46 protein-coding genes, 4 tRNA genes and 1 riboswitch (2 of these 51 only partly in view) are annotated in these 57,671 nt (G+C 66.0%); of the genes, 35 read left to right on the forward strand and 15 right to left on the reverse strand.

Annotation, left to right across the window (positions count from 1 at the left end):
* A protein-coding gene (locus LE190_RS08420; protein ID WP_225238298.1) for an oxygenase MpaB family protein crosses the window boundary here: on the forward strand, positions 1-201 show its final stretch. It extends 657 nt beyond the left edge of the window; 201 of the gene's 858 nt are visible here — the last part of the coding sequence; its start codon lies beyond the left edge, outside the window; the stop codon is at positions 199-201.
* 10 nt (positions 202-211) lie between these two features.
* On the opposite strand, the gene dapF is transcribed toward LE190_RS08420, so the two are convergent.
* The 3 genes from dapF to LE190_RS08435 are packed head-to-tail and all read right to left on the reverse strand — an operon-like array spanning position 212 to position 2,792.
* The gene (gene dapF / locus LE190_RS08425) at positions 212-1,063 is read right to left on the reverse strand and encodes a diaminopimelate epimerase (RefSeq protein ID WP_225238299.1); all 852 of its coding nucleotides are present in this window, start codon (positions 1,061-1,063) and stop codon (positions 212-214) included.
* Between the two features lie 17 nt (positions 1,064-1,080).
* Positions 1,081-1,944, reverse strand: coding sequence for an LpxL/LpxP family acyltransferase (locus tag LE190_RS08430; protein WP_225238300.1), 864 nt, complete (start codon positions 1,942-1,944; stop codon positions 1,081-1,083).
* Positions 1,941-2,792: a lysophospholipid acyltransferase family protein gene (locus tag LE190_RS08435; RefSeq protein WP_225238301.1), complete on the reverse strand. Its 852-nt coding sequence runs from the start codon at positions 2,790-2,792 to the stop codon at positions 1,941-1,943. The genes LE190_RS08430 and LE190_RS08435 overlap by 4 nt, the downstream gene beginning before the upstream one ends.
* A 200-nt stretch (positions 2,793-2,992) precedes the next feature.
* Between LE190_RS08435 and metK the strand changes: the two genes are divergently transcribed.
* From metK to metF, 4 genes are all read left to right on the forward strand, one after another.
* Complete coding sequence (metK, locus tag LE190_RS08440; RefSeq protein WP_225238302.1) at positions 2,993-4,159, forward strand: methionine adenosyltransferase; 1,167 nt, start codon at positions 2,993-2,995, stop codon at positions 4,157-4,159.
* A 100-nt stretch (positions 4,160-4,259) separates the two neighbouring features.
* A riboswitch (S-adenosyl-L-homocysteine riboswitch) is annotated at positions 4,260-4,331 on the forward strand.
* 28 nt (positions 4,332-4,359) lie between these two features.
* Positions 4,360-5,775, forward strand: coding sequence for an adenosylhomocysteinase (gene ahcY, locus LE190_RS08445; protein WP_225238303.1), 1,416 nt, complete (start codon positions 4,360-4,362; stop codon positions 5,773-5,775).
* Positions 5,776-5,883: 108 nt separating this feature from the next.
* A complete protein-coding gene (locus LE190_RS08450) occupies positions 5,884-6,240 on the forward strand; it encodes a phage holin family protein (protein ID WP_225238304.1) in 357 nt (118 codons plus the stop codon).
* Positions 6,227-7,057: a methylenetetrahydrofolate reductase [NAD(P)H] gene (gene metF / locus LE190_RS08455; RefSeq protein WP_225238305.1), complete on the forward strand. Its 831-nt coding sequence runs from the start codon at positions 6,227-6,229 to the stop codon at positions 7,055-7,057. Before LE190_RS08450 ends, metF begins: the two co-directional genes overlap by 14 nt.
* 238 nt (positions 7,058-7,295) lie before the next feature.
* On the opposite strand, the gene LE190_RS08460 is transcribed toward metF, so the two are convergent.
* Positions 7,296-7,814 (reverse strand): 5-formyltetrahydrofolate cyclo-ligase, encoded by a 519-nt coding sequence (locus LE190_RS08460; RefSeq protein ID WP_229517013.1) that lies wholly within the window; start codon positions 7,812-7,814, stop codon positions 7,296-7,298.
* Between the two features lie 269 nt (positions 7,815-8,083).
* Between LE190_RS08460 and LE190_RS08465 the strand changes: the two genes are divergently transcribed.
* From LE190_RS08465 to LE190_RS08485, 5 genes are all read left to right on the forward strand, one after another.
* Complete coding sequence (locus LE190_RS08465) at positions 8,084-9,961, forward strand: lytic transglycosylase domain-containing protein (RefSeq protein WP_229517049.1); 1,878 nt, start codon at positions 8,084-8,086, stop codon at positions 9,959-9,961.
* Positions 9,962-10,075: 114 nt separating this feature from the next.
* Complete coding sequence (locus tag LE190_RS08470) at positions 10,076-10,795, forward strand: glutathione S-transferase family protein (RefSeq protein WP_225238476.1); 720 nt, start codon at positions 10,076-10,078, stop codon at positions 10,793-10,795.
* A 14-nt stretch (positions 10,796-10,809) separates the two neighbouring features.
* Complete coding sequence (locus LE190_RS08475) at positions 10,810-12,021, forward strand: multifunctional CCA addition/repair protein (RefSeq protein ID WP_225238477.1); 1,212 nt, start codon at positions 10,810-10,812, stop codon at positions 12,019-12,021.
* Positions 12,022-12,086: 65 nt separating this feature from the next.
* Entirely contained in the window at positions 12,087-13,661 is a 1,575-nt protein-coding gene (locus LE190_RS08480; RefSeq protein WP_225238308.1) for a DAHL domain-containing protein, read from the forward strand.
* Between the two features lie 32 nt (positions 13,662-13,693).
* Entirely contained in the window at positions 13,694-14,350 is a 657-nt protein-coding gene (locus tag LE190_RS08485) for a GNAT family N-acetyltransferase (protein WP_225238309.1), read from the forward strand.
* 8 nt (positions 14,351-14,358) lie between these two features.
* Here the strand turns inward: LE190_RS08485 and LE190_RS08490 are convergent, their stop codons facing one another.
* On the reverse strand, positions 14,359-14,874 hold the full coding sequence (locus tag LE190_RS08490; protein WP_224944069.1) for an Lrp/AsnC family transcriptional regulator: 516 nt from the start codon (positions 14,872-14,874) through the stop codon (positions 14,359-14,361).
* A 181-nt stretch (positions 14,875-15,055) separates the two neighbouring features.
* On the opposite strand from LE190_RS08490, the gene LE190_RS08495 reads away from it, so the two are divergent.
* From LE190_RS08495 to LE190_RS08505, 3 genes are all read left to right on the forward strand, one after another.
* Positions 15,056-18,610, forward strand: coding sequence for an indolepyruvate ferredoxin oxidoreductase family protein (locus tag LE190_RS08495; RefSeq protein ID WP_225238310.1), 3,555 nt, complete (start codon positions 15,056-15,058; stop codon positions 18,608-18,610).
* A 141-nt stretch (positions 18,611-18,751) separates the two neighbouring features.
* Positions 18,752-20,350 carry a S41 family peptidase gene (locus LE190_RS08500; protein WP_225238311.1) on the forward strand — a complete coding sequence of 533 codons (1,599 nt, stop codon included), beginning with the start codon at positions 18,752-18,754 and terminating at the stop codon, positions 20,348-20,350.
* A gap of 111 nt (positions 20,351-20,461) precedes the next feature.
* The gene (locus LE190_RS08505; protein WP_225238312.1) at positions 20,462-22,222 is read left to right on the forward strand and encodes a M14 family metallopeptidase; all 1,761 of its coding nucleotides are present in this window, start codon (positions 20,462-20,464) and stop codon (positions 22,220-22,222) included.
* Here LE190_RS08505 and LE190_RS08510 read toward each other — a convergent pair.
* The 5 genes from LE190_RS08510 to LE190_RS08530 all read right to left on the reverse strand — a co-directional run bounded on the left by LE190_RS08510 (position 22,182) and on the right by LE190_RS08530 (position 26,265).
* Positions 22,182-23,375 (reverse strand): helix-turn-helix transcriptional regulator, encoded by a 1,194-nt coding sequence (locus LE190_RS08510; RefSeq protein WP_225238313.1) that lies wholly within the window; start codon positions 23,373-23,375, stop codon positions 22,182-22,184. The two genes, LE190_RS08505 and LE190_RS08510, sit on opposite strands and share 41 nt — an antisense overlap.
* A 129-nt stretch (positions 23,376-23,504) precedes the next feature.
* Entirely contained in the window at positions 23,505-24,014 is a 510-nt protein-coding gene (locus LE190_RS08515; RefSeq protein WP_225238314.1) for a SixA phosphatase family protein, read from the reverse strand.
* Between the two features lie 131 nt (positions 24,015-24,145).
* On the reverse strand, positions 24,146-25,063 hold the full coding sequence (ttcA, locus tag LE190_RS08520; protein ID WP_225238315.1) for a tRNA 2-thiocytidine(32) synthetase TtcA: 918 nt from the start codon (positions 25,061-25,063) through the stop codon (positions 24,146-24,148).
* On the reverse strand, positions 25,060-25,458 hold the full coding sequence (locus tag LE190_RS08525) for a dihydroneopterin aldolase (RefSeq protein ID WP_225238316.1): 399 nt from the start codon (positions 25,456-25,458) through the stop codon (positions 25,060-25,062). The genes ttcA and LE190_RS08525 overlap by 4 nt, the downstream gene beginning before the upstream one ends.
* 12 nt (positions 25,459-25,470) lie before the next feature.
* Positions 25,471-26,265: an SDR family oxidoreductase gene (locus tag LE190_RS08530; RefSeq protein ID WP_225238317.1), complete on the reverse strand. Its 795-nt coding sequence runs from the start codon at positions 26,263-26,265 to the stop codon at positions 25,471-25,473.
* Positions 26,266-26,349: 84 nt separating this feature from the next.
* On the opposite strand from LE190_RS08530, the gene LE190_RS08535 reads away from it, so the two are divergent.
* The 17 genes from LE190_RS08535 (at position 26,350) to rpoC (ending at position 46,530) form a co-directional block, all read left to right on the forward strand.
* A complete protein-coding gene (locus LE190_RS08535) occupies positions 26,350-27,498 on the forward strand; it encodes a class I SAM-dependent methyltransferase (protein WP_225238318.1) in 1,149 nt (382 codons plus the stop codon).
* 90 nt (positions 27,499-27,588) lie between these two features.
* A complete protein-coding gene (locus tag LE190_RS08540) occupies positions 27,589-28,653 on the forward strand; it encodes a J domain-containing protein (protein ID WP_225238319.1) in 1,065 nt (354 codons plus the stop codon).
* A 198-nt stretch (positions 28,654-28,851) separates the two neighbouring features.
* Positions 28,852-30,516 (forward strand): response regulator, encoded by a 1,665-nt coding sequence (locus tag LE190_RS08545; protein WP_225238320.1) that lies wholly within the window; start codon positions 28,852-28,854, stop codon positions 30,514-30,516.
* Between the two features lie 33 nt (positions 30,517-30,549).
* Positions 30,550-32,085 carry an HDOD domain-containing protein gene (locus LE190_RS08550; RefSeq protein ID WP_225238321.1) on the forward strand — a complete coding sequence of 512 codons (1,536 nt, stop codon included), beginning with the start codon at positions 30,550-30,552 and terminating at the stop codon, positions 32,083-32,085.
* A 261-nt stretch (positions 32,086-32,346) separates the two neighbouring features.
* Positions 32,347-32,431 (forward strand) — tRNA-Tyr (locus LE190_RS08555).
* A gap of 35 nt (positions 32,432-32,466) precedes the next feature.
* Positions 32,467-32,540 (forward strand) — tRNA-Gly (locus LE190_RS08560).
* Positions 32,541-32,572: 32 nt separating this feature from the next.
* Positions 32,573-32,647, forward strand: a tRNA-Thr gene (locus tag LE190_RS08565).
* A gap of 85 nt (positions 32,648-32,732) precedes the next feature.
* Positions 32,733-33,923: an elongation factor Tu gene (gene tuf / locus LE190_RS08570; RefSeq protein ID WP_225238322.1), complete on the forward strand. Its 1,191-nt coding sequence runs from the start codon at positions 32,733-32,735 to the stop codon at positions 33,921-33,923.
* Between the two features lie 100 nt (positions 33,924-34,023).
* Positions 34,024-34,099 (forward strand) — tRNA-Trp (locus LE190_RS08575).
* 36 nt (positions 34,100-34,135) lie between these two features.
* The gene (gene secE / locus LE190_RS08580; RefSeq protein WP_225238323.1) at positions 34,136-34,525 is read left to right on the forward strand and encodes a preprotein translocase subunit SecE; all 390 of its coding nucleotides are present in this window, start codon (positions 34,136-34,138) and stop codon (positions 34,523-34,525) included.
* Entirely contained in the window at positions 34,525-35,139 is a 615-nt protein-coding gene (nusG, locus tag LE190_RS08585; protein ID WP_036209128.1) for a transcription termination/antitermination protein NusG, read from the forward strand. The genes secE and nusG overlap by 1 nt, the downstream gene beginning before the upstream one ends.
* Before the next feature lie 108 nt (positions 35,140-35,247).
* Positions 35,248-35,679 (forward strand): 50S ribosomal protein L11, encoded by a 432-nt coding sequence (gene rplK, locus LE190_RS08590; protein ID WP_020653552.1) that lies wholly within the window; start codon positions 35,248-35,250, stop codon positions 35,677-35,679.
* A complete protein-coding gene (rplA, locus tag LE190_RS08595; RefSeq protein WP_224944117.1) occupies positions 35,679-36,377 on the forward strand; it encodes a 50S ribosomal protein L1 in 699 nt (232 codons plus the stop codon). Before rplK ends, rplA begins: the two co-directional genes overlap by 1 nt.
* A gap of 312 nt (positions 36,378-36,689) precedes the next feature.
* Positions 36,690-37,214 carry a 50S ribosomal protein L10 gene (gene rplJ / locus LE190_RS08600; RefSeq protein ID WP_211518320.1) on the forward strand — a complete coding sequence of 175 codons (525 nt, stop codon included), beginning with the start codon at positions 36,690-36,692 and terminating at the stop codon, positions 37,212-37,214.
* Between the two features lie 69 nt (positions 37,215-37,283).
* Positions 37,284-37,661, forward strand: a complete 378-nt coding sequence (rplL, locus tag LE190_RS08605) for a 50S ribosomal protein L7/L12 (RefSeq protein WP_036245558.1) — start codon at positions 37,284-37,286, stop codon at positions 37,659-37,661.
* A 284-nt stretch (positions 37,662-37,945) separates the two neighbouring features.
* Complete coding sequence (gene rpoB / locus LE190_RS08610) at positions 37,946-42,055, forward strand: DNA-directed RNA polymerase subunit beta (protein ID WP_225238324.1); 4,110 nt, start codon at positions 37,946-37,948, stop codon at positions 42,053-42,055.
* A gap of 227 nt (positions 42,056-42,282) precedes the next feature.
* The gene (gene rpoC, locus LE190_RS08615; RefSeq protein ID WP_225238325.1) at positions 42,283-46,530 is read left to right on the forward strand and encodes a DNA-directed RNA polymerase subunit beta'; all 4,248 of its coding nucleotides are present in this window, start codon (positions 42,283-42,285) and stop codon (positions 46,528-46,530) included.
* 625 nt (positions 46,531-47,155) lie between these two features.
* On the opposite strand, the gene LE190_RS08620 is transcribed toward rpoC, so the two are convergent.
* The 3 genes from LE190_RS08620 to LE190_RS08630 all read right to left on the reverse strand — a co-directional run bounded on the left by LE190_RS08620 (position 47,156) and on the right by LE190_RS08630 (position 48,565).
* Positions 47,156-47,329: a hypothetical protein gene (locus LE190_RS08620; protein WP_225238326.1), complete on the reverse strand. Its 174-nt coding sequence runs from the start codon at positions 47,327-47,329 to the stop codon at positions 47,156-47,158.
* A 137-nt stretch (positions 47,330-47,466) separates the two neighbouring features.
* Positions 47,467-47,814, reverse strand: a complete 348-nt coding sequence (locus LE190_RS08625) for a hypothetical protein (RefSeq protein WP_225238327.1) — start codon at positions 47,812-47,814, stop codon at positions 47,467-47,469.
* A gap of 181 nt (positions 47,815-47,995) precedes the next feature.
* Positions 47,996-48,565: a hypothetical protein gene (locus LE190_RS08630; RefSeq protein ID WP_225238328.1), complete on the reverse strand. Its 570-nt coding sequence runs from the start codon at positions 48,563-48,565 to the stop codon at positions 47,996-47,998.
* A 102-nt stretch (positions 48,566-48,667) separates the two neighbouring features.
* On the opposite strand from LE190_RS08630, the gene LE190_RS08635 reads away from it, so the two are divergent.
* The 3 genes from LE190_RS08635 (at position 48,668) to sodC (ending at position 53,191) form a co-directional block, all read left to right on the forward strand.
* A complete protein-coding gene (locus LE190_RS08635) occupies positions 48,668-51,445 on the forward strand; it encodes a GAF domain-containing protein (protein WP_225238329.1) in 2,778 nt (925 codons plus the stop codon).
* A 64-nt stretch (positions 51,446-51,509) separates the two neighbouring features.
* Positions 51,510-52,499 carry a helix-turn-helix transcriptional regulator gene (locus tag LE190_RS08640; protein WP_225238330.1) on the forward strand — a complete coding sequence of 330 codons (990 nt, stop codon included), beginning with the start codon at positions 51,510-51,512 and terminating at the stop codon, positions 52,497-52,499.
* Between the two features lie 170 nt (positions 52,500-52,669).
* Positions 52,670-53,191, forward strand: coding sequence for a superoxide dismutase family protein (sodC, locus tag LE190_RS08645; protein ID WP_224944146.1), 522 nt, complete (start codon positions 52,670-52,672; stop codon positions 53,189-53,191).
* A 48-nt stretch (positions 53,192-53,239) separates the two neighbouring features.
* Here the strand turns inward: sodC and hpaR are convergent, their stop codons facing one another.
* Positions 53,240-53,710 carry a homoprotocatechuate degradation operon regulator HpaR gene (gene hpaR / locus LE190_RS08650; RefSeq protein WP_225238331.1) on the reverse strand — a complete coding sequence of 157 codons (471 nt, stop codon included), beginning with the start codon at positions 53,708-53,710 and terminating at the stop codon, positions 53,240-53,242.
* Positions 53,711-53,855: 145 nt separating this feature from the next.
* Between hpaR and LE190_RS08655 the strand changes: the two genes are divergently transcribed.
* Together LE190_RS08655 and scpC are read left to right on the forward strand one after the other, a co-directional pair.
* Entirely contained in the window at positions 53,856-54,797 is a 942-nt protein-coding gene (locus LE190_RS08655) for a bestrophin family protein (RefSeq protein ID WP_225238332.1), read from the forward strand.
* A gap of 48 nt (positions 54,798-54,845) precedes the next feature.
* Positions 54,846-56,354 (forward strand): succinyl-CoA:acetate CoA-transferase ScpC, encoded by a 1,509-nt coding sequence (scpC, locus tag LE190_RS08660; protein WP_225238333.1) that lies wholly within the window; start codon positions 54,846-54,848, stop codon positions 56,352-56,354.
* Between the two features lie 75 nt (positions 56,355-56,429).
* Here the strand turns inward: scpC and LE190_RS08665 are convergent, their stop codons facing one another.
* On the reverse strand, positions 56,430-57,671 hold the 3' portion of the coding sequence (locus tag LE190_RS08665) for a M28 family peptidase (protein WP_225238334.1). Its footprint extends 402 nt past the window's final position; 1,242 of the gene's 1,644 nt are visible here — the last part of the coding sequence; its start codon lies off the right edge, out of view — the gene reads right to left on this strand; its stop codon occupies positions 56,430-56,432.

Genomic DNA, 57,671 nt, shown 5'->3' on the forward strand with positions numbered 1-57,671 from the left:
CGGCGGCTGCAGTCGCTGCTGCTGCGCGCCGCGGTGGAGATCGTGCCGGAGCCGGTGCACTCGCTGCCGGAGCTGCGCGGTCGAGGCCTGCGGCCCGGGGAGGGATGGCTGGTCGGCGCGCTGGCGCGCAGCGCCGGGCTGCTGCCGCTGGGCGACACGCCGCCGGTGCAGGCCGCGCGCCGCCTGGGGGCGCCAGCCTAGCGCGCCGGCGTCAAATCTCGATCTCGCCTTCGAACACGGTCACGGCCGGACCGCTCAGGTAGACCGGCTGGCCGGGGCCGTCCCAAGCAATGCTGAGTTCGCCTCCACGGGCCGCGACCCGTACCGGCGAATCGAGCAAGCCACGCCGGATGCCGGCCACAACGGCCGCGCAGGCGCCGGTGCCGCAGGCCAGGGTTTCGCCGGCGCCGCGCTCGAAGACGCGCAGCCTGATGTGATGGCGGTCGACCACCTGCATGAAGCCGGCGTTGACCTTGTTCGGGAAGCGCGGGTGGGTCTCGATCGCAGGACCCAGCGTTGCCACCGGGGCGCTGTCCACATCCTCGACCACCTGCACCGCGTGCGGATTGCCCATCGAGACCACCGACAGGAACACCGTCTTGCCACCCACCGGCAGCGGCCAGGTGATGTCCGCGCCCTCAAGCCAGCCGGCCAGGCCGGCACTGTCGAAGGGCACCTCGGTCGGGTCGAGGCGCGGCGCGCCCATGTCCACGGTGACGCTGCCATCGTCCTCGAGACGCGGGGCGATGACGCCTTTCATGGTCTCGACGCGGATGCTGCGCTCGCCCGACAAACCCTTGTCGCTGACGAAGCGGGCAAAGGCGCGCGCGCCATTGCCGCACTGTTCGACTTCACCGCCATCGCTGTTGAAGATGCGGTAGCGGAAGTCGACGCCGGCCGATCGTGGGCGCTCCACCACCAGGATCTGGTCGGCACCGATGCCGAAGCGGCGGTCGGCCAGGCGGCGCCACTGCTCCGCGCTCAGGTCCACCTCCTGGTGGATGGCATCGATGACGATGAAGTCATTGCCCGCGCCGTGCATCTTGGTGAATTTCAGTTTCATGTTTCGGTCCTGCTTCATCAGTCGTAGAACGAAGGCTCGCCCGGCGGGCGGGTCTTGAAGCGTTTATGGGTCCAGAAGTATTCGGCCGGCGCCTCGCGCACGCGCTCCTCGATGAAGGCGTTCATGCGGCGCGTCGCTTCCACCATGTCGTCGCCCGGATAATTCTCCCACGCCGGATAGAAGCGCACGCGCCAGCCCCGGTAGTTCGGCAGGTAGGTGGCGACCACCGGGATCACCTTGGCGCCGGTGGTGGCGGCGATGCGGCCCAGCGCGGTGAGGGTCGCGGCCGGGATGCCGAAGAAAGGCACGAACTCGGCATCCTTTTCACCGAAGTCCATGTCCGGCAGCATGAAGTAGGGCAGGCCGTCGCGCAGTGCGCGCAGGATCGGCTTGATGCCTTCCTTGCGCGTCACCAGGCGCACCGGGCCATAGCGTTCGCGGCCGTGGCGCAGCAGCCTGTCGAAAGCCTCGTTCTTTTGCGGCACGTACATGCTGCACACGGGGATCACGCGCGCCGCCACGCCGGCCACGTCCAGGCACACGAAGTGCGGGCACAGCAGGATGGTAGGGCCGCTTTCCATCTCGGCCTGCGGCACGCCTGGCTCGACATGGATGTAGCTGCGCACGCGCTCCTCCGGCGCCCACCACAGGATCGCGCGCTCGAAGATGCTGCGCGCATAGGCGCGAAAGTGCTGCTTCGCGATCGCGTGGCGCTCGCCGTCCGACTTTTCGGGCATGCACAGGCGCAAATTGGTCAGCGTGATGCGGCGGCGCTTGCCCATGATCAGGAACATCAGGCTGCCGACCGCTTCGCCGAGGCGCCCCAGGATGGGCAGCGGCAGGAAGTGCAGCAGCCATAGGAAACCGAGCAGGAGCCTCATGCCGCGGCTCCGCTTTCCGGACCGGCCACGCCTTCCGGCTGCTTGTAGCGGTTGTAGCTCCAGAAATACTGGGCCGGGCAGCGCGCGATCAGCTGCTCCATGGCGCGGTTGATCGATGCCGCCTGCTCGGCGGCACTGCCGTCCAGGCTGCCCTCGAAGGGCACGAAGCGCACGGTGTAGCCGCGGCCGCGCGGCAGGCGCTCGGCGTACACCAGCAGGATGTCGGCCTTGCCCAGCTGGGCCAGCTTGGCGGGCAGGGTCATGGTATAGGCGCTGCGGCCGAACCAGGGCGCCCACACGCCTTCGCCTTCCTGCGGCACCTGGTCGGGCAGCAGGCCAATCGGCTGGCCCCCTTTGAGGGTCTTGGCCAGGATGCGCACGCCGGCCAGGGTGGCCGGCGCCAGGTGCAGGTTATGGCGCGCGCGCGCGCCTTCGACCAGGGGTTTCAGGGCGCTCTTGCGCGGCGGGCGGTACATCACGGTAAGCGCCGTGTGCAGCGCGATCTGCTGGGCCGTCATTTCGAAGCAGCCCAGGTGCGGGGTCAGGAACACGATGCCGCGGCCGGCGTCGAGGCGCTGCTGCACCAGCTCCCAGTTCTCGACGCTGGCGTGGCGCGCCACCCGCTGCGGGTCCGCGCACCAGACGAAGGCGAGCTCGATGATGGCCTTGCCGGCTTCGGCGACGGCCGCGTTCAGCTGGCTTTCATAGCCGGCCTGGGCCAGGTTGGCGCGCAGGCGGCGGCGGTAGGAACCGGACGATAAATAGACGAGCCAGCCGAGGCCCGCGCCGAGTGCATGCAAAAACGGCAATGGAAGTACCGATAGTGCACGGAATAAAAGAACTAACATGCGATTGATCAGGCTTGAACGAGGTGGGCAAGGTAGAGCAAAATTCCCGAAGGAAGCGTAAAATACCACTTTATGCAGGATCCGCCGAGTTAATAGACAACTTGCGAAGCGGAATATAAATGTCGCTAAAGCGTCGCAGGCACCCGTTGCTGCGGCATCTCATCCAACACCGTACAACAGCAGCAGTAACTGGAGCCCACATGTCCAACGACTACCTCTTCACCTCCGAATCCGTGTCGGAAGGCCATCCCGACAAGGTCGCCGACCAGATTTCCGACGCCATCCTGGACGCCATCCTGGAACAGGATCCGCGTGCGCGCGTCGCCGCCGAAACCCTGTGCAACACCGGCCTGGTGGTGCTGGCGGGTGAAATCACCACCCACGCCAACGTCGACTACATCACGGTAGCGCGCAACACCATCAAGCGCATCGGCTACGACAACACCGAGTACGGCATCGACTACAAGGGCTGCGCCGTGCTGGTCGCCTACGACAAGCAGTCGCCCGACATCGCCCAGGGCGTGGACGAAGGCGCCGGCCTCGACCTCGACCAGGGGGCGGGCGACCAGGGCCTGATGTTCGGCTATGCCTGCGACGAGACCCCGGAACTGATGCCGGCCGCTATCTATTATTCGCACCGCCTGGTCGAGCGCCAGTCGCAGCTGCGCAAGGATGGCCGCCTGCCGTGGCTGCGTCCGGACGCCAAGTCGCAGGTCACCCTGCGCTACGTCGACGGCCGCCCGGTCGCCGTGGACACCGTGGTGCTCTCCACCCAGCACCACCCGGACGTGAGCCACTCGCAGATCGAGGAAGCGGTGATCGAGGAGATCATCAAGCCGACCCTGCCGCGCGAGTGGCTGGAAGGCACCAGGTTCCTGGTCAACCCGACCGGCCGCTTCGTCATCGGCGGTCCGCAGGGCGACTGCGGCCTGACCGGCCGCAAGATCATCGTCGACACCTACGGCGGTGCGGCCCCGCACGGCGGCGGCGCCTTCTCCGGCAAGGACCCGTCCAAGGTCGACCGCTCGGCCGCCTATGCCGCGCGCTACGTGGCCAAGAACATCGTGGCCGCCGGCCTGGCCCGCCAGTGCCAGGTGCAGGTCAGCTACGCGATCGGCGTGGCCAAGCCGATCAACATCACTGTCTATACCGAAGGCACCGGCGTCATCCCGGATGAAAAGATCGCCCAGCTGGTGATGGAGCACTTCGACCTGCGCCCGAAAGGCATCGTCCAGATGCTCGACCTGCTGCGCCCGATCTACTGCAAGACCGCCGCCTACGGCCATTTCGGCCGCGAAGAGCCCGAGTTCACCTGGGAGCGCACCGACAAGGCGGCCCTGCTGCGCGCCGAGGCCGGCCTGGCCTGAGCCCGAACCCGGTCCGGGCCGGCTTCGGCCGGTCGATTACCGGGCGCTGCGGGATCACCACAGTGGCGGCCGTTGCGCCGCCACTCATGGTAAACTCGCCTATTCCGAGGAGCGTTGCGACGAAGATGCCCATCTTCGCCAGGCTCGGATATCAACACCGCGCTCACGTTACTTTTTTCAACCATTGAAAGGAGGGCGTGATGAACGCCGTACTGAAAGACACCACCCAGGATTACCTCGTTGCCGACATCGGCCTTGCCTCGTGGGGCGAGAAGGAAATCCGCATCGCGGAAACCGAAATGCCGGGCCTGATGGCGATCCGCGAGGAATACGCCAGCGCCCAGCCCCTGAAGGGCGCGCGCATCGCCGGTTCGCTGCACATGACGATCCAGACCGCGGTCCTGATCCGCACCCTGGAAGCCCTGGGCGCGCAAGTGCGCTGGGCATCGTGCAACATCTACTCGACCCAGGACCATGCCGCCGCCGCGATTGCCTCGGTCGGCACCCCGGTGTTCGCCATCAAGGGCGAAACCCTGGACGAGTACTGGGAATACACCCACCGCATTTTCGAGTGGCCGGCGGACAACCACGCCAACATGATCCTGGACGACGGCGGCGACGCGACCCTGCTGCTGCACCTGGGTGTGCGCGCGGAACAGGACATCTCGGTGCTGGACAAGCCCGGTTCGGAAGAAGAAATCTGCCTGTTCAACGCCATCAAGGGCCGCCTGGCGCGTGACCCGCAGTGGTACTCGAAGCGCCTGCCGTGCATCCTGGGCGTGACCGAAGAGACCACCACCGGCGTGCACCGCCTGTACCAGATGCACCAGGAAGGCAAGCTGGCCTTCCCGGCGATCAACGTCAACGATTCCGTCACCAAGTCGAAGTTCGACAACCTGTACGGCTGCCGCGAATCGCTGGTGGACGGCATCAAGCGCGCCACCGACGTCATGGTCGCCGGCAAGATCGCCGTGATCGCCGGCTATGGCGACGTGGGCAAGGGCTCGGCCCAGGCCATGCGCGCGCTGTCGGCACAGGTGTGGGTCACCGAGATCGACCCGATCTGCGCCCTGCAGGCCGCGATGGAAGGCTACCGCGTCGTGACCATGGACTACGCTGCCGAGTTCGGCGACATCTTTGTCACCTGCACCGGCAACTACCACGTCATCACCGAAGCGCACATGCAGAAGATGAAAGACCAGGCCATCGTCTGCAACATCGGCCACTTCGACAACGAGATCGAAGTCGCCGCGCTGAAAAAATATGAGTGGGAAAACATCAAGCCGCAGGTCGACCACGTGATCTTCCCGGATGGCAAGCGCATCATCCTGCTGGCCGAAGGCCGCCTGGTGAACCTGGGTTGCGGCACCGGTCACCCGTCGTACGTGATGAGCTCCTCGTTCGCGAACCAGACCATTGCCCAGATCGAGCTGTTCGCCAACACCGACAAGTACCCGGTCGGCGTCTACACGCTGCCGAAGCACCTGGACGAGAAGGTCGCCCGCCTGCAACTGAAAAAGCTCAACGCCCAGCTGACCACGCTGACCGACGAGCAGGCCGCCTACATCTCGGTGAGCAAGGAAGGTCCCTACAAGCCGGACCACTACCGCTACTGATCGATTCCTGGCCATGCGGGCGCTGCGTTCAAACCAGCGCCCGTTTTTTCAACAGCCGGGCGTTTCGGCCACATGCCGGAACGCCCGCGTACCACGAAAGCCGATGCGATGCGCCTCCTCATTACCTGGCTGATCAATGCCGCCGCCCTGATGGCCCTGCCATTTCTGATGTCGTCCGTTTCCGTGTCCAATTTCACGAGCGCGCTGATCGCCGCGCTCGTGCTCGGGCTGGTCAATACCCTGATCCGCCCGGTGCTGGTGATCCTGACCCTGCCGGTCACCGTGCTGTCGCTGGGCCTGTTCATCCTGGTCATCAACGCTTTCCTGTTCTGGATGGTGTCGCGCTGGGTCGACGGCTTCAACGTCGGCGGATTCGGTTCGGCCTTCGTGGCCGCCATCCTGTACAGCATCATTTCGTGGGCGCTCTCTGCCTTGCTTCTCAAAGACAAAGATGGAAACTCCTAATTTCAGTATCGAGTTCTTTCCGCCCAAAACGGAAGAGGGCGCGCAGAAGCTGCGCGCCGTACGCCAGAAACTGGCTGAACTCCGCCCGACCTATTTTTCGGTGACCTTCGGCGCCGGCGGCACCACCCAGCAGGGCACGCTGCAGACCGTGCTCGAGATCAAGGCCGAAGGCCACCAGGCCGCACCCCACCTGTCCTGCGTGGGCGGCAACCGCGCATCGCTGCGCGCCATCCTGCAGCAATTCCAGGACCATGGCATCCGGCGCCTGGTGGCGCTGCGCGGCGACCTGCCGAGCGGCTATGGCGGCGGCGGCGAATTCCGCTACGCCAACGAGCTGGTCGAATTCATCCGCCAGGAAACCGGCGACTGGTTCCACATCGAAGTGGCCGCCTATCCGGAAATGCACCCGCAGGCCCGCTCGCCCCAGGACGACCTGCAAGCGTTCGCGCGCAAGGTCCAGGCCGGCGCGAACGCCGCGATCACCCAGTATTTCTACAATGCCGACGCTTACTTCGACTTCGTCGACAGTGCCCGCAGGCTGGGCGTGGACGTGCCGATCGTGCCGGGCATCATGCCGATTACCAACTACACCCAGCTGATGCGCTTCTCGGACATGTGCGGCGCCGAGATCCCGCGCTGGGTGCGCAACCGGCTGGCCAGCTTCGGCGACGATTCGGCCTCGATCAAGGCCTTTGGCCTGGACGTGGTCACCAGCCTGTGCGAGCGCCTGCTGGCCGGCGGTGCGCCGGGGCTGCATTTCTACAGCATGAACCAGGCCGTGGCGACCACGGCGATCTGGCAGCGGCTGGTGAAATAAGCGGTGGCGCGGTGGCGGACATGCGCCGGCAGGGATACCCGATCTGCCGCCGGTGTCCGATCCGCCGCGTCCCGTAGGGTGGGCGGCTCTACCTGTGCCGGATGGTCGGTCGCACAAGCAAGGCCGCCCACGCGTTCAGGCACTGTCCGAAAAGCTGCACAGGCAGCATCGCCGTGATGGAACGCGTGGGCGGCGCCCAAGGCGCGGCTGTACAGCCGACGGAGTGCAGCCGCCCACCCTACAGCTCCGTGACGATCCGATCGAGCGCAATATCATGCTCGCCGATGGCGAACTGCGCCTGCTGGCACGCATACGCGACGCCCAGCGTGCGCGGCCGCGGTGGCGCGGCCAGCGTCCTGTCATAAAACCCTCCGCCATAGCCCAGGCGGTAGCCGCGCGCATCGAAGCCCAGGCAGGGTACCAAGAGCGCATCCGGGCGCGCCACCAGCCGCAGCTCGGCCGGCACTGCCACCCCCAGGCTGTCGGCCACGGTCGGCTCGCCCGGCACCCATTCGGCAAAACCGAGCGCCGCGTCGCGTGCCAGTACCACCGGCAAGGCCAGCCGTACGCCCGCCTCGGCCAATTCCGCGTAGGCTGGACGCAAGTCCGGCTCGCCCGCAAGCGGCCAGTACACCCCCAGCACCGCGCCGGGATCGGCATGCCACCAGGCCAGCACCCTGGCGCCAATCCGGTCGTCCCAGACGCGCTTGGTGGCGGGATCGATGGCGCGGCGCCGGTCTTTCAGGGTCCGGCGCAACTGTGGTTTATCGGTCAGGGGGCTTGCGCCCGTGCCTGGCGGGAGCCCGGGGGCACATGGTATTCTTGATTCGCCGGTCATGGTATGAATGCAGCGTACAGTGAGAGTTGTGGATGTTTCAATCGAGATTGACAACCGGCGTCATGCCGGCCGCCCTTGCCTTCGTTATCGCCAGTTGGACTGTGCCGCTTGGCGCAGTCCATGCAGAACCCCTCCCAGCCGCCCAGGGCGTGGCACCCGTCCCCGCCGGCGCGCCGTCCGTACCGACCATGCCGGGCGCACCCACGACGGATGCGCGCGCCGACGATGACAACTTCCTGCTGCTGCGCGAAGCGGCGCGCCAGAACGATGCGGCGCGCGTCAATGCGCTCGCCTCACGCCTGCCGGGTAACTATCCGCTGGCGTCCTATGTCGACTATTATCGTCTGAAACCCCGGCTGCGCGACGCCGCGCCCGATGAGGTGCGCGAGGTCCTGCGCCGCCACGAAGGCACTGCCGTGGCCGAACAACTGCGCGGCGAATGGCTGCTCGAGCTGGGCCGGCGCCGCGACTGGGCCGGTTTCGAGCGCGAAGCCGGGCAGCTGGCGCGCAGCGACAACCTGCAGATACGCTGCTACGCCCTGCTGGCGCGCGCCAGCCGCGGCGAACAGGTGGGGCAGGAAGCCCGGGCCCTGCTCGGCAATCCGCCCGCCTACGGCGAGGCCTGCGCGGCGCTGGTCGCGCAGCTGTCGCAGTCCGGCCAGTTCAGCGATGCCGACCTGCTGTGGCAGCTGCGCCTGGCGGGCGAAGCCGATGCCACCGGTCCGGCGCGCCGCATCGCGCTGCTGCTCGGCGCCTCCGACACCCGGGCCGCGCAGGCCGTCGACGTGCCGGCGGTAGCGATGGCGCGCGGCATCGGCAACACCCGCGCCGAGCGCGCCATCTACCTGGTGGCGGTCGGACGCATGGCGCGCACCAGCCTGAAGCTGGCGACCGTGGGCCTGCAGAAAAACAGCCCGAAGCTGAGCTCCGAGGAGCGCGCCATCGGCTGGGCCAGCATCGCGCACGCCGCCTCGATCGCGCTGGCGCCGGAGGCGGCCACCTATTGGCAGCGCGCGCATGGCGTGCCGCTGACCAATGAACAGCTGCAGTGGCAAGCCCGGATCGCCCTGCGCCATGGCAACTGGAAACTGGTGCGCTCCAGTATCGAGGCGATGCCGCCGGCCTTGCGCGCGGAAAACGCCTGGACCTACTGGCTGGCGCGCGCCGACAGGCATGGGGGCCGCACGCAGGAAGCGAATGCCGTGTTCGAGCGGATCGCCAGCCCGCACCACTTCTACGGCCAGCTCGCGCTCGACGAGCTCGGCCGGCAGGTGGTGGCGCCGCCCCCGGTGCCGCCCGTCACAGCGGCGGAAGTGGCGGCGGTTGGCGCCAACCCGAGCCTGCAACGGGCGCTGAGGTTCTACGCCCTGCGCCTGCGCGCCGAAGGCAACCGCGAATGGAGCTGGGGCCTGCACGGCATGACCGACCGCCAGCTGCTGGCTGCCGGCGAACTCGCGCGCCGCAACGAACTGCTCGATCGTACCGTCGAGACCTCGCTGCGCACACGCACCGAGTTCGACTACGCACAGCGCTTCCCGGCACCGCACCTGGAGGTGCTGCAGCCGGCCGCGCAAAGCCTGGGCCTGGACAAGGCCTGGGTGTACGGCCTGATCCGCCAGGAGTCGCGCTTCATCACCGATGCGCGTTCCGGCGTCGGCGCGTCCGGCCTGATGCAGGTGATGCCTGCCACCGGCAAGTGGGTGGCGGCCAAGATCGGCATGGACAACTTCGTGCACGGCATGCTGAACGACCTGCGGACCAACATCACGCTCGGCGCCAACTACATGAACATGGTGCTGGAAAACTTCGACGGCGACGAGATCCTGGCCACGGCGGCCTACAATGCCGGGCCTTCGCGTGCGCGCGCCTGGCGCGCCAAGCTTGACGCGCCGATGGAGGGCGCGGTCTTCGTCGAGAGCATTCCGTTCTCCGAAACCCGCAATTACGTGCGTAACGTGCTGGCCAATGCCACCAACTACGCCGCCGTCTTCGAGAACAAGCCGCAGTCGATCCGGACCCGCCTGCGTCCGGTGCAGCCGCGCGCCCGCGCCGCCATCCTGCCGTGAGCGCCCCGCGCGCGCCCGAACGCAAGCCTTGACAGCGGCGGCGGGGGGAATCAAGCTCACATCGGGCGCGCCGCACGATGCCGCCCCCCTACCATGACGCACAACCAGGACACCATGCAGACCATCGAACTCGATCCGACCCTGTCTTCCACCCTCGAGCAGGCGCGCCAGCCTGGACTGACCCTCGTCATCGGCAACAAGAACGTGTCGTCGTGGTCGATGCGCCCATGGGTGGCGGCGGTGGCGTTCGGGATCCCGTTCACCGAGGTGCGCGTGCTGCTCGACCAGCCGGAGACCGCCGCCAACATCGCGCGCTATTCGCATGCCGGCCGGGTGCCTGTGCTGCTGGCGGGCGAGATGACGATCTGGGACAGCCTGGCGATCGTCGAGTACCTGGCCGAGCAGTTCCCCGACAAGCACATGTGGCCGCAGGACGTGGCCGCGCGCGCGCTGGCGCGCTCGATCGTGGCCGAGATGCACTCGGGCTTCGCCGAGCTGCGCAGCGCGATGTCGATGAACATCCAGGCGCGCCTGCCGGGCCGCGGGCGCACGCCGGGCGCCCAGGCCGACATCGGCCGGATCTGCGAGATCTGGGAAGACTGCTTGGCACGCTTCGGCCACCACGGCTTCCTGTTCGGCGATTTTTCCATCGCCGACGCCTTCTATGCGCCGGTGGTGTGCCGCTTCAAGACCTACGGGGTGGCGCTGGCGCCGGCGCTGCAGGCCTATTGCGATCGCGTGCTGGCCCACCCGGCGGTGGCGCGCTGGGTGGACGAGGCGATGCGCGAGATCGATCCGACCCCGCAGCACGACCTCGACCTGCCGCGGGAGTGATGGTGGCCGGCCGCATGCGCAGCTACGTGGTCGGTGGCGCCGTACGCGATGGCCTGCTCGGGCGTCCCGTTACCGACCGCGACCACGTGGTGGTCGGCGCCACCCCGCAGGACATGCTGGCGCTGGGCTACCGCCCGGTCGGCAAGGATTTCCCGGTCTTCCTGCATCCCGACACGCATGAGGAGTACGCGCTGGCGCGCACCGAGCGCAAGACCGCGCCGGGCTACCATGGCTTCGTGTTCCATACCTCGCCCGAGGTCACGCTGGAAGAAGACCTGGTGCGGCGCGACCTCACCATCAACGCCATGGCGCGCGCCGAGGATGGCAGCATCGTCGACCCCTACGGCGGCCAGGCCGACCTGCGCGAGCGCGTCTTCCGCCACGTCTCGGAGGCCTTTGCCGAGGACCCGGTGCGCATCCTGCGCCTGGCGCGCTTTGCCGCGCGCTTCCCGGAGTTCCGGGTGCATGCATCGACCCTGGCCCTGATGCGCGCGATGGTCGCGGCGGGGGAGGCCGACGCCCTGGTGCCGGAGCGGGTCTGGCAGGAACTGGCGCGCGGGCTGATGGAGGAGCGGCCCTCGTGCATGTTCGCGGTGCTGCGCGACTGCGGCGCGCTGGCGCGCATCCTGCCCGAACTCGATGCGCTGTGGGAGCGGCAGCCGCCGCACCAGGACACGGCCAGCGCCCCGCCCGCCATGCGCGTGCTCGACCACGCGGCCGCCCGGGAACTGCCGCTCGAGGTGCGCTTTGCCGCCCTGCTGCAGGACCTCGACCGGGACCCCGCGGCCGGCCTGCAGCTGGTGATGGCCGTCTGCAAGCGCCTGAAGGTGCCCAACGAATGCCGCGACCTGGCCCAGATGAGCGCCCGCGAGCGCGACGCGGTGAGGAATGCCATGGCGCTGCCGCCGGACGGCATCGTCGGCCTGTTCGAGCGCTGCGATGCCTTCCGCAAGCCGGAACGCTGCGTCCGGATGCTGCAGGCCTGCGCCTGCGCCGGGCACGGCCACCCGGGAGAGGCGGCGCGGCTGCCGCAGCTTGGGCAGCAGCCCAGGCTGCAGGACCTGGAGCAGCAGCCCAGGCTGCTGCGGGCACTGGACGCGGCGCGCGCCGTCAACGCCGGCGAGATCGCCGCACGCTGCGCGGACCGGCGCGAGCGCATCCCCGCGGCGGTGCACGCGGCCCGCGTGGCGGCGGTCGAGGCAGCGCTACAGGACGTGCGCGACTGAAAAAGCCGGGTTTTGCTATGCTTCTCCAGGTCAAGAATGTGAAACCGATGTAAACGGAGGAAAAGATGGTTGCCGTGCTGGCGCAGCGCGTAGCGAGCTCGACCCCGCGGCGCCGCCTGCAGCTTGCCGGCCTGGCAGTGCTGGTCCTCGCCCTGCTGCTCGCTTTCCTGTATATCCGCTCGGAAGCGGCCGATCCCGAAGTCCGCAACGACGTCATGCTGAGCCTGCGCGAACTCGAAAAGCTCGACGCCGAGTGGGATGCCAACATCCTGCGCGCCCACATCGGCCGGGCGCCCGCCACCCCCCAGCTCACCACCCAGCTGCCGCGCATGCGCGAGCTGGTGGCGCGGCTGGGCGAGGCCGTCCCGGAAACGGGCAGCGCCCCGGTAGGCGCCGCCTACACGCAGCTGCGCGAGGCCCTGCAGCGCAAGGAAGTGCTGGCGACCCAGTTCGCGCGCCACAATCCGCCGCTGCGCGAAGCCCTGACTTACCTGCCGCCGGCCGTGGCCGACCTCAAGACCGAACTGGGTGGCATCGAAGGCGCGCTGGCGCCGGCGCGCCTGGTGGTGCGGCTGGATGCCTCGCTGAATGCCCTGTTGAGCGAAATCCTGCGCTATAACGTGGCGCCGAGCCCGCCACTGGCGGCGCGCATCGACGAGACCCTGGGCGACATCGCGGCGCAGGAGATCGCGTTCTCGCCAGCCGTGGTCGAGAAGATGGACGCGATCATCAAGGCCGCGCGCGTGATCCTGGAAAAGCGGCCGCTGGGCAACCGGCTCGAGGCGCAGATCGCCGGCGCCGCCCTCGACACGGCCCTGGACCGCCTGGGGCGCGAGTTCACCCGCTCGTTCGACGCCGCGCTGGCCGTGCGCGAACGCTATCGCGGCTACCTGTTCGCCTACTCGGCCGTGCTGCTGATGCTGCTGGCCTATGCCGGCATGCGGCTGCGGCGCAGCTACCGCATCATCGGCGAGGTCAACCACCGCCTGCAGGCGGCCAACGAAACCCTCGAGCAGCGCGTGGCCGAACGCACCGCCGAGCTGGAGACGCAGTCGAAGCAGCTCGAGCGCCTGGCCCAGCACGACAGCCTGACCGGCCTGATCAACTACCGCCAGCTGACCCGCCTGCTGGAACGGGCGCTGGCGCGCGCCAACCGGCGCGACTCGGTGGTGGTCATCATGTTCATCGACCTGGACGGCTTCAAGGCGGTGAACGACACCTATGGCCATGCCACCGGCGACCTGGTGCTGCAGATGGTGGCGCGCCGGGTGCAGGAAAAGCTGCGCGCCGAGGATGCGCTGGCGCGCCTCGGCGGCGACGAGTTCGTCATCATGCTGGAAGAAGTCGCCTCGCGCGAAGGCGCGCTGCGGGTGGCCCAGCTGGCCCTGGACCAGATCAAGTCGGTAACCGAGGCGGATGGCAATCCGGTGGCGATTTCCGCCAGTATCGGCATTTCGAGCGCACGCGGGCATGAGGCCGCGGCGCGCGGCTCGGCGGCCCTGCTGGCCGAAGCGGACAAGGCCATGTACGAGGCCAAGCAGTCGGGCAAGGGCGTCTTCGTCATCAGTCCGCAGGCCCAGTGGCCCGCGCTGCCCGCAACCCCGGAGGACGGCGGCCACGCGCGCAATCCGCTAGAATAGCGCCTATGTTGCACCGCACAAAAGGAATCCGCATGCTGGACAATCCCCTGGCCCGTTGGCTGAAGGGCCTCGGTGGCAAGGGCAAGCCCGGCCGGCCGACCGTACTCGTGAAGGAACTGGGCGAACGCGATCGCCGCCGCATCCTGCGTCATTTCCTGGCGCTGGACGATAGCGACCGCCTGCTGCGTTTCGGCAGCATCATTTCCGACGAGGCGATCACGAAGTATGTCGGGAAGATCGACTTCAGCCACGACATCGTGTTCGGCGTGGTGAACCGCGTGTTCCAGCTGGTGGGCGTGGGGCACCTGGCCTTTGCCAAGGCCGACGGCGGCAAGCCGACCCAGAAGACGCGGGTGGCGGAATTCGGGGTGTCGGTGTCGAAGTCGGCGCGCGGGCAGGGCGTCGGCTCGCGCCTGTTCCAGCGCGCGGCCATCCATTGCCGCAACGCGGACGTGGATACCCTGTACATGCAATGCCTGACCTCGAACCAGACCATGATGCACATCGCGCGCAAGGCGGGCATGGAAATCAAGCGCGAGTATGGCGAGGCGGACGCCTACCTGCAGCTGCCGCCGCCCAGCCCGGCGAGCGTGATGGCCGAGGCGCTCGAAGAGCAGTGGGCCATGATCGACTACAACGTCAAGGCGAATGCGCGCGCTGCCGTGAAGTGGTTGTCGCCCAAGAAGTAGGCGGGCGATCAGCCGGCGACGGGCAGCGCCGTGGTTTCCTTGATCCGCTGCAGCGCGAAACTCGACTTCACGTCCAGCACCGCGGGGTGCTTGAGCAGCGTGCCCATCATGAAGCGCGAGAAGTGGTCCATGTCTTCCACGTGCACGCGCAGCAGGAAATCCATCTCGCCCGTCATCGCATAGCAGGCCACCACTTCCGGCCAGGTACCCACCGACACCGCGAAATCGTTGCGCGGCGAGGTCGCCGGCAGGCTGGGCGCGCCGCGCGCGCCGCCCGCCACTTCGCTGTGCTTTTCCAGGCGCACGTTCACGTAGGCCAGCAGCCCGAGCCCGATCTTGTCCGGGTCCACCAGCGCCACGTACTGGCGGATCACGCCGGCTTCTTCCAGGCGCTTGATGCGCCGCAGGCAAGGCGAGGGCGAGAGGTTGACCCGCTCGGCCACGTCCTGGTTCGACAGCCGGCCATCGGTCTGCAGCACCGCCAGGATCTTGCGGTCGGTCTTGTCGAGCTCGATTCTTGACATGTTTTCCTCGGTGGATTCGCGAACACGGCAATTTTATTGCGCAAATCATTTGGCGGGGGGAATTGTTTGGAATTTAATGCCGGAGGGGCCGGACTATACTGTGCGGCTTGCGGCAGCGCCCCATGGCCAACAAGAGCCCTGTGCCTGCCGCAGCCCTCGCGACAGTTGACGGAGACACCCCATGAACGCACCCCTCGAGCGCGCCAAGCTGGCGCTGCCCCAGCACGACATCAGCCTTGACGACAAGTGGACTTTGGCCCGCGGCCGCGCGTTCATGACCGGCACCCAGGCCCTGATCCGCCTGCCCATGCTCCAGCGCGAGCGCGACCTCAAGGCCGGCCTGAACACCGCCGGCTACATCACCGGCTACCGCGGCTCGCCGGTCACCGCCGTCGACCAGACCGCGATGAAGGCGAAGAAGCACCTCGACGCCCACCACGTGAAGTTCCACCCGGGCATGAACGAAGACCTGGCGGCCACCGCCGTCTGGGGTACCCAGCAGACCAACCTGTACAAGGACGCCAAGTACGACGGCGTGTTTGCCATGTGGTACGGCAAGGGTCCGGGCGTGGACCGCTGCGGCGACGTTTTTAAACATGGCAACAACGCCGGCTCCGCGCAGCATGGCGGCGTGCTGGTACTGGCCGGCGACGACCACGCGGCCAAGTCTTCCTCCACCGCGCACCAGTCCGACCACATCCTGACCGCCTGCGGCATCCCGGTGCTGTACCCGTCCTCGGTCCAGGAATACCTCGACTACGGCCTGCACGCCTGGGCGATGAGCCGCTACACCGGCCTGTGGGTGTCGATGAAGTGCGTGACCGACGTCATCGAATCGGGCGCCGTGGTCGACCTCGACCCGGACCGCGTGCAGATCAAGCTGCCCACCGATTTCGAAGTGCCCGAGGGCGGCCTGAACATCCGCTGGCCGGACGCCGTGCTGGACCAGGAAGTCCGCATGAACAACCATAAATGGTATGCGGCCCTGGCCTATGCCCGTGCGAACAAGCTGAACAGGATCATCTGGGACAGCCCGCAGCCGAAGATCGGCATCATCACGGCCGGCAAGAGCTATGTGGACACGCGCCAGGCCTTGGCCGACCTCGGCATCGATGAACAGGCTGCACGCGATATCGGCATTCGCCTCTATAAGATCGGCATGACCTGGCCGCTCGAATCGGAAGGCGTGCATGCGTTCGCGCGCGGCCTGGACGAGATCCTGGTGGTCGAAGAGAAGCGGCAAGTGCTGGAATACGCGCTCAAGGAAGCGCTGTACAACCTGCCGGACGGCGAACGTCCGCGCGTGGTCGGCAAGTTCGACGACACCGGCGAATGGAGCAACCGCGACCGCAAGGGCCACGGCGACTGGCTGCTGCCGGCCACCTACGAGCTGAGCCCGGCCCAGATCGCGCGCGCCATCGCCTCGCGCATTTCGCACTACTGCGCCGGCCACCCGGTGGAGCAACGCGTGAAGCAGCGCATCGCCTACCTGGAAAACAAGGAGCTGGTGCTCAAGTCCATTCCGGCCAAGGCCAACCCGCAGACCGACCGCATTCCCTATTTCTGCTCGGGCTGCCCGCACAACAGTTCCACGAAAGTGCCTGAAGGCTCGCGCGCCATGGCCGGCATCGGCTGCCACTACATGGTGCTGTGGATGGACCGCGAGACCTCCACCTTCACCCACATGGGCGCGGAAGGCACGACCTGGATCGGGCAGTCCCCGTTCACCGACGAGAAGCACGTGTTCGTGAACCTGGGCGACGGCACCTACTTCCACTCAGGCATCCTGGCGATCCGCGCGGCGGTGGCGGCGAAGGTCAACATCACCTACAAGATCCTGTACAACGATGCCGTGGCCATGACCGGCGGCCAGAACGTGGATGGTCCGCTCGACCCGGGCATGATCACGCGCCAGATCGCCGCCGAAGGCGTGCGCCCGATCATCGTCGTCACCGACGAACCCGGCAAATACCCGGCCGACTATGCCTGGGCCGAAGGCGTCACCGTGCGCCACCGTTCGGAGCTGATGGACGTGCAGAAGGAACTGCGCGAGATGCCGGGCGTCTCGGCCGTCATCTACGACCAGACCTGCGCCTCCGAAAAGCGCCGCCGCCGGAAAAAAGGCGAGTTCCCCGACCCGGCCAAGCGCGCCGTCATCAACGAAGCCGTCTGCGAAGGCTGCGGCGACTGCTCGGTGCAGTCGAACTGCCTGTCGGTCGAGCCGCTGGAAACGGAACTGGGCCGCAAGCGCCAGATCAACCAGTCCTCCTGCAACAAGGATTTCTCCTGCGTCTCGGGCTTCTGCCCGAGCTTCGTCACCGTCGAAGGCGGCGGCCTGAAGAAGCCCAAGAAAGCGGCGACTGCCGAGGCCACGCCGCCGGCACTGCCGATGCCGGCCATCCCGCAGGTCGCCGAACCCTTCGGCATCCTGGTCGCGGGCGTCGGCGGCACCGGTGTCGTCACCGTCGGCCAGATCCTGGCGATGGCGGCCCACGTGGAAGGCAAGGGCGCCGTCGTGCTCGACCAGTCCGGCCTGGCCCAGAAAGGCGGCCCGGTGATGTCGCACGTGCGCCTGGCCGAACACCAGGCCGACCTGCACTCGACCCGCGTCGGCACCGGCAGCGCCGATCTCGTGATCGGCTGCGACCAAATCGTCGCCGCCTCGCGCGACGCCCTGAGCCGCATGGGCGAGGACCGCACCTGGGCCGCCGTGAATTCCACCGGCGCCACCACCGCGGCCTTCGTGAAGAACCCGGACTGGCAGTTCCCGGCCGAGGGCTCGAAGGGCGCCATCGTGCAGGCCTGCGGCGAGGGTAATGTGGACTTCGTCGATGCCGGCAGGATCGCCACCGCCCTGATGGGCGATGCGATCGCCACCAATATGTTCATGCTGGGCTATGCCTTCCAGAAGGGCCGCGTGCCCCTGACGGAAGCCTCGCTGCTCAAGGCGATCGAGCTGAACGGCGTCTCGGTGCCCTTCAACAAGGCCGCCTTCCACTGGGGCCGCAGCGCCGCCCACGACCTGGCCGCGGTGAACAAGCTGGCCACGCCGAGCCAGGTGATCGAGTTCAAGCGCGCCGAGAGCCTGGACGACATCATCGCCCGCCGCGTCGCGCTGCTCACCGCCTACCAGGACGCCGCCTATGCCGCGCAGTACAAGGCTTTTGTGGACCAGGTACGCGCCGCGGAAGCGAAGCTGGGCAAGGGCAGCCGCCTGGCCGAGTCGGTAGCGCGCTACTTCTACAAGCTGATGGCCTACAAGGACGAGTACGAAGTTGCGCGCCTGCACACCGATCCGGCGTTCAAGGCCAAGATCGCGAACATGTTCGAAGGCGACATCAAGCTGAAGTTCCACCTGGCGCCGCCGCTGCTGGCGAAGCACGACAAGGAAGGCCGCGCGCTGAAGCAGGAGTACGGTTCCTGGATGATGGGGGCGTTCGGCGTGCTGGCGAAGCTGAAGCGCCTGCGCGGCACGCCGTTCGACGTGTTCGGCTACAGCGCCGAGCGCCGCACCGAGCGCGCCCTGATCGGCGACTACCGCCGCACCGTGGAAGCGCTGCTGCCGAAGCTGGACGCCGGCAACCTGCAACAGGCGGTCGCCATCGCCAGCATCCCGGAAGACATCCGCGGCTATGGCCATGTGAAGGAGCGCCACCTGAAGGCGGCCAAGCAGAAGGAAGCGGCACTGGTCGCGGCCTTCCATGGCCTGCCCGCCGCCACGGCACGCGCGGCCTGATCTTGCGTTAATTCTTGCGCCGATGCCAGGAAGGCAAGCCGTCCAGCGCGGTCTGTCTTCCTGGCATTTTTTGTTGTTGATCAGAATAACTGTTACAGTTGGTTGCACTCCGCGCCAAGGTCGGCGTCTATAATCGGACGCATGAACTCGCCATATGCACATGGTCGTGTGCCGACCGCTCCCCGTCTGCTCGTTTCGCTGCTGGTAGCAGCCCTGGTCCTTGCCGGTTGCGGCGGCGGCGGCGGTTCGCCCGGCGCCACCACGGGTTCCGGCCAGACCGGCCAGCAGCCGGGCACGCCAACCATCCCCACCACGCCCACCACGCCGACCGGCGGCCCGACCCCGGAAGACCTGAACCCGAACCTGCTGGGCGACGCCTTCGGCACCTACTGGAACCGCTGCGCGGTGCCACGCACCGGCGTGGACTTCCAGGGCAAGCCCTTCCCGGACAAGCAGGGCACCCTGCTCGACGAGCTGAAGTTCCTGCGCGCCTGGATCAATGAATCCTACCTCTGGTACAACGAAGTCCCGAACACCTTCAAGATGGCGGACTTCACCAATCCGGTCGACTACTTCAACGTGCTCAAGACCTCGGCGCTGACCCCGTCGGGCCAGCCGAAGGACAAGTATCACTTCACCTATACCACCGAGGAATGGGACAAGCTGAACGAGGCCGGCATCGACCTCGGCTACGGCGTGACCTGGAAGCGCAACAGCTCGACCGCGCCGCGCACCTGGCTGGTGACGCTGGTGGAGCCGGGTTCGCCCGCGGCCGCGGCCGGCCTGCAGCGCGGCGACATGCTGGTCAAGGTCGATGGCGTGGACTTCGTCAACGCCTCCGACGCCGCCTCGGTGACCACCATCAACGCCGGCCTGTTCCCGGAAACGCCGGGCGTCGCCCACCGCTTCACCCTGCAGCGCGGCAGCGTCAGCTACGAAGCGACGATGACGGGCGCCGAAGTGCGCATCGACCCCGTCAAGTACGTGCAGGTGCTGGACACCCCGACCGGCAAGGTGGGCTACCTGAGCTTCGAGACCCATAACGCGGTCTCGGAAAAGGAGCTGGTGGACGCCTTCAACACCTTCAAGGTGGCCGGCGTGAGCGACCTGGTGCTCGACATGCGCTACAACGGCGGCGGCCTGCTGTACATCGCCAGCGAGCTGTCCTACATGATCGCCGGCCCGTCCCAGACCGCCGGCAAGATCTTCGCGCGCCAGCAGTACAACGACAAGACCCCGCCGCAGGGCGCGATTCCCTTCCTGGGCAGCGCCTACGGCTTCAGTTCGCCGAATCCGGTGCGCGCCGGCACGCCGCTGCCCTACCTGGGCCTGAACCGTGTCACCGTCCTCACCACGCCCGGCACCTGCTCGGCCAGCGAGTCGGTGATCAACGGCCTGCGCGGCGCCGACATCCAGGTCGACGTGATCGGCAGCCAGACCTGCGGCAAGCCCTACGGCTTCACGCCGGTGCCGAACTGCGGCACGACCTATTTCGCGATCGAGTTCAAGAGCGTGAACAACAAGGGCTTCGGCGACTACGCGGACGGCCTGGCCGCGACCTGCCAGGTGGCCGACGACCTGTCCAAGCCGCTGGGCGACCGCAGCGAAGGGCTGCTCGCTGCCGCCCTGAGCTACCGCGCGACCGGCACCTGCCCGCCGGCCAGCCGCGCGCGCCAGGTGCCGATGGAACTGGTGCGCCATCCGGCCAGGGAAATCTCGATCCTGACGAAACCGCGCTAGGGACGACGAACACCTGCGCGTGACACGGCCCGCCAGTGCGGGCCGTTTTCATTGTGGAAACAGGACTATAATCCTCGGCTTTGCCACCCGTCGATTGCTGGAGTCTTTCCGATGATCCGTTCCGCCCTGTTGCTATCCCTGCTGGCCGCGCTGCCCCTGGCCCACGCCGCCCCCGACCTCACGACCGTGTCCGAGCGCTCGGGCTTCCAGGCCACCGGCCGCTACGACGAAGTCATCAAGCTGTGCGCCGATTTCCAGAAGGCCTATCCGAAGCGGGTGAAATGCACCGAGTTCGGCCGCACGCCGGAAGGCCGGCCGATGCTGGCCCTGGTGGTATCGAACACCGGCGCGTTCACGCCGCAGGCGGCGAAGAAGCAGGGCTTGCCCGTCACCCTGATCCAGGGCGGCATCCATGCCGGCGAGATTGACGGCAAGGATGCCGGCTTCCTGGCCCTGCGCGAGACCCTCGACGGCAAGCTGGCGAAGGGCGTCCTGGACAAGCAGGTGCTGCTGTTCATCCCGGTGTTCAACGTCGACGGCCACGAGCGCTTCGGCAAGTGGAACCGTCCGAACCAGCGCGGCCCGGTCGAGATGGGCTGGCGCACCACGGCCCAGAACTTCAACCTGAACCGCGACTACGTGAAGGCCGACTCGCCCGAGATGGGGGCGATGCTGAAGCTGGTGAACGCCTGGGATCCGCTGACCTACGTCGACCTGCACGTGACCGACGGCGCCAAGTTCCAGCACGACGTCTCGATCCAGGTCGAGCCGGTGTATGCGGGCGACCCGGAATTGCGCAAGGCCGGCCTGGCCCTGCGCTCGGGCGTGATCGCCGACATCGCCAAGCAGGGCTCGACCCCGCAGTCCTACTATATGTCCTTCGCCAAGACCGACGACCCGCAGTCGGGCTTCGTGGACAGCGTCTCGGACCCGCGTTTCTCGACCGGCTACTTCCCGCTGCGTAACCGCATGGCCCTGCTGGTCGAGACCCATTCGTGGAAGGACTACCCGACCCGGGTGCGGGTCACCCACAACACCGTGGTCTCGATCCTCGAGCAGGTGGCGAAGAACGGCAAGGACTGGCTGGCGGCCGTCGCCGCGGCCGATGCGCGCGCTTCGCGGCTGGCGGGGGCGCCGGTGGCGCTCACCTACCGCACCACCGAGAACAGCCGCATGGTCGACTTCCAGGGCTATGCCTACACCCGCACCGAGTCCGAGGTGTCGGGCATCCTGATGACGCGCTACGATGAAAGCAAGCCGCAGGTCTGGCGCGTGCCGCTGCGCGAGGAAGTGGTGCCGGACCGCGTGATCGCGGCGCCGCGCGCCGGCTACATCGTACCGGCCGCCCATGCCGACCTGGTGGCGGGCAAGCTGGCGCTGCACGGCATCGCCTTCCGCCGCCTGGACCGTGCCATCCCGAAGCTCGATGCCGAGACCTTCCGCGCCGACAAGGCGAACTTCAGCGCCACTTCCTTCGAATCGCACCAGCGCCTGAGCCTGGAGGGCGCATGGAAGGCCGAGGCGCGCGCGGTGGCCAAGGGCTCGCTGTTCGTGCCGGTCAACCAGCCCAAGGCGCGCCTGGTGGTGGCGATGCTGGAGCCGCAGGCGCCGGACTCGCTGCTGGCCTGGGGCTTCTTCAACAACGCCTACGAGCGCAAGGAGTACATGGAGGAATACGTGGCCGAGGAAGTGGCGCGCGAGCAGATGGCGGCCGATCCGGCGCTGGCTGCGGAATTCAAGCGCCGCGTCGACACCGATCCGGCGTTCGCGAAGAATCCGCACGCGCGCCTGGAATTCTTCGCGCGCCGCCATGCATCCTGGGACGAGCGCTTCAACCTGTACCCGGTCCTGCGCACGGCGACGGCTCCCTGAGCGCACGCCGCACCGCCGACGCCGGCAGGTTCATCAGGAGCCGCACCAGTTCCGGCTGGCGGTTGGTGGCGGTCTTCTGGTAGATCGACACAAGCTGCTTGCGCACCGTGTCGTACTGCACGCCAAGCGCGTCGGCGATGCCCTTGAGCGGCACGCCGTCGGCCAGCAGCGCCGCCACCCGCGACTCCGCATGCGACAGGCCGAAGGCGGCCGTGAGCAGGGCCGAGTCGATCTCCTGGGCCGACCCCGGGTGATAGAAGAACAGCATCACCAGCGGCCGCAGGCCAAAACTGCCCATGGTCCGTTCCGGCACCAGCAGCGAAAAGAAACCATACAGCACGTCGGGCGCCTCGCCCGGTCCGCTGCGCATGTGCAGCGTACGGCAATCCCTGCCATCGGCCTCGCCGCTGCGCATCTGGTGTTCCAGCGCCGCGCACTGCTCCAGGAAAGGGCGGTGGTAGGCCTGCGGCAGCACCAGGCGCCGGCCGTCCAGCTGCGCCAGGCTGGTGGCGCCGAGCAGGCGGCGTGCGGCCTCGTTCGCCAGCACCACGTCGCCCTCGGTGGTCAGGAGCATCACGGGCTGGCGCAGGCGGTCGACCAGGGCGTGGCCGACCAGGGCCTGGGCCGAATACACGAAACGGGCCAGGCCCATGCGCGCGGCGCGCTCCATGTGCGGGCGCAGGCGGTCCAGGAAGGCCAGCGCATCGGGCGGTAGCGAGCCTTCGCCGGGCCGGCGCAGGAAAGCCAGCATCACCGTGGCTTCGCTGTTCTCGACCAGCTTGCAGATGCTCAGGTAGCGCGCGCCGTGCGGAATCAGGAAGCCCTGGTAGAAAGGATCGCCGGCGACAAAGGCCTCGTCGAAATGCTCGTCGCAATGCAGCCATGTGTCCGGCCAGGCGCTGCGCAGGAGCGCCACGCGCGGGTCGATGAACTGGTATTTCTGGATGTATTCCAGGTCGATCTGCGGCGCCATGTTGGCGCCGTCGCTGAACGACAGGGTACCGTGCCTGGCGTCGAAGGCGAGCAGGTGGACGGCACGCCCGCCCACCGCCTCGTGCAGGCACTCGAGCACGCTTCGCCAGGATGCGCGGTCGTCCAGCGTGTCGTAAATCAGGTTGATGGCGCGCTCGAAACGCACCTGCGACAAGTCCACAATCAGCTCCGTTCTAAATATTGGACGCATCGTAACCGATGGCGCGAAGCATTGGAATTACCGGTTTTCCATTCGTTGCGACAATGCTTCAATCTAGCCGGATCGCTGTGCGCCCCTGGCGCGCGCGGTTCAGGGCAGCATCGGGGAGCTGAGCAGGACGGTCCGGACCGCACCGTCGGCGCCTGGGGTGAGCTGGTACAGGCGGTCGTATTCGTCGTCGCCGATGTCGCCGCCGGGCGCGCCGCCAAACAGGCGCACCAGCTCGGGCAGGGTATTCGAATGGCCCACCACCAGTACCGGGCCGGACAGGGTCTTCACCTTCTCCACCAGCGCCTTCGGCGCGCCCGGGTCGTACAGCTGCACCTCGATACCCAGGCGCTGCGCCAGTGGCTGCGCGGTCTGGCGCGTGCGCTGGGTCGGCGTGCTGTGGATGCTGGTGATGCCGGTGCGCCCCAGGATGGCGGCGATGACCTGGGCCCGTTTCTGGCCCAGCGTGGTCAGCTCCGGGTCCTGGCCCACGGTCGCCTTTTCCCCGTGGCGCACCAGGTAGATGGCGCTTGGTTCGGCGAAGGCCGCGCAGGGCGCGAGCATGGCCAGGCTGAGCGACAGGCAGCGGAACAGGCGGGCGGGCAGTTTCATGGAGTCCTCGTATTGAAGCCAAGCGAAAAGAGGAGCGTAGCATGCCGCGGCCGGGATGCGACAGCCGATGCCGGCCTGCGCGCGCACGCCGCGTTGGTCCACGCGCCGGGCCGGCTGCGCGGCCCGTTCGATCAGAGCTGGGTCAGCGAGATCGTGTTCGGCGCCGGCGTCGAGCACGGCTCCTCGTCGAAGGCGATGTCGCCCAGCGGATTCGGCACGCCGTCGGTCTTCAGGTCGACGAAGCCGAACAGGTCGCGGTCCTGCAGGTGCGAAGGCACCACGGTGGAGAGCGACGAGAACACGTTTTCCACGCGGCCCGGATGCTTCTTTTCCCAGTCGCGCAGCATGGCCTTGATCTGCTTGCGCTGCAGGTTTTCCTGCGAACCGCACAAGTCGCACGGAATGATGGGGAAGCCTTTCACTTCCGCATAGCGTTCGGTGTCCGCTTCCTTCACGTAGGCCAGCGGGCGGATCACCATGTGCTTGCCATCGTCCGAGACCAGCTTGGCCGGCATGCCCTTCAGCTTACCGCCGAAGAACATGTTCAGGAAGAAGGTTTCCAGGATGTCGTCGCGGTGGTGGCCGAGGGCGATCTTGTTGCAGCCCAGCTCGTCCGCCACGCGGTACAGGATGCCGCGCCGCAGGCGCGAGCACAGCGAGCAGGTGGTTTTACCCTCCGGGACCAGGCGCTTGACGATGCTGTAGGTGTCCTGGTTCTCGATGTGGTACGGGATGCCCAGCTTCTCGAGGTAGGCCGGCAGGATCTCGGCCGGGAAGTTCGGCTGCTTCTGGTCGAGGTTGACCGCGACGATGTCGAAGTGGATCGGCGCGCGCTCGCGCAGGGTCATCAGAATGTCGAGCAGGGCATAGCTGTCCTTGCCGCCCGACAGGCAGACCATCACCTTGTCGCCATCCTCGATCATGTTGAAGTCGCCGATGGCCTGGCCGACCAGGCGGCACAGGCGCTTGTGCAGCTTGTTGTTCTCGTAGGCGATCTTGTCCGCCTTCTTCGCGTCGGCATTCACCTGGTCGAAATCCGCTTCGCTCATGCTGCTTCCTTCATCTGGAACACTTCCACGCCCACGCCTTCGCAATCCGGGTAGACGTCCGGCTTCATGGTCGACACCCGCGCCGCGCGCACGCGCGGGTGGGTCAGCATCGCCTTGACCACGTCGTCGCACAGGGTTTCCTGCAGGTGGATGTGGCCCCTGGCGATACGCTGCGCGATGGTTTCGCGCATGAAGTCATAGTCGACCACTTCCGCCAGCTGGTCGGCCTTCGGGGTGGACTGTTCCAGCGGAATGTAGAGGTCAACGTTGATCAGGACACGCTGCTCCGCCTTCTTCTCGAAATCGTGCACGCCGATATTGATCATCACTTCGTAGTTGCGCAGGAATAGCCGGCGGCAGTCGCGCAAGCTCGGGTGAATCAGGGCGGATAACATGCTAAAGCCTTATTAGGAATATTGATTGTTTTCAGTGAGGAACATTACGTCGCGTGATAATGGCGCCAGGTGCTGGCCGCCATCGACCAGCAGGGTGGTGCCGGTCAGCGCGCGCGCACCGGCGGCATAGACCACGGCCTCGGCGATGTCCTGCGGGGTCGAGGAACGCTGCAGCGGCGTCATCCGGTGCGCCTGGGCGAAGCCTTCCTCGCTCTGCTCGCCCGAGACCAGGGTGATGCCGGGCGCGACGCCCACCACCCGCAGGCGCGGTGCCAGCGCCTGGGCCAGCATCGTGGTGGCCGTGTGCAGGGCCGCCTTCGACAGCGTGTACGACAGAAAATCCGGGTTGAGATTGTACAGTTTCTGGTCCAGCAAGTTCACTACCACGGCCTGGCTGTCCGCCGCGGTCATGGCGTGCAGGGCCTGGGCCAGCAGCAGCGGCGCGGTGAGATTCGCACCCATGTGGCTGGCCAGCAGCGCGGGCGAAAACCCGGTGGCACTGTCGTATTCGAACAACGAGGCATTGTTGACGATGCAATCCAGGCGCCCCAGTTCGGCGGCCACGCGGCCCGGCAGGGCGCGTACCGCGTCCTGGTCCAGCAGATCGCACTGGAACAGGGCGGCGCGCCGGCCGAGGGCGCGGATGGCCCCGGCCGTATCCTGCGCTTCACGCTCCGACTGGCGGTAGTGCACGGCCACGTCCCAGCCGGCCGCGGCCAGTCCGAGCGCGATCGCGCGCCCCAGGCGGCGGCCGGCGCCCGTCACCAGGGCGACCTTGGGAATGCTGGCGGAAAGGACTGGCGTCATGCTGGACCTGTGCGAAGTGGCTGTGCTGATGTCGATGTGTGCGTGTGTTTGGCTGCCGGCAGGCCGTTTCGCTACAATGCCGGCATGTCCCTGCCCGCACCTACCCCCGACGCGCTCGCCGCGTCCCAGTCCCTGCAACAGCTGATCGCCGCCGACATCGAAGCACACGGCGGGGCGATCGCGTTTTCGCGGTTCATGGAACTGACGCTGTATGCGCCCAGGCTCGGGTACTACAGCGGCGGCGCCTCCAAGCTGGGCGCGAGCGGCGACTTCACCACCGCGCCCGAGATCTCGCCCCTGTTCGGCGCGGCCCTGGCGCGCGCGGCAGCCGCTATTATCGCCCAAAGCGCGCCCGAGATCATCGAATTCGGCGCCGGCACCGGCAAGCTGGCGCGCGACGTGCTCGCCGCCCTGGACGAACTGGGCGTGGCCGTGCAGTCGTACACCATCATCGAGCTTTCCGGCGAGCTGCGCGCGCGCCAGCAGGAAGCCCTGCAAGACCTGCCGCAGGTGCGCTGGCTGGACGCCATGCCGGATACGTTCAGCGGCGTGGTGCTGGCCAACGAGGTGCTCGACGCGATGCCGGTCGAACTCGTGATCCGCCAGGATGGCCGCTGGCAGCGCCAGATGGTCACCGTCACGGACGGCGCCTTCGCCTTCATGCAGGCGGCGCTGCCGCAGGCGCTGGCGGCCCAGCTGGCGCGCCAGGTCCCGGATGCCGAGGCGCTGCCGGAGGGCTACCTCACCGAGGTCCACCCGGTGGCCGAAGGCTTCATGGCCTCGCTGGCCGCCATGATGCGGGGCGGTCGCGGCGCCGCCTTCCTGTTCGACTACGGCTTCCCGGCGCACGAGTACTACCTCGACCAGCGCATCGGCGGCACGCTGATGTGCCATTACCGCCACCACGCCCACCCGGACCCGTTCTACCTGCCGGGCCTGCAGGACATCACGGCGCATGTGGACTTCACCGCGATGGCGCTGGCGTCCCAGGACGCCGGCCTGCCGGTGCTGGCCTACATGAACCAGGCCTCCTTCCTGCTCGGCTGCGGCATCGGCGAACTGCTGCTGGCCACCAGCCCCGAGGACGCGCTGCGCTTCCTGCCGCAGTCGCGGGCGGTGCAGAAGCTGGTCTCGCCGGCCGAAATGGGCGAGCTGTTCAAGGTGCTGGTGGTGGGGCAGGCAGTGGAGCTGCCGGAGGCGCTGGCGCGGGCCGACCGCAGCCACCGGCTCTAGGATGCCGGACATCTTGCGCTCCGGATACAAATCCGGCTAAGCTGTACCACCGGCCTGTCCGTACGGCGGCACAGGCGCACCCTTGAAAACATGGCCAAGATCCATACCCACTACGACAACCTGAAGGTCGCGCGCGGCGCGCCTGCGGAAGTCATTCGTGCGGCATACAAGGCCCTCAGCCAGAAATACCATCCCGACAAGAATCCGGGCGACGAAAAGGCCGCCCGCATCATGGCGATCGTCAACACCGCCTACAACACCCTGTCCGACCCGGTGCGCCGCAAGGAACACGACGAATGGATCGCGTCGGAAGAATGGGAAGTCGAGTGGCTGGAAAGCAGCGGCGCGGAAGAGGGCGGCGGCCAGGCCGGCCGTTCCCGCCCCGACCACTGGGAGCCGCACTCCGCCGATGCGCCGGCGCGCCGGCGGCCGCGCCTGATGCGCGACCCGCGCTGGTGGCTTGGCCTGGCGGGCTGCTTCGTGGCCGGCGCCGGGGCCACCGTGCTGCTACTGGATGCACCGCGCGAGGGCTGGCCGGCGGCACTGGCCTGGGCCGGCAAGCCGGCGGCCGCGGTATCGGTTCCGGCGCCGGTGCCAGTATCGGCGCCCACTGCCGCCGCCACGCCCGCATCCGCATCCGCCCAAGCCGCCGCACCCGAGCGTGCCGAGCGTGCCGAGGAGCCCGGCGCCGATGCCGAAGGCTGGGCACGCCCTGCCGGCGGCGAAGGCATGGCGCCACCACCCGAGGTCAAGGCACTGGCCGTGGCCCAGCTGGCGGTGCCGGCGCGTGTCCCCGGTTGCGCCACTGGCCTGCAAACCCTGCATGCGCCGGGCGGCGCCCCGTGGCCGGCGGAATCGGGCTACCTGCCGGGCTACCCGGCCGGCAACAACGGCGCGGAGATGCAGGTGCAGATCGACAATGGTGCGAACGCTTCGCCGATCTTCGTCAAGCTCTACGACCTCGACCGCCGCATCCACGTGCGTCACGCCTATGTGCAGCCGCATGGCAGTTTCACGATCGACAAGCTCAGCGCCGGCCGCTACGAAGTCCGTTACCAGAACATCCTTGCCGCCGATGGCAAGGGCGCCTGCCCGGACGCCGCCTCGGGGCAACCCCCGCTGCGCCAGGCGGCCGCCTTCGCCCCGGGCGGCTGACGGGCCGGGCGGGCCGCCGGCCGCTTCCCGCCCGTTTCGCCGGCTGTGGTTTTTTCAACGCACTCCCCCTCGCGGCCGGCGCTTTTGCGCTGCGTCGTTACCCAGATTCACTATTTAGTTTCCAGCCGTACTATACTGGGCCGATGCAGCCCGCCCATGCAGCGGCTTCGCCCATGCCCAACGCAGGCTTACGGAACCATGAACGAACTGGAAGGTCTCACCGCGCTGATCATCGAGCCTCATTCGGGCATGCGCGCCAACATCCACAGCATGCTCAACATGTGCGGCCTGACGCGCATCGAGCATGCCAGTTCGTCCAACCTGGCCGTCAAGCACCTGAGCCTGCGCAGCTTCGACATGGTCCTGTGCGAATATGACCTCGAGGGCGGCCAGGACGGCCAGCAGCTGCTCGAGGACGTGCGCCACCACAAGCTGATGCCGCTCTCGACCATGTTCTTCATGGTCACTGCCGAGGGCAACCACAGCAAGGTGGTCAGCGCCGCCGAGCTGGCGCCTACCGACTACATCCTCAAGCCCTTCACCGCCGACCGCCTGCTGGACCGCATTGCGCGCGCCCTCGACCGGCGCAGCGCCTTCATGCCGGTCTATATCCTGATGGAAGCGGGCGACCAGCGCGAGGCGATCGAGGCCTGCATCGAGGGTGCCCAGATCCACCCGCGCTATGCGGTCGACTTCCTGCGCCTGCGCGCCGAACTGCACGTGTTCCTGGGCGAACCGGAGCACGCCGAGCCGATCTACCGCAAGCTCATCGACCTGAAGGCGATCGCCTGGGCGCGCCTGGGCCTGGCCAAGACCCTGTTCCTGCGCAAGCAGTACGAGGAGGCCAAGGGGATGCTGGAAGAACTGGTCGATACCAACCGCAACTTCGTCGATGCCTACGACTGGCTGGCGCGCACCCATGCCGCGGTGGGCGAGCTGGACAAGTCGCAGGCCGTGCTGAACGACGCGGTCGCGGTGTCGCCGCACGCCGTGCGCCGCCTGCGCACGCTGGGCGACACGGCCTTCGAGGCGGGCGACACGGCAGCCGCGGAGAAGGCCTTCAAGCAGGTGATCACGAAGGCCAAGTATTCCGAATTCCGCGATCCGGAAGACCACGTCAAGCTGGTGCGCACGCTGGTCAAGAAGGGCGATCCGGTGGCCGCGGCCGCGGTCATCCGCGACCTCGACCGCTCGATGGGCGGGCGTCCCAACACCCCGCTGTGCAGCGCGATCTCCTCCGCCCTGCTGCACGAGTACACCGGCAACGAAGGCCGCCTGAACGAAGCGCTTGCCAGCGCCGTGGCCGCCTGCCGGGAAGCGCCGGCGCTGTCGGCCGACATCAAGCTGGAACTGGCCCGCACCTGCCTCGAGAACAAGATGGAAGAGGGTGGCGCCGAGCTGGTGCGCGACGTGATGCGCAACGCCGCCAACGAGGCCGGCATGGCGCGTGCGGTCAGCGTGATGGAAGGGGCGGGTTTTCCCGACCTGGCGCGTACCCTGGCCCAGGAAAGCCGCCAGCACGTGGTCGACCTGGTCGCCGACGGCGCCGCGCGCGCCCGGAACGGCGACTACAAGGGCGCGGTCGGCCTGATGCAGGAAGCGGCCATCAAGCTGCCGCACAATCCCTCGGTGGCCTTCAATGCCGCGCTGGCGACCCTGCGCTGCCTCGAGCACGAAGGCTGGGACGACAAGCTCGGCCAGCAGGCGGTGGTCCTGATCGGCAACGTGCGCAGGCTCGACCCCGGCAATGCGAAGCTGGGCGCGCTGTCGGCGCTGCACCACCAGGTACTGAAAAAATACGCGCGCACCGCCCAGGGTCGCCCGGCCCGGCCGGCGCCGGCGCAAGCGGGCAGGGCGGCATGAAGCGCGCGACCGGCAGGGTGAACGAAGCGGCACATGACTGATCAATCCCAGGCGCCGGAGAGCGCGACCCGCCGCGTGCGCGCGGCGCTGATGCACAAGGTCTGTGGCGACCAGGAGATGTTCGCCCTCGGCGCCTCGATCGCGCGCGTGGTCGAGATGGCGTCCAGCGAAGACCATGGCACGCACGACCTGGCTTATTACGTGGTGTCCGATCCGGCCCTCACCCAGCGCATCCTGCGCCTGTCGAACACGATCCAGTACCGCACCGTGGGCGGCACCCCGGTGACCACGATCTCGCGTGCGATCTCGCTGCTCGGCTTCGACAACGTGCGCACCACCGCGCTGGCGATGCTGCTGGTGGACGCCCTCGACAGCTCGGAACATGCCGGCAGCGTGCGCCTCGAACTGGAAGCGGCCCTGTGCGCCAGCCTGGTCGGCCGCGAGCTGGCGCGCCACAGCGCCTTCCAGGGTGCCGAGGAAGCGGCGATCTGCGCATTGTTCAAGAACCTGGGGCCGCTGCTGGTGGCCAGCCACGAGCACGAGCGCTACCGCGAGATCGGCGCCCTGGTGGCGGCCGGCAAGCACACGGTGGGGCAGGCCTCGCAGATGATCCTGGGGGCAAGCTACGACACATTGGCCCAGGCCGTGCTGACCGAATGGAAGCTGCCGGATCCGATCGTGCGCGCCCAGGCCTCGCTCGGTCCGGGCCCGGTGCGGGTGGCCGCCAGCCGCGGCGAATGGATGCGCCAGGTCGCGGCCTTCAGCCTGGATCTGGCGCGCCTGCTGGCGTGCACCCACGAGCCCTCGGGTTCGCCGGAGGCGCTGGCGCTGCAGGCCCGCTACGGCGAGGCGCTCGAGCTCGACCGCATCCGGATGGACGCCCTGATGGCGGCGGTGCAAGACAGCATGCGCGGGCTGCTGGAGAGCATGGAGATGCAGCCGGCGCCCAAGAGCGCGCCCCAGGACCCGGGCCGCGGGCTGCCCAACGTGCTGCTGCTGGCGACGCTGGACGCGGGCGAAGACGAGCAGGAAGGCAGCTACCCGAGCGGCAAGCCGAAGAATGCGCGCGACCTGCTGCTGGCCGGGGTACAGGACGTGACGCAGCTGCGCGCCTCGGGCAGCAAGGTCAACGACGTGGTGCTGGCGGTGCTCGAGACCCTGCACGGCGCACTCGGTTTCCGTTTCGCGACCGTATGCCTGAAGGATGCGCGCAGCGGCAAGTACCGGGCCCGGCTGGCGCTGGGCGCGGACAGCGCCCGGCTCCAGGCTGGCTTCGCCTTCCCGGTACTGCCAACGCGCGACCTGTTCCACCTGGCGATGGAGAACAACGCCGACCTGATGATCTCGGACGCCACCAGCAGCAAGATCCGCGACCTGCTGCCGGAATGGCACCGCGACCTGCTGCCCGATGCGCGCAGTTTCATCGTGCTGCCGCTGGTGGTGGGCAAGGTGCAACTGGGCCTGTTCTACGGCGACCGCACCACCGACGCGCCGGAGGGCGTGCCGCCGGACGAGACGGCCCTGATCAAGGCGCTCAAGGGGCAAGTGCTGGCGGCGCTGGCGCCGTAGGGTGGGGTAATTTCGGGCAACGTCCGGAACTGAAACACCCCACGCATTCGCGGTTCTCCGGTACCGCCGCGCCGCATCGCATTCCCCCGCGGATGCGACATTTTCGCGTTCCCTGCAATTCCCGCGAAATCACCCTTGTGGTTTTGCATCCCGCCCGTTACAATCACGCCCCGAAGCAACGCTGCTATGCGAAGCGGACAAAGTCCGGTGAAACATAGTTGACAACACGTTGAGCTTGCTTCATACTCTGCGGTTCTTCGCGGTGGGGTGGCCGAGTGGTTAAAGGCAGCAGACTGTAAATCTGCCCTCTCTGAGTACGCTGGTTCGAATCCAGCCCCCACCACCAAAAAGAAGAGTCGAAGGAATTGAAAGTTGTGCCTCGCGGGTGTAGCTCAATGGTAGAGCAGAAGCCTTCCAAGCTTACGACGAGGGTTCGATTCCCTTCACCCGCTCCAGTTAGTGCGGTGTTTCTAACCGCAAAAAACAAGCCCTTGTAGCTCAGTGGTAGAGCACTCCCTTGGTAAGGGAGAGGCCACGTGTTCAATCCACGTCAAGGGCACCAGAATTTTGTACGGCAGTCCGCAGCGCTTGTCCGTCAGGTGTGCCTGGTAATTCTCAAAAAAATCGTTAGATCTTAGGAGTCTCAAATGGCAAAAGGTAAATTCGAACGGACCAAGCCGCACGTCAACGTCGGCACCATCGGTCACGTTGACCATGGTAAAACCACCCTGACGGCTGCAATCGCAACCGTTCTGTCGAAGAAGTTCGGCGGCGAAGCCAAGGCCTACGACCAGATCGACGCGGCTCCGGAAGAGAAGGCACGCGGCATCACCATCAACACCGCGCACGTCGAGTACGAGACCGAAAACCGTCACTACGCGCACGTTGACTGCCCAGGCCACGCCGACTACATCAAGAACATGATTACCGGTGCCGCGCAGATGGACGGCGCGATCCTGGTGTGCTCGGCCGCTGACGGCCCGATGCCGCAGACCCGCGAGCACATCCTGCTGGCGCGTCAGGTTGGCGTTCCGTACATCATCGTGTTCCTGAACAAGTGCGACCTGGTCGACGACGCAGAACTGCTGGAACTGGTCGAAATGGAAGTGCGCGAGCTCCTGTCGAAGTACGAGTTCCCGGGCGACGACCTGCCAATCATCAAGGGTTCGGCACGTATGGCCCTGGAAGGCCAGCCGGGTCCGCTGGGCGAAGAGTGCATCATGCAACTGGCTGAAGCTCTCGACACCTACATCCCGACCCCGGAACGTGCCGTTGACGGCGCCTTCCTGATGCCGGTGGAAGACGTGTTCTCGATCTCGGGCCGCGGTACCGTGGTGACCGGTCGTGTCGAGCGCGGCATCATCAAGGTCGGCGAAGAAATCGAAATCGTCGGTATCGTCGACACCGTCAAGACCACCTGCACCGGCGTGGAAATGTTCCGCAAGCTGCTGGACCAGGGTCAAGCTGGCGACAACGTCGGCCTGCTGCTGCGCGGCACCAAGCGTGAAGACGTCCAGCGTGGCCAGGTCCTGGCCAAGCCGGGCTCGATCAAGCCGCACACCGACTTCACCGGCGAAGTGTACGTCCTGTCGAAAGACGAAGGCGGCCGTCACACCCCGTTCTTCAACAACTACCGTCCGCAGTTCTACTTCCGTACGACTGACGTGACCGGTTCGATCGTGCTGCCGGCCGACAAAGAAATGGTCATGCCAGGCGACAACGTGTCGATCACCGTCAAGCTGATCGCTCCGATCGCGATGGAAGAAGGCCTGCGCTTCGCAATCCGCGAAGGCGGCCGTACCGTCGGCGCCGGCGTGGTTGCCAAGATCATCGCCTAATACGTGATGACAGAGGGAGGCGGAACAACGCTTCCCTCGAACAGCATTGCCTGGTACGCGCGTACCATGTATAATGCTGGATTCAGCGAGAAGTTTTCGTAGGGGTGTAGCTCAATTGGCAGAGCGTCGGTCTCCAAAACCGAAGGTCGCGGGTTCGATTCCCTCCGCCCCTGCCACCGAATTCTGGTGCGCAGCACCGAAAGTAAAGAAGAATGTCCAATCAATCCGTGCAAACTGTCAGCACCTCGAATGACAAGTTCAAGGTCGCACTGGCGGTAGTTGCCACGATTGCAGGCGTTGTCGGGTTCTTTTACCTGAAAGGCCAGAACAAACCAGCCTTGGTCGCCGCCGGCGCCCTCGTGGCTGGTTTAGTTTTTGCTGTCCTGCTTTTGTGGACTTCGACCACCGGTCGTGATTTCCTGAGCTTCGCCAAGGAGTCGGTGCGCGAGACCAAGAAAGTCGTCTGGCCGACCCGTCGGGAAGCCACCCAGATCACCGGCATCGTGTTCGCCTTCGTGGTCGTGACCGCGATTTTCCTGTGGGGCACGGATAAGGTTCTCGAATTTGTGTTGTACGACCTGGTCCTGGGGTGGAAGAGCTAATGAGCGATAACGTGCAAGATAACGCGCCGGGCCAAGACCCGGCGCAAGACGCTGGTGCGGCTCCCGTGAGCGTCCCGGTCAGCAACAAGCGCTGGTATGTCGTCCATGTCTACTCCGGCATGGAAAAGAGCGTCATGCGCGCGCTTACCGAGCGCATCGAGCGCGCCGGCATGCAGGAGCAGTTCGGCCGCATCCTGGTGCCGACCGAAGAAGTGGTCGAGATGCGTAACGGCACCAAGGCGGTTTCCGAGCGTCGTTTCTTCCCGGGCTATGTCCTGGTTGAGATGGAAATGACCGACGAGACCTGGCACCTGGTCAAGAACACCAGCAAGGTCACCGGCTTCATCGGTGGCAAGTCGAACAAGCCGACGCCGATCCCGGCGCGCGAGATCGACAAGATCATGCAGCAGGTCCAGGAAGGCGTTGAAAAGCCTCGTCCGAAAGTCCTGTACGAAGTGGGCGAGCAGGTCCGGATCAAGGAAGGCCCGTTCACCGACTTCAACGGCAACGTCGAAGAAGTCAACTACGAAAAATCGAAGGTGCGTGTTTCTGTCACCATCTTCGGCCGCGCAACTCCGGTGGAGCTGGAGTTCGGGCAGGTAGAAAAGGTTTAAAACGCTTACATCGGAGCGTCGCAGCAGCAAGGCGGAATCCGGTAAGAGGAGCCCCGCCAGAGTAGTCGTGGTGGGGCGCTACTACTCAAACCAAATCAAGGAGCCATCATGGCCAAGAAGATTATTGGTTTTATCAAGCTGCAAGTCGCAGCTGGTAAAGCAAACCCATCCCCACCGATCGGCCCAGCACTGGGTCAGCGCGGCCTGAACATCATGGAATTCTGCAAGGCGTTCAACGCCCAGACCCAGGGTTTCGAGCCGGGCATGCCGATTCCTGTCGTGATCACCGCGTTCGCCGACAAGTCCTTCACCTTCGTGATGAAGACCCCGCCGGCAACCTACCTGATCAAGAAAGCCGCTGGCATCACCAAGGGTTCGCCGAAGCCACATACCGACAAAGTCGGTACGCTGACCCGTGCCCAGGCTGAAGAAATCGCAAAAACCAAGCAGCCGGACCTGACCGCAGCCGACATGGACGCCGCAGTGCGTATCATCGCCGGTTCGGCACGTTCGATGGGCATCACGGTGGAGGGTGTGTAATGGCTAAGCTGTCCAAGCGCGTTAAAGCAATGAAAGAAAAAGTGGACCGTAACAAGGTCTACGCGTTCGACAACGCTGTGTCGATCGTCAAGGAATTCGCCACCGCCAAGTTCAACGAGTCGATCGATGTCGCCGTTCAACTGGGCGTGGATCCGAAGAAGTCGGACCAGGTCGTCCGCGGCTCCGTCGTGCTGCCAGCTGGCACCGGCAAGACCGTGCGCGTCGCTGTCTTCGCATCGGGCGACAAGGCTGAAGCTGCCAAGGCAGCCGGCGCCGACATCGTCGGCATGGAAGACCTGGCAGAGCGCGTCAAGGCCGGCGACATGCCGTTCGACATCGTGATCGCTTCGCCTGACACCATGCGTATCGTCGGTACCCTGGGCCAGATCCTGGGCCCGCGCGGCCTGATGCCGAACCCGAAAGTCGGCACCGTGACCCCGGACGTCGCTACCGCTGTCAAGAACGCCAAGGCCGGTCAGGTCCAGTACCGTACCGACAAGGCTGGTATCGTCCACGCCACCATCGGCCGCAAGTCGTTCTCGGACGAAGATCTGAAGACCAACCTGGTCGCGCTGATCGACGCCCTGAACAAGGCCAAGCCGGCAACCTCGAAGGGCGTGTACCTGCGCCGCGTCGCGCTGTCGTCGACCATGGGCGCTGGCGTCCGTGTCGATCACGCTTCGATCGCTGCTGCTTAATAGCACTGAATTAAGTCCCCGCTGAACATCGCGGGGCGCATCTTTGGGCTGTCGGGGCAAATCACCGCTCCGGCAGGCAATCAAAGACCGTTGGGCCGAAAGCGTCAATCAGGGGAAAGACCGCGCAGCGCTCTGTCCCCTCTGATTGTAAGCCGGAGGTTAATAGACCACCCAACGCAGATGGTGTACCCGAACAAGTTTTGTAGTCCACGCTGCGTGAGTTCATCCGCGTTAGATTGACTTCTTAACTTCGGACGCCGTGTTCGAACCGATGCGAAACAATGTTGTCCGCATCATTTAAGGAGATTGACCGTGGGTCTTAATCTGAATGACAAAAAGGCCGTCGTCGAAGAGGTAAGCGCGAAAGTTGCAACCGCGCAGACCATCGTCGTGGCTGAGTACCGTGGCATCCAGGTTGCTCACTTGACCAAACTCCGTGCAACCGCACGTGCCCAGGGCGTGTACCTGCGTGTTCTGAAGAACACGCTGGCTCGTCGCTCGGTTGAGGGTACGCAGTTTGCCGCGCTGGCTGATTCCATGACCGGTCCGCTGATCTACTCGATCTCGGACGACGCCGTTGCAGCAGCGAAAGTCATCAACGACTTCGCTAAAACCAACGACAAGCTGGTCGTGAAAGCTGGTAACTACGCTGGTAAGGCACTGGATGTCGCTGGCGTGACCGCGCTGGCAAGCATCCCGAGCCGTGAAGTCCTCATCGCCCAGCTGCTGGGCGTCATGCAGGCACCGGTGTCGGGCTTCGCACGAGTTCTGGCTGCAGTCGCAGCACAAAAAGGCGAAGGCGCCGCTGCTCCGGCAGCGGAAGCCGCCGAAGCGTAATCGCTTCGCGTCTTTCTGTTCAAGTAGAACCAAACCTGTACTACACACACACAATATTTGGAGTTTCAAATGGCAATTAGCAAAGAAGAGTTCCTGGACGCAGTTGGCGCAATGTCGGTCATGGAACTGAACGACCTGGTCAAGGCTTTCGAAGAGAAGTTCGGCGTGTCGGCAGCTGCAATGGCAGCACCGGCAGCTGGCGGTGCCGCTGGCGGCGCAGCTGCTGCTGAAGAGCAGACCGAATTCAACGTCGTGTTGGCTGAAGTCGGCGCGAACAAGGTCGGCGTCATCAAGGCCGTCCGCGAAATCACCGGTCTGGGCCTGAAAGAAGCCAAGGACCTGGTCGACGGCGCACCGAAGACCGTGAAAGAAGCCCTGCCGAAAGCTGACGCTGAAGCCGCTAAGAAGAAGCTGGAAGAAGCTGGCGCCAAGGCCGAGCTGAAGTAAACCATATGCATTGGGCACTCATTCAGGGTGCCCAGCGCGGGAGTCAAAGCTTGCGGAACCTGCCGAAAGGGAGGGGATGCGGCTTTGGCTCTTTTGTCGTCCCTGCGGCAAACACAAGCACTACCCTGCAGCACCCAGCAGCACCGGCTTCAGAATATCGTAACACAGCAGTACGGCTGTCTTAATCACCTGGCGGGAAAGCAGAGGCTTCAGGCCTTGCGTGTGGTGCGACCACCACTGGCAATTCCTGAATTCTCATCCTTTCTGTCACTCACGGAGTGTCCATGCACTACTCATTTACTGAGAAGAAGCGCATTCGCAAGTCGTTCGCGAAGCGCGCCAACGTTCACAACGTTCCCTATCTTCTGGCTACCCAGCTCGAATCCTACGAGAATTTCCTGCAAGCGGACGCCGTTCCCTCCGTGCGCAAGAATGAAGGCCTGCAGTCGGCCTTCAGCTCCATCTTCCCGATCGTGTCGCACAACGGTTTTGCGCGCCTCGAGTTCCTGTCCTATGTGCTGGGCGACCCCGCCTTTGACGTGAAAGAGTGCCAGCAGCGTGGCCTGACCTTCGCGTCGCCGCTGCGCGCCAAGGTGCGTCTGGTGATCCTGGACAAGGAATCGCCGACCAAGCCTGTCGTGAAGGAAATGAAAGAGCAGGAAGTGTACATGGGCGAACTGCCGCTGATGACCACGAACGGTTCGTTCGTCATCAACGGTACCGAGCGCGTCATCGTTTCGCAGCTGCACCGCTCGCCTGGCGTGTTCTTCGAACACGACCGCGGCAAGACCCACTCGTCGGGCAAGCTGCTGTTCTCGGCCCGTATCATTCCGTACCGCGGCTCCTGGCTGGACTTCGAGTTCGACCCGAAGGACATCCTGTTCTTCCGCGTCGACCGCCGCCGCAAGATGCCGGTCACGATCCTGCTGAAGGCCATCGGCATGACGCCGGAGCAGATCCTGGCGAACTTCTTCGTCTTCGACAATTTCACCCTCCGCAATGAAGGCGGCGAGCTGGAGTTCGTGTCCGAACGCCTGCGCGGCGAAGTCGCGCGCTTCGACATCGTCGATCCGAAGTCGGGCAAGACCATTGTCACCAAGGACAAGCGTATCAACGCCAAGCACGTCCGTGACATCGAAGCCGCCGGCATCAAGAGCATTTCGGTGCCGGAAGACTACCTGCTGGGCCGCGTGCTGGCCAAGAACATCGTCGACCAGGACACCGGCGAAGTCATCGCCGTTGCCAACGACGAGCTGACCGAAGAACTGCTGGGCAAGCTGCGCGACGCCAGCGTGACCGACATCCAGACGCTGTACACCAACGACCTGGACCAGGGCGCCTACATCTCGCAGACCCTGCGCACCGACGACACCGCCGACCAGACCGCCGCGCGCGTGGCGATCTACCGCATGATGCGTCCTGGCGAACCGCCGACCGAAGAATCGGTGGAAGCGCTGTTCAACGGCCTGTTCTACAGCCCGGAACGCTACGACCTGTCGGCTGTCGGCCGCATGAAGTTCAACCGCCGTATCGGCCGTGACGAACTCGTGGGCGACATGACCCTGTCGAACGAAGACATCCTGGCCGTGATCAAGATCCTGGTCGAGCTGCGCAATGGCCGCGGCGAAGTCGACGACATCGATCACCTGGGCAACCGCCGCGTGCGTTGCGTCGGCGAACTGGCTGAGAACCAGTTCCGTGCCGGCCTGGTGCGCGTCGAGCGCGCCGTCAAGGAACGCCTCGGCCAGGCCGAAGCGGACAACCTGATGCCGCACGACCTGATCAACAGCAAGCCGATCTCGGCCGCGATCCGTGAATTCTTCGGTTCGTCGCAGCTGTCGCAGTTCATGGACCAGACCAACCCGCTGTCGGAAGTCACCCACAAGCGCCGCGTCTCGGCCCTGGGCCCGGGCGGTCTGACCCGCGAACGCGCAGGCTTCGAGGTGCGCGACGTACACCCGACCCACTACGGCCGCGTGTGCCCGATCGAAACGCCTGAAGGCCCGAACATTGGCCTGATCAACTCGCTGGCACTGTACGCCCGCCTGAACGAATACGGCTTCCTGGAAACCCCGTACCGCAAGGTCGAAGGCTCCAAGGTCACCGACGAGATCCACTACCTGTCGGCGATCGAGGAAGGCCGCTACATCATTGCGCAGGCAAACGCCGCGATCAATGAAGAAGGCCAACTGATCGACGAACTGGTGTCGGCGCGTGAAGCCGGCGAAACCATCCTGGTCTCGCCGGAACGCATCCAGTACATGGACGTGGCCCCGGGCCAGATCGTGTCGGTTGCAGCTTCCTTGATTCCGTTCCTCGAGCACGATGACGCGAACCGTGCACTGATGGGCGCCAACATGCAGCGCCAGGCCGTGCCTTGCCTGCGTCCTGAGAAGGCCGTGGTCGGTACCGGCATCGAGCGCACCGTGGCAGTCGACTCGGGCACCACCGTGCAGGCCCTGCGCGGCGGCGTGGTCGACTACATCGATGCGGGCCGTGTGGTCATCCGCGTCAACGACGACGAGGCGCAAGCCGGCGAAGTCGGCGTGGACATCTACAACCTGATCAAGTACACCCGTTCGAACCAGAACACCAACATCAACCAGCGTCCGATCGTGCAAGTGGGCGATCGCGTGGCACGCGGCGACGTCATCGCCGACGGCGCCTCGACCGACCTGGGCGAACTGGCACTGGGCCAGAACATGCTGGTGGCCTTCATGCCGTGGAACGGCCTGAACTTCGAAGACTCGATCCTGATCTCGGAAAACGTGGTCAAGGACGACCGCTACACCTCGATCCACATCGAAGAGCTGTCGGTGGTCGCACGTGATACGAAGCTGGGCGCGGAAGAAATCACCCGCGACATCTCGAACCTGGCCGAGAACCAGCTGGCCCGCCTGGACGAATCGGGCATCGTGTACATCGGCGCCGAAGTGCAAGCCGGCGACGTGCTGGTCGGTAAGGTCACCCCGAAAGGCGAGACCCAGCTGACTCCGGAAGAGAAGCTGCTGCGCGCGATCTTCGGCGAAAAAGCGTCGGACGTGAAGGACACCTCGCTGCGCGTGCCTTCGGGCATGGTCGGCACCGTCATCGACGTGCAGGTGTTCACCCGCGAAGGCATCCAGCGCGACAAGCGCGCCCAGCAGATCATCGACGACGAGCTGAAGCGCTACCGCCTGGACCTGAACGACCAGATGCGTATCGTGGAAGGCGACGCCTTCCAGCGTCTGGAGCGTATGCTGGTCGGCAAGATCGTCAACGGCGGTCCGAAGAAGCTGGCCAAGGGCGCGGCGATCACGTCGGAATACCTGGCGGACCTGGACAAGTTCCACTGGTTCGACATCCGTCCGGCCGACGACGACACCGCCAACGCGCTGGAAGCGATCAAGGAATCGATCAACGAGAAGCGCCACCAGTTCGACCTGGCCTTCGAAGAGAAGCGCAAGAAGCTGACGCAGGGCGACGAGCTGCAGCCTGGCGTGCAGAAGATGGTCAAGGTCTACCTGGCCGTCAAGCGCCGCCTGCAGTCGGGCGACAAGATGGCGGGCCGCCACGGTAACAAGGGTGTGGTCTCGCGTATCGTGCCGGTGGAAGACATGCCGTTCATGGCCGATGGCCGTCCGGCAGACGTCGTGCTGAACCCGCTGGGCGTTCCGTCGCGTATGAACGTCGGTCAGATCCTGGAAACCCACCTCGGTTGGGCAGCCAAGGGCCTGGGCTGGCGCATCGGCGAAATGCTGGCGGCGCAAGCGAAGGCGCAAGACCTGCGTACCTTCCTGGGCAAGATCTACAACGAAACCGGCCGCAAGGAAGACCTGGACAGCTTCAGCGATGAAGAAATCCTGAGCCTGGCGCACAACCTCAAGAACGGCGTGCCGTTCGCGACCCCGGTGTTCGACGGCGCCCACGAGGACGACATCCGCCGCATGCTGGACCTGGCCTTCCCGGACGACATCGCTGCCCACCTGGGCATGACCCCGTCCAAGAACCAGGTCACCATGTTCGACGGCCGCACCGGCGAAGCATTCGAGCGCAAGGTCACCGTCGGCTTCATGCACATGCTGAAGCTGCACCACCTGGTCGACGACAAGATGCACGCCCGTTCGACCGGTCCGTACTCGCTGGTGACACAGCAGCCGCTGGGCGGTAAAGCCCAGTTCGGTGGCCAGCGCTTCGGTGAGATGGAGGTGTGGGCACTGGAAGCGTACGGCGCATCGTACGTGCTGCAGGAAATGCTGACCGTGAAGTCGGACGACGTGAACGGCCGTACCAAGGTGTACGAGAACCTGGTCAAGGGCGATCACGTGATCGATGCCGGCATGCCGGAATCGTTCAACGTGCTGGTGAAGGAAATCCGTTCGCTGGGTATCGACATCGATCTCGAGCGCAACTAAGCAGGGCCAGCATGGCCGCCAGCCTTCGGGCTCGGCCTGCTGTCCTTGAAACGTCGCCCCGGCGCAGGCTGGGGCCTAAACCCGGTGGTTTTCACCGGCAAACTTGGATCCCGGCCTGCGCCGGGATGACGCTTTCAGGGGTGCGCGGATGAGCAAGCACCGGCGAAAATCGGTGGAAGCTGGCGGAAGTAGTACCAAGTACAGAATTCAATCACCTGGAGTGATACATGAAAGCACTGCTCGATCTATTCAAGCAAGTTCAGCAAAACGAGAGTTTCGACGCCATCAAGATCGGCCTCGCCTCGCCTGAAAAAATCCGTTCCTGGTCGTTCGGCGAAGTCAAGAAGCCGGAAACCATCAACTACCGCACCTTCAAGCCGGAACGCGACGGCCTGTTCTGCGCCAAAATCTTTGGCCCGATCAAAGACTACGAATGCCTGTGCGGCAAGTACAAGCGCCTGAAACACCGCGGCGTGATCTGCGAGAAGTGCGGCGTCGAAGTCACGCTGGCCAAGGTGCGCCGTGAGCGCATGGGCCACATCGAGCTGGCCTCGCCGACCGCCCACATCTGGTTCCTGAAGTCGCTGCCGTCGCGTCTGGGCATGGTCCTGGACATGACCCTGCGCGATATCGAACGCGTGCTGTACTTCGAAGCATACGTCGTGACCGATCCTGGCATGACCCCGCTGAAGAAGTGCCAGATCATGTCGGAAGACGACTACGCCGCCAAGTACGAAGAGTACGGCGACGACTTCACCGCATTCATGGGCGCCGAAGGCATCCGTGAACTGCTGCGCTCGATCGACATCCACCGCGATGCCGAAGCGCTGCGCGTGGAGCTGAAGGAATCGAAATCCGAAGCCAAGATCAAGAAATACGCCAAGCGCCTGAAGGTGCTCGAGGCGTTCCAGCGCTCGGGCATCAAGCCTGAGTGGATGATCATGGAAGTGCTCCCGGTCCTGCCGCCGGAGCTGCGTCCGCTCGTCCCGCTGGACGGCGGCCGTTTCGCGACCTCCGACCTGAACGACCTGTACCGCCGCGTCATCAACCGTAATAACCGCCTGAAGCGCCTGATGGAACTGCGCGCTCCGGAAATCATTACGCGTAACGAGAAGCGCATGCTGCAGGAAGCAGTGGACTCGCTGCTGGACAACGGCCGTCGCGGCAAGGCGATGACCGGCGCCAACAAGCGTCCGCTGAAGTCGCTGGCTGAAATGATCAAGGGTAAGGGCGGCCGCTTCCGTCAGAACCTGCTGGGCAAGCGCGTCGACTACTCGGGCCGTTCGGTCATCGTGGTCGGTCCGCAGCTGAAACTGCACCAGTGCGGCCTGCCGAAGCTGATGGCCCTGGAACTGTTCAAGCCCTTCATCTTCAACAAGCTGGAACTGATGGGTCTCGCGACTACCATCAAGGCTGCGAAGAAGCTGGTCGAGATCCAGGAACCGGTGGTCTGGGACATCCTGGAAGAGGTCATCAAAGAGCACCCGGTCATGCTGAACCGTGCACCAACCCTGCACCGTCTCGGTATCCAGGCGTTCGAGCCGGTCCTGATCGAAGGTAAAGCGATCCAGCTGCACCCGCTGGTCTGCGCGGCGTTCAACGCCGACTTCGACGGTGACCAGATGGCAGTCCACGTGCCGCTGTCGATCGAAGCGCAGATGGAAGCCCGCACCCTGATGCTGGCCTCGAACAACATCCTGTTCCCGTCGAACGGCGAACCGTCGATCGTGCCGTCGCAGGATATCGTGCTGGGTCTGTACTACGCGACCCGCGAGGCGATCAACGCCAAGGGCGAAGGCATGATGTTCCCGGACGTGTCGGAAGTGATCCGCGCGTACGACAACAAGGAAGTCGAGCTGGCGACCCGCATCACCGTGCGTATCGTCGAGTTCCCGAAGAACGCCGAAGGCGAATTCGACCGCACCGTGACCCGCTACGAGACCACCGTCGGCCGCGCCATCCTGTCCGAGATCCTGCCGAAAGGCCTGCCGTTCTCGGTGCTGAACCGCGCGCTGAAGAAGAAGGAAATCTCGAAGCTGATCAACACGTCGTTCCGCAAGTGCGGCCTGCGTGCGACCGTCGTCTTCGCGGACAAGCTGATGCAGTCGGGCTTCCGCCTGGCGACCCGCGCCGGCATCTCGATCGCCGTCGACGACATGCTGATCCCGGACGTCAAGAAGGGCATGATCGCGACCGCCGAAGCGGAAGTGAAGCAGATCGAGCAGCAGTACGCCTCGGGTCTGGTCACCGCCGGCGAGCGTTACAACAAGGTCGTCGACATCTGGGGCAAGACCTCGGACGAAGTCGGCAAGGCGATGATGGACCAGCTGAAAGTGGAGCCGGTCACCAAGCGTGACGGCACCGAAGGCACCCAGGAATCGTTCAACGCGATTTACATGATGGCCGACTCGGGCGCCCGTGGTTCGGCAGCCCAGATCCGCCAGCTGGCCGGTATGCGAGGCCTGATGGCCAAGCCGGACGGTTCGATTATCGAAACGCCGATTACCGCGAACTTCCGCGAAGGCCTGAACGTTCTGCAGTACTTCATCTCGACCCACGGCGCCCGTAAGGGTCTGGCGGATACGGCACTGAAGACCGCGAACTCGGGTTACCTGACCCGCCGCCTGGTCGACGTGACCCAGGATCTGGTGGTGATCGAGGACGATTGCGGCACCAACAACGGCACGCACATGAAGGCGATGGTCGAAGGCGGTGAAGTCATCGAACCGCTGCGCGACCGTATCCTCGGCCGCGTCGCCGGTACCGACATCGTGAATCCGGAAACCCAGGAAACCCTGTTCGAAGCCGGCACCCTGCTGGACGAAGACATGGTGGAAGAGATCGAACGCGTCGGCATCGACGAAGTGAAGGTCCGCACCCCGCTGAATTGCGACACCCGCTTCGGCCTGTGCGCCAAGTGCTACGGCCGTGACCTCGGCCGCGGCATGCTGGTGAACAGCGGTGAAGCTGTCGGTGTGGTGGCGGCACAGTCGATCGGTGAGCCAGGTACTCAGCTGACCATGCGTACCTTCCACATCGGTGGTGCGGCATCGCGTGCGGCAGTGGCATCGTCGGTCGAAGCCAAGTCGAACGGCACCGTGCGCTTCACCGCCACGATGCGTTACGTCACCAACGGCAAGGGCGCGCAGATCGTCATCTCGCGTTCGGGCGAAGTCCTGATCACGGACGACCACGGCCGCGAGCGCGAGCGCCACAAGGTGCCGTACGGCGCGACCCTGATCGTCAAGGACGGCCAGGTCGTGAAAGCCGGCACCGCGCTGTCGACCTGGGATCCGCTGACCCGTCCGATCATTACCGAGTACGCAGGTACCATCAAGTTCGAAAACGTGGAAGAGGGCGTGACCGTCGCTCGCCAGGTGGACGAAGTGACCGGCCTGTCGACCCTGGTCGCGATCGATCCGAAGCGCCGTGGTTCGGGCAAGGTCCTGCGTCCGCAGGTCAAGCTGCTCAACGACGAAGGCCAGGAAGTCAAGATCGCCGGCACCGAACACGCCGTGACGATCGGCTTCCAGGTCGGCGCGCTGATCATGGTCAAGGACGGCCAGCAAGTCTCGGTGGGTGAAGTGCTGGCACGTATTCCGACGGAATCGCAGAAGACCCGTGACATTACCGGTGGTCTGCCGCGCGTTGCCGAACTGTTCGAAGCACGTTCGCCGAAAGACGCGGGCATGCTGGCCGAAGTCACCGGTACCGTCGCATTCGGTAAGGAGACCAAGGGCAAGCAGCGCCTGGAAATCACCGACATGGACGGCAACAAGCACGAGTTCCTGATCACCAAGGACAAGCAAGTGCTGGTGCACGACGGCCAGGTGGTGAACAAGGGCGAGATGATCGTCGACGGTCCGGCCGATCCGCAGGACATCCTGCGCCTGCTGGGTATCGAGGCGCTGGCCCGCTACATCGTGGACGAGGTGCAGGACGTGTACCGTCTGCAGGGTGTGAAGATCAACGACAAGCACATCGAGGTGATCGTTCGCCAGATGCTGCGTCGTGTGCAGATCACCGATGCCGGCGACACCGACTACATCGTCGGCGAGCAGGTGGAGCGTTCGGAGCTGCTGGAAGAGAACGACAAGGTGAATGCCGTCGGCAAGCTGCCGGCACAGTACGAAAACGTGCTGCTGGGTATTACCAAGGCATCGCTGTCGACCGACTCGTTCATCTCGGCCGCATCGTTCCAGGAAACCACCCGCGTCCTCACCGAAGCGGCGATCATGGGCAAGCGCGACGGTCTGCGCGGCCTGAAGGAAAACGTCATCGTCGGCCGCCTGATCCCTGGCGGTACCGGCCTGGCATTCCACCGCGCCCGCAAGGAGAAGGAAGTGTGGGAGGCGGAAGAGCGCCAGGCACTGCTGCAGCAGGAGAAGGCCAACATGGCTGCCGAGCTGCAGGCGATGGAAGACCAGCAGAATGCGCAGGCTTCGGTCGAGCAGCATCATGGCGATGGCGAGTGATCGCGGTAGCTAGCTGAAATGAAGACGGCACCTTGAGGGGTGCCGTTGTTAAAGGCACCTTCGGGTGCCTTTTTTTATACTCGGCGTTCCATCCAACGTCAGCCAGATCCTCGATCTCGTACACCTCGGACACCAAGATTGCCGACAGGCGCATCGAGGTGATCGTTCGCCGGATGCCGCTCGATGAACGACCAGCGGAATGCTGCGGCATCGGTCGAGCACCACTGCGGCAAGGACGAATGATCGTTTGAGCCAGCCAATAGCTGAAACAAAAACGGCACCCCACGGGTGCCGTCTCATTCTCCGAACCGCCTGGAACAGCGCCGCTTGCTATTTCGCCGGGCCGGCCCCCCCGGTGGCGGAGTGGGCAGGGACGGCAGCTGGCTGAGTGACCGGCAACAGATCCAGTTCGCAGGCCGCCGTACAACGGGCGTAGGTCGCGGTGCAGGCTGCATTGCGTTCCATGCTGCGGCGCTGGGCAGCGAGTTGGTCGGTCCTGACCGACGCCTCCGACCATACTGTCGGTATGTTGTCCGCCGTGCGGGCGAACGGGTTGATTTCTTCCAGCCGTGGCCGCTTGTCGAGCTGGGTCATCTTGGCCGCACGGCTCATGCACTTGCCCTGTTCAACAGTGCACATCGGCTTGCAGACCGCCGGATTGTGAATAGCCATGGGCCATGGGGGAGGCCAGCAGGCCAAGCAGGCCAAGCAGGATCAAACGGTTCACGTACTTTCCTTTCGCTGAGGATTCCGGGGCCGCACCCTGGTCGGCGAAACCGGCGCTGATCGATGCAGGCATACCGATCCATTCTAGAGCGAGTCGCGGCCAACATGTCCGTTTTGGCCATCGGCAACGACAAGTTATCCGTCCAGGGTAGGAACCGATGGGTCGAGGCGGCGTACGGCACCCGTTTCGCGTACCGCCCGCGAGGCGGTTCATTTTGCCGGCGCTACCTGCTCGCTAGCAGGCGCGACTGCCGGCGTGCACGCGCTGGAACAGCGCTTGAAGTTCGCCGTGCAGGCATCCAGGCGTTCTTTGCCGCGCCGCTGGCTCGCCAGGCGGTCGGTCGAGCGGGCCGAATCGGACCATGCCGAGCTGTTCCTGTCCGCGGTACGCGCGAACGGGTTCGCCTCTTCCAGCTTCGGCGCGTTATCCAGTTCGCTCAGCTTGCTCGCACGGGCCGTGCATTGCTCCTTCTCGGCGGTGCATGCCGCTGTGCAGGCGGAGGGTTCCTGGGCGTGCGCCAGGGAAGTCATAAGGCCGAGAAGGATGATGAGCAGCACGGAAGGTTTCACGGAATTTCCCTGTCGTTGACGAAGCAGACTGTAAATGGCCATGCGCGCGAAGGCGGCTTTGCTCCCTTCACCTCATGCTTGCGGCCAGGAAAGCCCATTCTAATGCGACTTCCTGCCGCCAAGGCCGGGTGCAGGCCGGGCTACCCCACTTTATCCACCGGGGATAGGTTCAGCGCTTTTCGGCGGCACAGCTTGCGCGTGCGCTGCGCCGATGCCACCGCCAGCCCATCGCGAAACCACCGCACACGAGACCGAAGGCCGCATGGGCCTGGACGTAGTAGCCTGGCCCGCGCTCCGCCACCAGGTGAGACGCGATGTCCACCGCATGGAGTTCCGCAAGGAGCCCGATGAACCAGAGCGCGGCCGGGACGAAGCACGCCGCTCCCAGCCAGGGTTTCAAACGCGCACCGACCAGGCACACGGTCGATGCCGCCAGCCCGACGACCCAGAACAGATCCGGCGCCGACAGCTTGTCGCTCACTCCGGCAAGCGCCGCACCGGGTAGCAGGCAAACGATGGCGAGCAGGAGCGCCGGAAATGACAGGGAAGGAACTGCGACCATGCCGGCGAGCTCTCCTGGTCCATCTCGTTGGGGGATCGACACCGGCAGGCGCCCCGCGCATCCCGCCACGCGCTTGCCAGCCTGCTTGTCCCACCAATTCTTTCCCGGCCCGTCTTTTCCGGCGCTGCGCCCGAGCAAGCGGAGCCAGGAAAACAGCGCGTCCCGCAGGAATTCCACCCCGGCTCCTGCCCAGCTCATCCGTACGCCCGTCCCCCGTAATGACTGCTATCATCCATTGTTGAGTTATCGGCTTTTCCACACCTTTCCCCCGTGAGCAACATGCCCTGGCCATTTGACGCGAGCGCGGACGCCGAGAGCGCCTCCGCCCACATGACGGAGATGGAGCGCCGCATGCGCACCTTCCCCTGGGAGACCACTCCCGTCGGCCCCGTCGCCGGCTGGCCGCCGAGCCTGAAGAGCGCCGTGCGCACCGTGCTCGACCTGCGCCTGCCGGCCCACCTCGCGTGGGGAGATACCTGTATCCAGTTCTTCAACGACGCCTACATCCCCATCCTGGGCGACAAGAAGGACAGCGCGCTCGGCAACGACACCAGCGTCACCTGGTCCGAGATCTGGCCGGTGCTCGCGCCGATGTGGGAGCGGGTACGCCAGGGCGAGTCGCTCGGCTCGGACGCAATGCCGCTGACGATCAACCGCTACGGCTACTACGAGACCTGCTACTTCAGCCATTCGTACAGCCCGATCTACGGCGCCAGCGGCAAGGTCGAGGGCATCCTGACCACCTTTGCCGAGATCACCAAGGCGGTGCTGGGCGAACGGCGCCAGGCCTACCAGGTCAAGCTGGCCGACGCGCTGCGGCGCGAAACGGCCTTCGGCCCCACGCTCAAGGCCACCATCCGGCTCACCAGCGAGTACTTCGCCAACGCCAACGTCGCCTACGTCGAACTGGACGAACAGAAGCGCACCTTCGCCGTCAAGGAAGAATGGAAGGATGGCATCGAGACCGGCGGCGCCCAGGGCACGCTGCCGGTGGACATGCTGTCGCCGCGCCAGCTGGAGGCGCTGCGCGCCGGCGCCACGCTCTGCATCAACGACGTGTCCACCGATCCGGAATGCGCGGCCGTCGCCAAGCCCTGCCTGATGCTGGGCATCCATTCGGTGGTGGTCATCCCGCTCAAGGACGGCGACCGGCTGCACGGCGCCGGCTTCCTCTATAAAGACCATCCCTACCGCTGGACCGACGACGAGCGCACCCTGGCCGAAGACCTGGCGCGCCGTACCTGGGAAGCGCTGCGCCGCATCCGCGCCGAGGAAGCGCTGCGCGAAGAGACCCGCATCCTCGAGCTGCTGCACCGCGCCGGCGGGGTGCTGGCTTCCACCCTCGACCTGGACACGCTGCTGCAGTCGGTCACCGACGCCGCCACCGAACTGACCGGTGCCGCCTTCGGCGCCTTCTTCTACAACGGCAAGGACGCCAACGGCGACGCCTACCTGCTGTACACCCTGAGCGGCGCCCCGCGCGACGCCTTCGCCAGCCTCGGCCACCCGCGCCCGACGGCGGTGTTCGGCCCCACCTTCGAAGGTGGCCCGCCGGTGCGCAGCGGCGACATCACCAAGGATCCGCGCTACGGCCGCATGGGCCCGCACCATGGCATGCCGCCCGGGCACCTGCCGGTGCGCAGCTACCTCGCGGCCTCGGTCTGCTCGCGCTCGGGCGAGGTGCTGGGCGGGCTGTTCTTCGGCCATCCGGAGCCGGACGTGTTCGACGAGCGCAGCGAGCGCCTGATTTCCAGCTTCGTGGCCCAGGCCGCGGTGGCGATCGACAATGCGCGCCTGTACGACCTGGCCCAGCGCGCCGCGCGCGAGCGCGAAGACATCCTGGCCAGCGAGCGCGCCGCGCGCGCCGAGGCTGAGCGCCACAGCACGATGAAGGACGAATTCCTGGCCATGCTGGCGCACGAGCTGCGTAATCCGCTGGCGCCGATCACCAATGCCGCCCAGCTGCTCAAGATGCCCAGCGTGGATGAAAGCCTGCGCCTGAAGGCGGTCAGCATCATCTCGCGCCAGGTGCGCCACATGACGGAACTGGTGGACGACCTGCTGGACGTGTCGCGCGTCACGCGCGGCCTGGTCAAGCTGGAAAACGAGAACCTCGACCTGAACGCCGTGCTGCGCTCGGCCGTGGAGCAGGCGCGCCCGCACATCGAAGCCAAGAACCACACGCTGGACGTGGAGTCGCCGGGACGGCCGGTGGTGGTGACCGGCGACCGTACCCGCCTGGTGCAGGTGCTGGTCAACCTGCTCAACAACGCGGCCAAGTACACGGCGGCCGGCGGGCGCATCGTCCTGCGCCTGGAGGCGGAAGCGGGGCAGGCGCGCCTGAGCGTGATCGACAACGGCAGCGGCATGGATGCGCGCCTGCTGCCGCACGTGTTCGACCTGTTCACCCAGGCCGAACGCGCGCCCGACCGTTCGCAGGGCGGCCTGGGCATCGGCCTGGCGCTGGTCAAGACCATCGTCCAGATGCATGGCGGCCAGGTCGAGGCCCACAGCGACGGCCCGAATCTCGGCGCCGCGTTCTCGGTGCGGCTGCCGCTGGCATCCGACCAGGCGACCAGCGCGGCGGCGCCGCGCATGGAGCGGCGCCGCCATCCGGTCTCGCCCTGCACCTTGACCATCGTCGACGACAACGTCGACGCGGCCCAGTCGCTGGCGGTGCTGCTGCGCGAGCAGGGACATACGGTGCACGTGTTCGACGGCGCGATCCGTACCCTGGCCTCGCCCGATATCGGCGGCACCCACGCCTTCATCCTCGACATCGGTCTGCCCGACATGACCGGCTATGAACTGGCGCGCCGCCTGCGCCGCGAGCATGCGCAGGCCAGCTTCATCGCGCTGACCGGCTACGGCCAGGCACGCGACCGCGACCTGTCGAAGCAGGCCGGTTTCGACCATCACCTGGTCAAGCCGGTCGACTTCCGGGCGCTGGCCGAGATCCTGGCCCAGTTGCCGCAGTGCGGGCCGGGCGCCGCCGGGGTGGCGCCGGAGGCCGGCAAGGCCGGTGCCAGCGGACCGCGGCTGAGCCTGTCGTCTTGACTTTATTTCTATAAATCAGCACTATTCTTCCATCCTTCATCCTCGATCCTCCGACATCACGTCCGTGTCCCGTAAAAAGAACAGTCGCCAGTGGGCGCGCCTGCGAATCCTGTGTTCCGGCGGCCTGCACCTGATGACCCTGATCCCCGATGCGCTGGAACTGGTGCGCGAGCTGATTCCCAACAGCGCGTCCCAGCTGTTCCTGGTCGCGGAGCGGGCGCCGGAAGACATGCACGAAGCGAATGTGCTGGGCGTGCTGCCGCCGCCCAACGGCTACTTCTACGGCGACTCGGTCGATTTCGGCGTGCCGCCGGCGGAAGCGCGGGCGCGCGCCGCCCACGTGCTGGAAGCGCGCCTGGGCCCGGCGTCGCACCCGCTCGGCACCCTGACCCTGCTGCGCGACGGCGGCCCGCCGTTCGACGCGGACGACGAGGAAGACCTGGGCCGGGTGGCCAATTACTTTGATTACGCGCTGCGCAATGCGGCCGCCGCCGGCAACGGCCTGCTTGGGGTGATCGAGGACGAGGCCATGCTGCTGGCCACCACCAACGGCGACATCCTGTTCCTGAGCGATTCGGCCGGTGCGCTGCTTGGCCAGCTGGCCTCGCAGGAACAGCAGGTATTCGACCGCCGCACCCTGCCGCCGTTCTGCCTGCGCCTGGTGGAGTCGGTGGTGTACGGTGAACGCTATCCGTGGCGCCTGCCGGCCGGCACGCTGGAGCTGGCGGGCGGCGTGCTCGAAGCGCGCGCCCAGTGGATGAGTGCCGGCTCCTACGACGCCATCCACAGCCGCACGGTCGGTGTGTTCCTCAAGTTCGTGGTGCCGATGCCGCTGCGGATCTGGCGCGCACTGGGCAGCGTGGAGCTGTCGCCGCAGCAGATGGAAGTGGCGTTCTGGATGGGCCTGGGCGGCGGACGGGACGCGGCGCGCTCGCGCATGGACGTCAGCGACGCCGTGCTGCGCGACTGCGTGAAGGCCGTCTACGAGAAGTTCGGCTGCACTTCCGAGGCCGGCCTGCTGGCCATCCTGCGGCCCGCCATCTCGCGCATGTAGGGCGCCCGCGCGGACCTTCCCCCCACCCCAGGGGCTGGAATACAGACGTGTCGTTTTCTTATCATGCTGGTCGAGGCCGGCGTGCGGCCACCATGCGCTCCCCGTCCGCCAGGATGGTCTACACTGGCATGGCTTTTCATTATTTCAACCGGATCCGAAGGAGACTTGTCATGAACATTCGATGGATGTGCGCCGCCCTGCTGGGCGCTACCTGTGCCCTGGCCAACGCGGCGGACATGAAGGTCGCGATGAAGATGGCGACCGACAAGGGCGAGGGCGCCGACGTCGGCACCGTCACCATCAGCGAGACCCGCCACGGCCTCGTGTTCACCCCGGCCCTCACCGGCCTGACGGCCGGCCTGCACGGCTTCCACGTGCACGAGAACGGCAGCTGCGCGCCGAACCAGAAGGACGGCAAGACAGTGCCCGCGGGCGCCGCCGGCGGCCACCTCGATCCGGCCAAGACCGGCAAGCACGGCCTGCCCTGGGGCGACGGCCACCTGGGCGACCTGCCGGCGCTGACGGTGGACGACAAGGGCGCCGCCACCAACCCGGTACTGGCCCCGCGCCTGAAGCTGGCCGACGTCAAGGGCAAGGCCCTGATGGTGCACGTCGGCGGCGACAACCACGCCGACCATCCGGCGCCGCTGGGCGGCGGCGGCGCACGCATGGCCTGCGGCGTGATCCAGTAAGCAGCTGCGCCTGCGCGGGATGGCGCCACGGCGCCACCCGCATCCCTCCTAACTTTCCCCGCGCGGCGGCAGCGCCACCTGGGGCACCCCGGTGTCCTGCGCCGCGATGAAATCCTCCAGCGCGCGCGAGAGGTCATCCACCACGCGCTTGCCCCAGGCCTTCTCCATCAGCCGGTACTGCTGGTCGATCAGCGGCGCGATCGCGTCGAACAGCGCGTCGCCCTGCGGCGCCAGGCTCACCATCACGCGCCGCGCATCGGCCGCCACCCGCGTGCGCCGCACCAGGCCCGTCTCTTCCATCCGCGCCAGCATGCCCGCCATGCTCGGGCTCAGGATCTGGCACAGTTCGCACAGTTCGCGCGGCTCAAGCTGGCCGCGCTCGTCCAGCGCGCGCAGGATGCGCCACTGCTGCTCGGTGATGCCGAAGTGGTTCAGCACCGGGCGAAAATGCGACATCAGCGCGTCGCGCGCCTTCAATAGCTGCTGGGGCAGGTTACGGTGGGTTATGCGGCGGGCCAATCTGGTCTCCCATTGAACTTCGTGACGGCCAACAAGGCCGTGGACGGCATCTTCACTTGACTCGCTAATACATTAGTGATTTACTGCGAACATATTAGCGAATTTCGCTGACCTATCTCACTTTTTTTTGCGCTAGCGACAACACGTGATTATCCGGGACCGGCCCTCGGGGCTCAAGCTGTTCGTGCTCCTGCGCGGCTCCATCCTTCCGCACATCCTGCCTGTCCTGGTGGTGAACGTCGTGGTCGCGACCCTGGTCACCTGGCTGCACGGCAGCCTGGGCGACGTCAAGATCACGCTCACCACGATTCCCTTCACGCTGATCGGCCTGCCGCTGGCGATCTTCCTCGGCTTTCGCAACAACTCGGCCTACGACCGCTTCTGGGAAGGGCGCAAGCTGTGGGGCGAACTGCTGCTGCGCGCGCGCAACCTGGCGCGCCAGTGCGCCAGCCTGGTTGACGACCCCCGCCCGGCCCACATCCGCAACGGGCTGGAGGACGTGCGGGTGCGCATGGTGCTGCGCGCCGCCGCCTTCTCGCATGCACTGCGCGACCTGCTGCGCAACCTGCCGCCCGACCCGGCGCTCGAAGGGTTGCTTCAGCCGGCCGAATTCGCGGCGCTGGCGCAGGCGCCGAACAAGCCCGACTACCTGATGCAGCAGATGGGCCACGACCTGGCGCGCTGCCTGAAGGAAGAGCGCATCGCGCCCTGCCTGGCGGTCAACATCGACCATACGCTGTCGGCCATGACCGCGGCTGCCGCGTCCTGCGAGCGCATCCGGAACACGCCGATTCCGTTCTCGTACACGCTGCTGCTGCACCGCACGGCCTACCTGTACTGCTTCCTGCTGCCTTTCGGGCTGGTGGACACGATCGGCTTCATGACGCCACTGGTGGTGGCCATCGTGGCCTACACCTTCTTCGGCCTCGACGCCCTTGGCGACGAGCTCGAGGAACCGTTCGGCACCGACCACAACGACTTGTCCCTGAACGCCATCTGCCGTGCGATCGAGATCGACCTGCGGGGCGCGCTCGGGGACGAAGCGCCCCCGCCGCCGCTGGCGGCGGTCGACTACCGCCTGACCTGAACCCGTTCGGGACCGGCGGCGATTCTGCGAAGTACTGGAGAAGACAAGATGCACCACGACCAACACGTACAACACGACCGCATCCGCCTGCCGCAGCTGCGCGAGCGCATTACCAGCGCGGCCCAAGCGGCCACCTGGATCAAGGACGGCATGACCGTCGGCATGAGCGGCTTTACCCGCGCCGGCGACGCCAAGGCGGTGCCGCTGGCGGTAGCCGACCGCGCCCGCGAAGAGACCTTGAAAATTACCGTGATCACCGGCGCCTCGCTCGGCGGCGATACCGACCGCCAGCTGACCGAGTCCGGCGCCCTCGCGCGACGCATGCCCTTCCAGACCGACCCGGCGCTGCGCGCCGCGATCAACAAGGGCGAAGTGATGTTCATCGACCAGCACCTGTCCGAGACCGTGGAACTGCTGCGCACGGGCCAGATCGCCCCGATCGACGTGGCCGTGATCGAAGCGGTGGCCATTACCGAGACCGGCGGCATCGTGCCCACCACCTCGGTCGGCAACAGCGCCAGCTTCGCGATCCTGGCCGACAAGGTGATCGTCGAGATCAACACCAGCATGTCGCCGGCGCTGGAAGGCCTGCATGACATCTTCATCCCGAAGCGCCGCCCGAGCCGCGAACCGATGCCGCTCACCAGCGTGAGCGACCGCATCGGCACTCAGGCCATCGAGATCCCGCCCGAGAAGATCGTGGCCATCGTCTTCACCGACAAGCCGGACAGCGCCTCGACCATCCTGCCGCCGGATGCCGAAACCGCCGCCATTGCCGGCCACCTGATCGACTTCTTCGCCGGCGAGATCGCCCAGGGGCGCCTGACCGAGAGCCTGATGCCGATCCAGGCCGGCATCGGCACCATCGCCAACGCGGTGGTGTCGGGCCTGAACGAGGGCCCGTTCCGGCACCTGACGATGTATTCGGAAGTGCTGCAGGATTCGACCTTCGAGCTGTTCGACTCGGGCAAGCTGGATTTTGCATCGGGCTCGTCGATCACGGTGTCCGACGCCAAGGGCCGCGAAGTGTTCGGCAACATCGAGCGCTACAAGGACCGCCTGGTGCTGCGTCCGCAGGAGGTGAGCAACCATCCGGAAGTGGTGCGGCGCCTGGGCATCATCGCCATCAACACGGCGCTGGAGTTCGACATCTACGGCAACGTGAATTCGACCCACGTGGCGGGCACGCACATGATGAACGGGATCGGCGGCTCGGGCGACTTCGCGCGCAACGCCTATCTATCGGTGTTCGCCACCAAGTCGGTGGCCAAGGGCGGCAAGATCTCGAGCATCGTGCCGATGGCCTCGCACGTGGACCACAACGAGCACGATGTCGACGTCGTCGTCACCGAGGTCGGCCTGGCCGACCTGCGCGGCCTGGCGCCGCGCGAACGGGCGCAGCGCATCATCGACAACTGCGTGGCCGAACCGTACAAGGCGATGCTGCGTGAATATGTGGAGGAAGCCAGGCGCGGAGGCGGGCAGACGCCGCACGTGCTGGAAAAGGCCTTCGAGTGGCACGTGCGCTACCGCGAGACGGGCTCGATGCTGCCATGATCGCAGGGTGGGTGTCTGTCATTCCAGGCATTGCCCGAAACCACTCCACCCACCCTGCGAAACCGGAGACCGTCCTTACTTGGCCGCGGTGCGCGCCTTGCCGAACGGGTCGCCAGCTTTCCACTGCGGCGCCTTCGGCGCATCGGCCACCCTGCGTCCCAGGTTCAGCGTAAACTGCGCCTGCTGCACCATGCCCGCCAGGTCCCAGCTCGGGTCGTACTCGTCGTTCGCCTGGTGATAGCGCTCGCGGTAAGCCTTCTGCTTGGCGTTGCTCGCTTCCACATCCTTCACCCAGCCGTGGCCCGCGCCTACCGAGAAGGCCGGCACGCCGGCCTTGGCGAAGCTGAAATGGTCGCTGCGGAAGTAGCCGCCGCCCAGGTCGGGCCGGCGCGGCGCGATGCTCAAGCCCATCTCCTTCGCGGTGGCGGCTGCCATCTCGCCCAGGTCGGTGCGCTCGCTGCCCGGGGTGCTGACGTCCTTGACCAGGCCCACGAAGTTCAGGCTGTCCAGGTTCAGGTTGGCGACCGTCTTCTCGATTGGCCACAGGGGTTTGGCCGCATAGGCTGCGCTGCCCAGCAGGCCCTGTTCTTCGGCCGCGACCCACAGGAACATCTGGCTGCGCTTGGCCGGGTTGCGTACGGCTTCCTGCGCCATCGCCAGCAGGGCGGCGGTGCCGGAGGCATTGTCGACCGCGCCGTTGAAGATGGTGTCGCCGCTGCTGCCTTGCTTGCCCATGTGGTCCCAGTGGGCGCTGTAGATCACCACCTCGTCCTTGAGCTTCGGATCGGTGCCCGGCACCACGCCGGCCACGTTGAATTCGTTCAGGGTACGCACTTCGGCGCGCGCTTCGCCCCGCACGCGCGCGTTCAGCGCCACCGGCCTGAAATCCTTGCCTTCCGCGGCGGCGCGCAGCTTGTCCAGGTCCTGGCCGCCGGCCGCGAACAGCGTGCGCGCGGTGGCGTCGGTCATCCAGCCCTGCAGGCCGGTGCCGAGCATGCCCTCGGCCAGCTGGAAGCGTTCCGCATTCGCCCAGCTGTTCTGCACCACGCTCCAGCCATACGAGGCCGAGGCGTCGGTGTGGATCAGCAGGACGCCGGCCGCGCCCTGGCGCGCCGCTTCTTCCAGTTTATACGTCCAGCGGCCGTAGTAGGTCAGGCCTTCGCCGTTGAAGCGCTTCGGTTCGGCGGCGGTCGGCCTCGGGTCGTTGACCATCATGACCAGTACCTTGCCCTTGAGGTCCTGGCCCTTGAAATCGTCCCAGCCTTCTTCCGGCGCGTTGATGCCGTAGCCGACGAACACCAGCTCGGCGTCCAGGCG

The sequence above is a fragment of the Massilia hydrophila genome, from assembly GCF_020208145.1.
GTDB classification, from domain to species: domain Bacteria; phylum Pseudomonadota; class Gammaproteobacteria; order Burkholderiales; family Burkholderiaceae_D; genus Telluria; species Telluria hydrophila.

Bases quoted from the DNA above. Each gene is read 5' to 3' on its own strand.
- dapF (WP_225238299.1), bottom strand. From the start codon at position 1,063: ATGAAACTGAAATTCACCAAGATGCACGGCGCGGGCAATGACTTCATC.
- LE190_RS08430 (WP_225238300.1), bottom strand. From the start codon at position 1,944: ATGAGGCTCCTGCTCGGTTTCCTATGGCTGCTGCACTTCCTGCCGCTG.
- LE190_RS08435 (WP_225238301.1), bottom strand. From the start codon at position 2,792: ATGTTAGTTCTTTTATTCCGTGCACTATCGGTACTTCCATTGCCGTTT.
- metK (WP_225238302.1), top strand. From the start codon at position 2,993: ATGTCCAACGACTACCTCTTCACCTCCGAATCCGTGTCGGAAGGCCAT.
- ahcY (WP_225238303.1), top strand. From the start codon at position 4,360: ATGAACGCCGTACTGAAAGACACCACCCAGGATTACCTCGTTGCCGAC.
- LE190_RS08450 (WP_225238304.1), top strand. From the start codon at position 5,884: ATGCGCCTCCTCATTACCTGGCTGATCAATGCCGCCGCCCTGATGGCC.
- metF (WP_225238305.1), top strand. From the start codon at position 6,227: ATGGAAACTCCTAATTTCAGTATCGAGTTCTTTCCGCCCAAAACGGAA.
- LE190_RS08465 (WP_229517049.1), top strand. From the start codon at position 8,084: ATGCCGGGCGCACCCACGACGGATGCGCGCGCCGACGATGACAACTTC.
- LE190_RS08470 (WP_225238476.1), top strand. From the start codon at position 10,076: ATGCAGACCATCGAACTCGATCCGACCCTGTCTTCCACCCTCGAGCAG.
- LE190_RS08475 (WP_225238477.1), top strand. From the start codon at position 10,810: ATGCGCAGCTACGTGGTCGGTGGCGCCGTACGCGATGGCCTGCTCGGG.
- LE190_RS08480 (WP_225238308.1), top strand. From the start codon at position 12,087: ATGGTTGCCGTGCTGGCGCAGCGCGTAGCGAGCTCGACCCCGCGGCGC.
- LE190_RS08485 (WP_225238309.1), top strand. From the start codon at position 13,694: ATGCTGGACAATCCCCTGGCCCGTTGGCTGAAGGGCCTCGGTGGCAAG.
- LE190_RS08490 (WP_224944069.1), bottom strand. From the start codon at position 14,874: ATGTCAAGAATCGAGCTCGACAAGACCGACCGCAAGATCCTGGCGGTG.
- LE190_RS08495 (WP_225238310.1), top strand. From the start codon at position 15,056: ATGAACGCACCCCTCGAGCGCGCCAAGCTGGCGCTGCCCCAGCACGAC.
- LE190_RS08500 (WP_225238311.1), top strand. From the start codon at position 18,752: ATGAACTCGCCATATGCACATGGTCGTGTGCCGACCGCTCCCCGTCTG.
- LE190_RS08505 (WP_225238312.1), top strand. From the start codon at position 20,462: ATGATCCGTTCCGCCCTGTTGCTATCCCTGCTGGCCGCGCTGCCCCTG.
- LE190_RS08515 (WP_225238314.1), bottom strand. From the start codon at position 24,014: ATGAAACTGCCCGCCCGCCTGTTCCGCTGCCTGTCGCTCAGCCTGGCC.
- ttcA (WP_225238315.1), bottom strand. From the start codon at position 25,063: ATGAGCGAAGCGGATTTCGACCAGGTGAATGCCGACGCGAAGAAGGCG.
- LE190_RS08525 (WP_225238316.1), bottom strand. From the start codon at position 25,458: ATGTTATCCGCCCTGATTCACCCGAGCTTGCGCGACTGCCGCCGGCTA.
- LE190_RS08530 (WP_225238317.1), bottom strand. From the start codon at position 26,265: ATGACGCCAGTCCTTTCCGCCAGCATTCCCAAGGTCGCCCTGGTGACG.
- LE190_RS08535 (WP_225238318.1), top strand. From the start codon at position 26,350: ATGTCCCTGCCCGCACCTACCCCCGACGCGCTCGCCGCGTCCCAGTCC.
- LE190_RS08540 (WP_225238319.1), top strand. From the start codon at position 27,589: ATGGCCAAGATCCATACCCACTACGACAACCTGAAGGTCGCGCGCGGC.
- LE190_RS08545 (WP_225238320.1), top strand. From the start codon at position 28,852: ATGAACGAACTGGAAGGTCTCACCGCGCTGATCATCGAGCCTCATTCG.
- LE190_RS08550 (WP_225238321.1), top strand. From the start codon at position 30,550: ATGACTGATCAATCCCAGGCGCCGGAGAGCGCGACCCGCCGCGTGCGC.
- tuf (WP_225238322.1), top strand. From the start codon at position 32,733: ATGGCAAAAGGTAAATTCGAACGGACCAAGCCGCACGTCAACGTCGGC.
- secE (WP_225238323.1), top strand. From the start codon at position 34,136: ATGTCCAATCAATCCGTGCAAACTGTCAGCACCTCGAATGACAAGTTC.
- nusG (WP_036209128.1), top strand. From the start codon at position 34,525: ATGAGCGATAACGTGCAAGATAACGCGCCGGGCCAAGACCCGGCGCAA.
- rplK (WP_020653552.1), top strand. From the start codon at position 35,248: ATGGCCAAGAAGATTATTGGTTTTATCAAGCTGCAAGTCGCAGCTGGT.
- rplA (WP_224944117.1), top strand. From the start codon at position 35,679: ATGGCTAAGCTGTCCAAGCGCGTTAAAGCAATGAAAGAAAAAGTGGAC.
- rplL (WP_036245558.1), top strand. From the start codon at position 37,284: ATGGCAATTAGCAAAGAAGAGTTCCTGGACGCAGTTGGCGCAATGTCG.
- rpoB (WP_225238324.1), top strand. From the start codon at position 37,946: ATGCACTACTCATTTACTGAGAAGAAGCGCATTCGCAAGTCGTTCGCG.
- rpoC (WP_225238325.1), top strand. From the start codon at position 42,283: ATGAAAGCACTGCTCGATCTATTCAAGCAAGTTCAGCAAAACGAGAGT.
- LE190_RS08620 (WP_225238326.1), bottom strand. From the start codon at position 47,329: ATGCCTGCATCGATCAGCGCCGGTTTCGCCGACCAGGGTGCGGCCCCG.
- LE190_RS08635 (WP_225238329.1), top strand. From the start codon at position 48,668: ATGCCCTGGCCATTTGACGCGAGCGCGGACGCCGAGAGCGCCTCCGCC.
- sodC (WP_224944146.1), top strand. From the start codon at position 52,670: ATGAACATTCGATGGATGTGCGCCGCCCTGCTGGGCGCTACCTGTGCC.
- scpC (WP_225238333.1), top strand. From the start codon at position 54,846: ATGCACCACGACCAACACGTACAACACGACCGCATCCGCCTGCCGCAG.